This is a genomic window from Agrobacterium sp. DKPNP3 (genome assembly GCF_052686535.1).
Genome location: NZ_JBQYSN010000002.1, coordinates 57,532 through 114,592, shown reverse-complemented (window position 1 = coordinate 114,592; position 57,061 = coordinate 57,532). Strand labels below are relative to the sequence as shown.

Sequence of the window (57,061 nt, the reverse complement as noted above, 5' to 3'; positions counted from 1 at the left end):
TGAACTGACGGAGCTGAAGCGACGCTATCCAAACCTCTGGTTCGTCGTGCGCGACCTCAACGGCGTCGTCGTGCAATTCGGCGCTGTCCCGCCACCGGCCCTTTCCGCTAGCTTTCCCTGGAGCTTTGATCGTGCGAGTCTGGATGCGGCTGGGACGTTGCGTGCCACTGTCGAGAACCGCGATACCGCGGCGGGCCGCCTCCAGTTCATTGCGGGTACTGAGGATGGAATGCCGAATGACGGCCTCAGCATCTGGATCAATGTCCAGCTGGATCTGGAAAAGGATGCCAATGGCGCGATCCGCTGGTTCAAGGTGCTGCCCGCGCTGGGCTTTATCATTCTCATCGCTGTTGTGCCGATGCTGATTTTGACGGGTATCGCGACACTGCTGGTGACGCCGAGGGCAGTCGGCCGTTCTCTCAGTGGGCTGATGGATACGGTTGAGCAGGCCGAGTCCATCGATTTCGACAACCGGTCAGAGCGGATCGACCGGTCGAAGGTTCCCGTTGAACTCATTCCGCTGGTGGATGCCTTCAACATTGCGCTGTCGCAGCTTGATGACGGCTATAATCGCCGCAACCGTTTTCTTGCCGATGCGGCACATGAACTGAGGACACCTATTGCGATCGTGCGGACCAGAGCCGATCTTTTGCCCGATGACGCGCTGAGCCGTCAGATCCGGGCGGATATCGATCGCCTCACCCGCGTTGCGCATCAGCTGCTGGAAATGCAGGCGGTGGGCGCTGTCGAACTGCCGGCGGAGCCGTGCGATCTCAATCAACTTGTCGAGCGCATCGCGACCGATCTGGCCCCGATTGCGCTGGACGCCGGTTACGATTTCGATTTCGAGCCGAGCGCGGGTCCCGCCATTTTTACCATGCAGGCGTCGATCATCGAGATGGCGGTCGTCAACCTCGTTCGCAATGCGATCGATCATGCCGGCGGCAAGGGTGCAATCACAATTCGGATTGACGCGGCCGGGGCCATCGAGGTCTGTGATGAAGGGCCAGGCATACCCGTTGCGGAGCGCGGTCAGGTCTTCGAGCCCTTTCATCGCATCAACACAAATTCGCCGGGCGCAGGCCTTGGGTTAAATCTGGTCCAGAAAGCCGCCGAGCTTCATCGTGGCCGTGTTCTGTTCCTTGATTTGAACCCCGGCTTCTGCGTTCGGTTGGAAGTCCGTTCGGTCTTTCCACGAGCGGTCGCGTCCGACAATGGTTAAGATACAGTTAAACAAAATCCTCTAACTATATTAAATAAATCAATTATTTATAGTCAAATTGGTCGCGTGCAATGCAGGCGTAATTCTCGTGGGGAAGATGCCCTTATCTGCTGAGCTCATCGGCATGTCATGCCGATTGGGCGCAGGAGACAAACGGGAACCGGTTTCCGGTTCTTCAACGCGAACTGAAACCTTGCGGGCGCCAGGCCTTGGCGCAGCGGTTTCGTCTGGAGTCATTCATGTCGATCATCAAGAAATCACTTGCCGCCGTCATTATTGCCGTCGCGGTCGCGGGCAACGCTTATTCCGCCGATCTCACCAACTACAATCAGCAATCCTTCGACTACGGCAATCAGCCGGCTTTCTCATGGAGCGGGGCCTATGTCGGTGCCCATGGCGGTGTCGCCTCTCCAAAGTTCAGTCCACTGGCCAGCGGCCGTGGCCTGACGGGTGGCGTTCAGGCGGGGTACAATTTCCAGTTCGGCTCCGGTGTCGTCGGTGCGGAAGTGGAAGGCTCCTATCTCGGAAACGATGCGCGTGTGCCGAACGGCCGGTTGCGTGAGCGTTTCCGGGGTGCGGCCAAACTGAAGGCAGGTGTGGCGCTCGATCAGACGCTTCTTTACGGCACTGCCGGCCTGACCACGACGAAGTTTAAGGATGGCAATGGCGTGACGGGTCCCGACGGCTGGAAACAGGGGTATCTTGTCGGCGCCGGCGTCGAACAGAGCTTTGGCGGCGGCCTGTCGGCTAAGTTTGAATATAATTATGTGAACACGGGAAATGTGGCCACGACGACATCCAGCGGCCGGTCGAAGACCGATGTCAGCGATCATGTCTTCAAGGCCGGTCTGAACTATCGCTTCTGATCGGCCCCTTCCATGAAGGCTTCCAGGGAGAAATTAAAAAAATACCGCCGCTTTCAAAGTGGAGGCGGCGGTATAACGGCGTGGAGCGAAAAACAGACTGGCTGCAACAGTCCGAAATCCTAATCACTCGCATTCGAGTGAAGGCTGCCGGAAGCTCGTCACATACCACTCGCTGCCGGAATTGCGGGTGTAGAAGGTATAATAACAATCGATGCGCTCGACATAACCCGGCGTTTCCGACATTTCATACCGCTCGCCATGCCGGGTCGTCCGCACTATCCCGCTTGAGGAGCCGGCGACAACCTGTGTCTTGTTCTTGCGCCATTGATAGGCCTGCTGGCCGGGGCCGAGGCTGTAGATATTGTCCGGCGGGCCGTAATCCAGCATCACGCTGGTAATCGGCGCGCCGATATAACTTTTCATGACGGTCGATGCGCAGGCCGTCAGCAGCAGCGATACGCCGGCGACGAGGACGATTGCTGCCGGGACGGCCACTGACGATCTTTCAGGCATGGGATTCCTTTCATCCGCGTAAGGTTCCGCAAGAATAGGAATCCGCCATTGCAGAAACATTGCATGCCTTGGGCCTGGAGAGCTCTGGTTTGCTGGTTCCGCCTCCAGCGATTGAGCGCCCTGACGCCGCTCTCAGAGACCGGCGATATTCAGGCCGATATGGCGCAGGATGCTCTTGAAAAGCTTCACCTCGGCCGGGTCGAGGCCCTCGATCGCGGTTTTTTCAAACATGGCCGCGATAGGCATGAGCTCGTCGGCAAGTTCCTCGCCTTTTGTTGTCAGGGTGATACGCACGATGCGGGCGTTGTCGACCGGCCGCTCGCGGCTGACGAGATTGCGCCGCACCATCAGCCCCACCAGTCGCGACAGGGTGGAAATTTCCACCGACACCATGTCCGAAAGCTCGGTCAGCGTTTTGCTTTCCTGTTGTCGGAGCGTCGCCAGCACGCGGTACATGGGCAGCGTGATGTCGTAGGACGTCAGTCTCACGGAAAAACGCTCGCCCAGTCGAACGCCCACCCAGTTGAGCAGGTAGGGTACCGAGTCGGTGAACTGATAAGACACAAGCAAATCCCTGTTTGAGAACCATGCGCCAGATCCAGATGTGCGCCTATCGGCTGTACCGGCACAATCCATCGGTTTCAATAGTGTCGCGCCACAACGCCGGGAAGAGCAGGCCCTCTGGCGAAAAAAAGACGGAAAACATTTGCATTGACAAATGTTGCAAATGAAAATAAACAAGAACCAGGATTTGGGAGGATCTCATGACATCAGCATTGTTTGGCCTGAGCAGTCTTGCGCCTGAAGGCGTCGGCCAGAATTTCCGTTCGACGATGCGGCGTTTCCCGGCAACTGTAACTGTTATCACCGCCTGCGCCGCCGGTGATCAGCGCGATCACGGCATGACGGTCACGGCCGTCACCTCGGTTTCGATGGAGCCGCCGTCTCTGCTGGTCTGTCTGAACAATCGTACCCTTCTGCATGAATTGCTGCTGTGCCGGCCCGATTTCATCGTCAACGTGCTGACGCAGGACCAGATCGCGCTTTCGGATGGCTTCAGCGGCAAGCTGCCGCCGGAGGAGCGTTTCCGTGACGGCAGTTGGCAGCGCCACGAGAATGGCGTCCTTTATTTGCCCACGGCCCATGCTGCCATCGCCTGCCGCCGAGTTGCGGCCATGCCCTATGGAACCCATACCGTCTTCATCGGACAGGTGGTCTCGGCCGATGTCAGCGAGACGACGCGGCCGCTGCTTTACGAAAACGCCCAATATTGCGCGGCAAGCCCCGCGCACGAACCCGCCTGAATTTCCGCGGTCAGAGCATTCCCGCAAGGAGACAATCATGAACGATATGAGCCATGCGCCGCAGCCGGTGCAAACGAACCCGCATGTCCGCCTCGCCAGCCGCGTTGTCGGCATAGCCGATCTTTTCCGCTCCAGCGCGAGGCAGACGGAGGAGGCGCGGCGCGTGCCTGCGAGCCATATAGAGGCGCTGCGTGGCATCGGTTATTTCGATGTCGTCAAGCCCCGAGCCTTTAACGGCAAGGGTGGCGATTTTGCCGAGTTGGTGGAGGCCAATATAGAGCTTTCGGCGGCCTGTGCATCGACGGGCTGGGTCGCCGGCCTGCTGTCCGCCCATCAATGGCTGCTGGCGATGTTTCCGGAACAGGCGCAGGCCGATGTCTGGGGTGAAAATCCCGATGCTCTGCTATGCGGCTCCTATGCGCCGGTCAAGATGGCGGAGGCTGCCGATGGCGGCTATCGCCTCAGCGGCAAATGGGCCTTCGCGTCCGGCTGCGAAAACGCACAATGGTCTCTCTGCGCCGCCATTCTGCCACCGAAAGGCGAAGGAAAGCCGGTTCCCGCCTTTCTGCTCGTTCCCGCCAGCGAATATGTCATTGAAGACACCTGGCATGTGGTTGGGCTGGCCGGCACCGGTTCCAAGACGCTGGTTCTTGATGACGTCTTTGTACCCGAACACCGGGTCCTCACCTTTCCGGACGCAACCAGCGGGCACACGCCGGGTGGGCGCTATTATGCGCATGAGGGCCTGTTCAACATGCCGCTTCTGACCGGCATCCCCTCCTGTCTCGCGGCGGCCGGCGTCGGCGCTGCCAAGGGGGCGCTTGCCGCCTATGTCGATCATGTCGGTGGCCGGGTTACGCGCGGTGCGGTGGCGGGCGGCAATAACCGCATGGCCGAATTCCCGACCATCCAGCTGCGCGTCGCGGAAGCGGCGGCGAGTGTTGACGCAGCCTGCGAAATCTTGCTGCGCGACGTCTCGCGCGCTCAGGCGCTGGCACAGTCCCGCATCGAGAGTTGCTCGGAATTTACCGTGGACGATCGCCTTCTGAGCCGCCGTGGCCAGTCCTTTGCTGTGTCTCTCTCGTTGCGTGCGGTACAGGCGCTGAATGACTCCACCGGCGGCGTCGGGCTCGATCTGGCGAACCCGGTGCAGCGCGCCTGGCGGGATGCCAATGCGGTTGGCCGCCACATCAGCATGAACTGGGATGCCGTCGGCACCATGATCGGCCAGAGCATGCTCGGCCTCGAACCCAAGGGCCAATATTGACCGCCATTCAGGCGGCAAACCAACAGCGCAATTCGGAGGAAACTACATGCAAGGCAAGGTCGCTCTCGAGGAGCATTTCGCAATCCCGGAAACACTTCAGGATTCGGCCGGTTTCGTGCCCGGCGACTACTGGAAGGAACTGCAGCACCGCCTGCTCGACATTCAGGATACGCGCCTGAAGCTGATGGATGCGCATGGCATCGAGACCATGATCCTGTCGCTGAATGCCCCGGCGGTGCAGGCCATTCCCGACAAGAGCAAGTCGATCGAGATCGCACGCCGCGCCAATGACGCGCTGGCGGAAGAATGCGCCAAGCGGCCGGATCGCTTCCTCGCCTTTGCCGCCCTGCCTTTGCAGGACCCCGATGCGGCGACGCAGGAATTGCAGCGCTGCGTCAACGATCTTGGTTTCGTCGGCGCGCTCGTCAACGGTTTCAGCCAGGAGGGGGATGGCCAGACCCCGCTTTATTACGACCTGCCGCAATATCGTCCCTTCTGGGGCGAGGTCGAGAAGCTCGACGTGCCTTTCTACCTGCATCCGCGCAACCCGCTGCCGCAGGATTCGCGTATCTATGACGGCCATCCCTGGCTGCTCGGCCCCACCTGGGCCTTTGCACAGGAAACGGCTGTCCATGCGCTCCGCCTCATGGCATCAGGCCTGTTCGATGAGCATCCGCGCCTTAACATCATTCTCGGCCATATGGGCGAGGGCCTGCCCTACATGATGTGGCGTATCGACCATCGGAACGCCTGGGTGAAGCTGCCGCCGCGTTATCCGGCTAAGCGCCGTTTCGTGGATTACTTCAACGAAAATTTCCACATTACCACATCGGGCAATTTCCGTACCCAGACGCTGATCGATGCCATTCTGGAAATCGGGGCAGACCGCATTCTGTTCTCCACCGATTGGCCCTTCGAGAATATCGACCATGCCTCCGACTGGTTCCACGCGACGAGTATCGCGGAGGCGGATCGAGTGAAGATCGGCCGTACCAATGCGCGCCGCCTGTTCAAGCTCGACGCGGCCTGAGCCATGGAGCCGTTCGTCTACACGGCCGCACCTGCCCGCATCGTTTTCGGGGCGGGCAGCCTGGCGGATGTGGTGGAGGAGATCCGCCGTCTCGGCCTCACGCGAGCGTTGGTGCTTTCCACACCACAGCAAAAAGGAGACGCCGAGGCGCTTTCCGCCCGTCTCGGCCCATTTGCTGCTGGGGTCTTTTCCAATGCGACCATGCATACGCCGGTCGAGGTGACGAGGGATGCGGTCGATGCCTATCGCGCTGCCGGTGCGGATTGCGTTGTGGCGTTGGGAGGCGGTTCCACCACCGGTCTCGGCAAGGCCGTTGCGCTACGCACGGAAGCGCCGCAGATCGTGATCCCGACCACCTATGCCGGTTCCGAGGTGACGCCCATTCTTGGCCAGACGGAAAACGGCGTGAAAACCACTATACGCGGGCCGGAAATCCTGCCGGAAGTGGTGATCTATGATGCTGAACTGACACTTGGATTGCCGGTCTCGATCAGCATGACGAGTGGTCTCAACGCCATGGCACATGCGGCGGAAGCGCTTTATGCTCGGGATCGTAACCCCATTGCCAGCCTGATGGCGGTGGACGGGCTGCGGGCAATGATCGATGCGCTTCCGGTCATTCGGGAAGCGCCGGACGATATCGACGCGCGTGAGACGGCACTTTATGGCGCTTGGCTTTGCGGCACGGTGCTGGGTGCGGTCGGCATGTCGCTGCATCACAAGCTTTGCCACACGCTCGGCGGCAGTCTCAATCTGCCGCACGCGGAAACGCATGCGGTGCTTCTGCCGCATACCATCGCCTATGTGGAGGAAGCCGCGCCGGATTTGCTCGCGCCATTGGCTGCACTGGTTGGCGGCCGGGCCGGGCCGGGGCTTTACGATTTTGCCGCGCGGCTCGGCGCGCCTTCAAGCTTGGCGGCCCTTGGCGTTGGGGCTGACGATCTCGACCCCATGGCCGAGCTTGCGACGGCCAACCCCTACTGGTGCCCGCGGGCGATTGAAAGAAACGCGATCCGGGACCTGCTGCAGCGCGCCTTCGAGGGCTGGCGGCCGGACTGACGGGAGGAGACTATGGATATGAAGATGACCAGTGACGACGGCTATTTCGTCGAGGAGCGCTCCGCCGAAACCGTGATTGCCCGAATGCGCGATTGTGACGATCCGCGCCTCAAGGAGATCATGGCGGTCGTGACCCGCAAGCTGCATGAGGCGGTGAAGGAAATCGAGCCGACCGAGGAGGAATGGATGAAGGCCATTCATTTCCTTACCGAAGTGGGCCAGATCTGCAACGAGTGGCGGCAGGAATGGATCCTGTTTTCCGATATTCTCGGTGTTTCCATGCTGGTCGATGCCATCAACCACCGCAAGCCGAGCGGCGCATCCGAATCCACCGTTCTTGGTCCCTTCCATGTGGCCGATGCGCCGGAAATGCCGATGGGCGCCAATATCTGTCTTGACGGTAAGGGCGAGGATATGGTCGTCGCCGGCCGCATTCTCGATACCGAAGGCGCGCCGGTCGCGGGCGCGCGCATCGATGTCTGGCAGGCCAATGACGAGGGCTTTTATGACGTGCAGCAAAAGGGTATCCAGCCCGATTTCAACCTCCGCGGCGTCTTTGTTACCGGCGAAGACGGGCGATACTGGTTCCGGGCGACGAAACCCAAATATTACCCGATACCGGATGACGGCCCGGTGGGGCGGCTGTTGCGGGCGATGGGGCGGCATCCGTACCGCCCGGCGCATCTGCACTACATCGTTTCGGCCGAGAGCTTCACGACGCTCGTCACCCATATTTTCGATCCGGACGATCCTTACATTCGCTCCGATGCGGTATTTGGCGTGAAGGAAAGCCTGCTGGCGAATTTCGAGCGGGTCGAGGATCGGGAGAAGGCACGGGAGTTGGGTTTTGTCGGTGACTGGTTCTGGTCTGTGAACCACGATTTCGTGCTTGCCCATGAGTGAACGGAGCAATCTACCGAAGCTTTACGTGCGCTTTGCCGAAAGCGATGCCGGCGCCGCTGAGCAGCGGGCGGCGCAGATGGAGGCGCACAAGGCCCATTTGCGCAATGGTGAAGGGAAGCCAGAAGGGTTTCGTATCCTGGCGTCCGGGCCGATGAGCGCTGGTGACGGTGGTCCGCCCGCGGCGCTCGTCATCGCTGAGGCGCATTCTCTCGAGGACTTTATCGCCTTCAGCGACGCCGATCCCTTCGTTGTTCACGGGGTCTATAATCGCATTCGCATTTTGAACTGGACGCCGACGCTGTCAACGATTTCCGGGCTGGAATCCCGCTGATTTCAGCCGTCGCCACGCGACCGGCGTTTATCAATATTTCATTTGCAATTTTTGCAAATGCAACATTTAATCGACAGTGAGTGATATCGGCGACGTGTGGCTTGACAGGAGCAGGGCACATATCAGGGTGGAGCCTGCCGGGCACTCAAGCAGGATAATGCAGGGACGGGGAGACGCTAATCCATACCGGATGGCGCGTTCATGCGTGAAAGGGAGGAATATGTCCACGAATTATCTGAGCGCCGCTTCCGTGCGGACGAAGAACCCGGCCGGCGTCATCGCGACATGCGGCCTCATGATCATGTTCGACGGCTACGATCTGGTCGTTTATGGCGCGGTCGCACCGGCGCTGCTGAAAGAAGGCGCCTGGGCGCTTAACCCGGCCATGGTCGGGCGCGCGGCCGCCCTGACGCTGGTCGGCATGCTGCTCGGCGCACTGTTTGCCGGCACCATGGCCGATCGTATCGGCCGCCGGAAGGTGGTGCTTCTCAGCCTCGCCGGTTTTTCGGCGATGATGATTGCCTCGGCCATGACGCCGAATTTTTTGGCCTTCGAAATCACCCGATTCTTCGCTGGTCTTGGCCTTGGCGCATTGTTACCGACGGTGACCGCGCTGGTGCTGGAATTTTCACCGCCGCAGCGCAGGGCGCAGGCCAATTCCCTGTCCTTCCTGGGTTACCTTATCGGCGGCATCATTTCCGGCGTCATGGGCATGCTGCTTCTGGAAAGTTATGGCTGGCGACCGTTGATGCTGATCGGCGGCCTGCCGCTGATCCTGCTGCCGATCTTCATGCGGTTCCTGCCGGAATCGCCGGAGTGGCTGGCGAGTAAAGGCCGGCAGGCGGAGGCTGACGGCATCTGCGACAGTTATGGTCTGCAACGCATCGTGCCGCACGCAAAAATGCAGAAGGGTGGCGTCGGTGCGCTCTTCTCGGAAGGCAGACTGGCCTCGACGCTGAATGCATGGGGCATTCACTTCTGCTCGCTGCTGCTCACCTTCGGCATGGTCAACTGGCTGCCCACCATCATGAACAAGATGGGTTATGACATCAGCTCGGCGCTCAGCTTCGCCGTCATGCTCAATGTCGGTGCCGCAATCGGCATCCTTATTGGCGGACGTTTTGCAGACAAGGGCAACGTCAAGGTGGTGGTGGCGATCCTGTTTGCCATCGGCGCTGCATCGATCTTCGCCCTGACTGTCAACAAGGGTCCGCTTCTTTATGCCCTCGTCGCCCTTGCGGGTGCCGGCACCATCGGAACCCAGATACTGGCCAATGTCCTGGTCGGGCGGCTTTATCCTGTCCATATTCGCGGCACGGGTCTCGGCTTCTCGCTGGCGGTCGGGCGGCTTGGCGGGATTGCCGGACCGATGATCGGCGGGCTGGTGTTGCAAAGGGGGCTGGCGCCGGAGTGGAATTTCTACATTTTCGGCTCAGTCGCGCTCGTTGGGTTGATGCTCACCGTTTTGACCCTGCTTTACCGCACGTCCGGCGACGCGCGGGCTTGACGAATAGAACTGCCGGCCGCGGGACTGAAAATCCGCGGCTGGCCGCTCATCCCCGACGGGACACCGGCGCGATCGTCGCCATCTGCTGTAATGTCCGCTCATTGGTCCGTTTCAAGCGCGCCAACGCGTCGTCGCGATCTTCCGGCAGCGTGTAGGTCATATAGGACAGCGAGGTCTCGAGGTCGTTATTGTTATGGCCGAGGATAGCGGCGAAATAGCTGTTCTTGGTGACATGCGGCGGCGCGAAATTGTGATAGGCGACTTCCGCATAGAGGTGTCTGAGACCATAGGGCTTGGGAAGCTCTTCCTTTGGCCAGATATCCTCGAAGAGGTTAAAAACCCTGTCGCGCAGCAGCAGGCGTGTTTCTGACGAAAAATCGTCGATCGACATGCCATACCACAATTTTCCCTGCCCGCTTTCACGCAGGCGCTTATAGGCTGCCAGAATGGTTTCCGATCGGGCAAGCACCGGAATTTCGTACGTCACCCCGAATTTCGTTCCCTCGCCTTGCTTCGTCTTCGCCTGACCGTTGAAGAGAATGCTCCATTTCGAAACACCCTTGCCATAGGGGGCAGGTGAAAATTCCGCCTGAGTGAAGACCTCATACGGGCGGCGCCCTGTCATGCCGATCAGGCCGATGCCGATCATCAGGGGATCGGCCGACAGGAGTTTATCGGCGCAAATCTTTAGAACCTGCTCGTAGTTCTCGAAGGTGATCAGCGCGCCGTGTTTTCTGGCGATCTTCTCCATCTTGACCCGGCGTGCCTCGTCATACATCGTGGCATCACCGGTGGCGATCTTGAGCATCGGATGGTCGTCGCCGAAGGCTTCGCGGATCGCGTTCCTATATTTGGTGATGTAGGAAATGATCGTCGTCTGGGCCCGGCCCTTCATCATGGCGATTTCGGCGTCCCACAAGGCCTGCATGTCCTGCTTCGCGCCCATGCCATTCATCGCGGCAATGAAATCGGCGATGCGAAGGAGAACAGTGGGTTTCCGGCCGGCGGTGTTGAATTCCGCCCGCTCGATTTTTTCGACAATCGATGTCGCCACGCCGGTCTTCGGGTAATCGCCACGGGTGATGTAGGTGTTCAACCGCTCCCGCAGCTTCTTCATGTTGCAGATGGCAAGCGGGGTGCTCTTCGGGCCGAACTCGGCCTTCAGCGCATTGCGATATTTCATGATGTAAAGTTCGAGTGTCTTTTCCGTGCGACCATTGTCGAAATGATAGCGGACTTCGGCATCCCAGAGATCGCGGATTTTCCTGTTTCGCGAAGCGTCGTCGCTTTTCATCGCCTCTTTGACCTGGCTGACGAATTGATCGATGCGTTCCACGAGGACCGGTGTTTTTGTTTTTCGTTTTGCGGCGAGCATGGGGCGGCTCCCTGAACCGGTCCGGAAATGTAAATCCATGGTTGGCGATCAACCACAGAACGGTTGCGGGAATGTGATGAACATTCGCCGCAGGCCGGTTTCTTTTGAATAATAGTTTGATCGATTCCGCAAGCTTCACTGCCAGCGGGAACTAGCGGATTATTTCGCCAGCCTGGTTTTCAGCGAGGTGACGATGCGTTTGGCAAGCGCCTCGTAATCCTCGTCGAAATGGTGCCCGCCTTCGATGCCGATGGTTTCGACACCCTTTGCCTTGAGGCCGGGGCACGGGTCTTCATCCTCTTCCTCGGTGCCATAAACGCATTGCACCAGCTTGGGATCGATCTTGGCGATGTCATCGACGGTCTTCCCGCCCTTGCCTTCGCCGGCCACGCCCAGCCATCCCTGAACGGAGATTTCGAAATCCACTTCGTTGGAAAGGCCGAGCAGCGAAAGCTGGGCAACGGAAGATTTCACCCGGTCGGGCAGGAGGTTGTAGGTGGCGGGAATGATGTCGGCGCCGAAGGAGTAACCGATCAGCACGACATTGCGAACTTTCCATTCCTTGCGATAGGTCTCGATAATGCGGGCAAGATCACTCGCCACTTCCTTTGGTTCTTTCTCCTTCCAGAAATACCGCAGGGCATCGACGCCGATGACCGGCACGCCCTGTTTCTGAAGGGCGCTGCCGACCTCCTCGTCCAGGTCGCGCCAGCCGCCATCGCCCGAATAGATCACAGCCATGGTGTCCATCACAGGTTTCGCTTCCAGAACGGTGATTGGAAGCCCGAGCGGGTTGTCGCTGTCTCCGGCCGCATCGACCTTGTCGGAAAGGGTCTGGGTCAGCACCTCGTCCGCTTTGTCGGTAATGTCGGTGACGTCGATGTCGGAATGCAGTTTTACAAGCGCGTTGACGTGGTCGCGCCCTTTCTGGTCGGCGTCAGGGGTGAAGATGACGCTGACCGGTGCCGGAAGCGGACCATCTGTGAGGCCATAGACGGTTTCACCATCCACCTTGTCCTTGGTTGCCGGGGTGCAGAGAATTTTTTCCAGGGGCAGGCCCGCCTTCGGGTCCACCGCCACCGCCTCGCGGACGGTGGAAACCGGGCTTTGCGCGATCATGGCGAGCGCAAGCGTGCCGCCCTTGCCGATGCCTGTGACGATCGGCTGGCGATAACTGCCTGTGCCGGCGGTACGCTGGATCTGCTGCGACAGCGATTCGATGTCCGAGATCATGTAGATGCACTCGTCATCATCGGCCTCCAGCGCCTTAAGATATTCCTTGAAGTCGATACCGACGACGGCGGCGCCTTTTTCGACGAGCGCCTTGGCGCGGGTCTCGTCGGCATCCGTCCAGCCATTGGCATCGGAGATCAGGAAGATGCTGGCCTGAATATCCCCATCGGGCACCATGATGTGGTCGGCCGGGATCATGCCCGTTTCGTAAGATGGCTTGTCCTGGGAAAATGCGATCGACGAGGAGAGTAACGTCGAGGCGGCAATGAATGCCCCCATCAGGTTGCGTTTCATCATTTGCCGATCACTCCTCTGACGCCGCCGCTAATCAGAACCGTCGCATCCATCAGCGCCAGAGCGGCGTCTGCGCCGTTCTGCACGGCAAGGTAACGCGGTTCCCATTTCGGGTGGAACTTTGCCTTGAAGGCGCGAAGTCCCTTGAAGTTGTAGAAACGTTCGCCGTGTTCGAACAGCGTGCTGCCGATACGGTCCCAGACGGGTGCGGCATCACGCTTCGACATGCCGGACATCGGGGCCATGCCGAGGTTGAAGCTCTGGTAGCCCGTTTCCTTGAGATGCTGCATGATGCTGACGAACAGGAAGTCCATCGCGCCGCGCGGCGCGTCGGGCGCAAACCGCATGAGATCGATGGTCGCTTCCTTTTTGGTGTCCGTCACCATGAGATTGGCGAAAGCGGTGATCTTGCCGTCCTTGCGCAAGACCGCGACCGGCTGCGAAAGAATGTAGGCGGGTTCGAAAGCACCGAGCGAGAAGCGTTTCTCGCGGGTATTGTGATGCTCAAGCCAGCCGTCCGACACCTGCTTCAGATCATCGAGAACGGTCGGAACATCGGCCTTTTCGATCAATTCGAAGCTCAACCCGTCGCGTGCGCCACGGCTCAGAGACTGGCGAAGTGTCGCGAGCTTGCCGCCTTTAAGCTCGAACGTGGTGAGATCGACGAGGGCCAGCTCCCCAAGCTTGAAGGCGCGCAGGCCCGCATCGGCACAATGGGACAGAAGCGAAGGCGATATTTGATAGAAGGCCGCACGGGCACCGGCTCCGCGGGCAGATTCGACGAACTGCCAGACGAGATCGGGGAAGTCTTCTTCGTCCCCGACGGGGTCGGCGAAGGCGATCCACGAGCGGCCCTGAATGCCGTACATGATGAAGGCATTGCCGGTCTCGGAAAACATCACATGCTTGTCGCCCATGCGCACCAGATTGGCGTCCGCGGCGTCCTGCGTCATGACGATTTCCGTCGCCTTGGCAATATCGTCCGCCTCGACGGCATCCGGGCGGAAACGGACGGGGCGCATGAGGCTAAAAATGGCGATGGTCGAGGAGGCAAGGACGAGGCCGAGAAGGGCGCGCAGGCCGCGCGGCGCTTCTTCCGAAAACTCGAATTCCCACCACAGCGTGTGGCTGTAATCCGTATCGCGGTACACGAAAAGCAGAATGGTTGCCGCGCCTGCAATGATCACCATCATCGCGGCGATCCAGCTTGGACCGAGCGCCTGTTTTACCAGCGAGGCGTGACGGTTGAAGCTACGCATGTTGAAGGCGAGTGCCACGATGAAGAGGCCGAGGAAGATCGCTTCAAAGACAGCGATGGCCTTAAGTATCGAGAGGATAAGGGCGAGGGAGGCCGCAACGAGTGCGATCCACCATGCGCCGTCCAGTCTCTGCCCGAGGCCCCGGGAGGCGACGACGAGGCCGAGGCCGAGAATGCTCGTCAGGAAGTGTGCGCCTTCGATGATGGGCAACGGCACGAAATTCGAGAGGAAATCGAGATTGCTGTCCGGCGTCGGCGTTACGCTCGAAAAGATCAGCATGGTGCCGAGAATGAGGGCGAAGGTGGAAAGCAGCGGTGGAGCGAGCCTGACGGCAAGCTGGCTGATATCCGACACAACGGGTTTGGCCGCGAACTGTTTCGTCTCGGAAACGATCATGACCAGAATCGCGACCACCAGCGGCAGCACATGGTAGATCACGCGGTAAAGAACGAGGCTTCCGAGCAGCTGATCGACGCTGATGGCATTGCCGAGCCCCGCCACCATGACGGTTTCGAAAACACCGAGGCCTGCGGGCACATGGCTGAGAACGCCGAGACCGACGGCCGTGGCGTAAATGGCGAAGAAGGTCGGCCAACCGAGATGGGTTTCCGGCAAAAGCACATAGAGCACGGAGGCTGAAGCGGCGATGTCAAACGCGGAGACAAGAAATTGCTGTGACGAGGTGCGGCTATCGGGCAGGCGCAGCCGCCACTTTCCGAGCTTGATGACCTTGCCGTTGCGTCCGATATAGGCCGTGGTCACGAGCACGGCGATGATCGCGAGCGAAACGCCACGCAGAACGGCCGGATCGACGTTGATAATCGAGGCGATGCGCGGTGCGACGATGAAGGTGGAGATCGCGCTGACCGAGAGCAGTCCGAGGCCGAAAGAAAGCGTGACGAAAGCGATGACACGGGCGATATCCCCCGGCGAAAGACCGAGTCGGGAATAGGCGCGAAAGCGGATGGCGCCGCCGCTCAGCGGACCGAAGCCGGCCGTATTGCCGATGGCATAGGCCGCGAAGGCCGTGACCGCCATCGATGGAAAACGGACTTTCTTGCCGACATATTCGATGGCGTTCGCATCGTAGAAGATCAGTGCGAGGAAGCTTAGTGCGGTAAAGACGATTGCCAGCAGGACGGCGGAAAACGACGTGCCAAGAAGAGCGGCTATAACGTCGTCATATCGCACTTCGGATGTGAGACGGTAAATCGCAAACGTCATCATCACGAAGATGAGCGTTATGGCAATGGCCGTGAGATAGGGCCGGTTTCTGGCGAAAAAGCTTTCAACCGGGGATTCTGTAATATCCGTCTCTATAACTTCGCTCTTGTCTGCCATCTACTTTTTCCAGCGCCAGTCCCGTTGGTTGGCGAACCACAGGATTGTGTCGCTAATTCGTTTCGGTTGAGGAAATTTGCTTAGCAGAATTGCGTGACGTGTCGATGTGAAGTTTGTGCAGGTTGTCGCCAGATTTTGACAAATTTAACAGCCGGAATGCAACTTGAAAATGTGGAAGTATCGTCGCCTGCTAAAACATCAATAAATTAAACGCGGCGGTTGCTTGGTGGTGGCATTTAATGCAACTACACGCTCCTTTCGATGGAAGGAGATGCATATGAACATGCCGACTAGAATAGCGATTGCGCTCGTCGTCGCCCTCGTGGCGGGAGGCGGCTACATGACGTTTGATAAGATGCGTGGGGCCGAGTGGGTGGTTTCGCCGCAACAGATCGCCGAGGCGCAGGCGAAAGGTCAGACGGGCTATGAATCGCGTCCGGGTACCGTGACGGTGCGGCCGATCCGCAGCGAGACAGCAGACGTACTGCCGATGAAATGGGCTCTGATCGGTCTTATTGCCGGACTTTTTGCGTTTCGTGCCACGGGCAAGAAAAAAGCGGCCAAGGTCTGAGACCTCGCCGCTCTAGACCTCCGGCGCATAGCGCCGGAGTGCAAAACTGGAAGCGCTAAGCGCCCCAGGTTCTTTCCAATACGCGGATCCAGTTGCCGTGGCAGATCTTGGCCAGTGCCTCGTCGTCATAACCAGCCTTGCGCAGGGCTTCGACCAGCAATTGCAGGTCGCCCGCATCCTTCATGGCGGCGGGAATAGTGGTGCCATCAAAATCCGAACCGAGTGCGACGTGGTCTATTCCGATCCGGTTGACGATATAGTCCACATGGCGGACGAGTTCGTTGAGGTCGGTATCCGGGTTCTTCACACCGTCCTGGCGCAGGAACAAGACACCAAAGTTGATACCAGCGAGGCCACCCGTATCGCGGATGGCGTCCAGCTGACGATCCGTCAGGTTGCGGCTGTGGTTGCAGATTGCGTAAGCGTTGGAGTGCGATGCCACCAGCGGTGCGTCTGAAATCCTGGCGATATTCCAGAAACCCTGTTCGTTCATGTGTGACAGATCGACCATGATCTTCAGCTCGTTACAGGTCTTCACCAGCCGCTTGCCTGCATCGGTGAGGCCGGGGCCGATATCCGGTGTCGAGGGGAAGCGGAAGGGAACGCCATAAGCGAAGATGTTCGGGCGGCTCCAGACCGGTCCGAGCGTACGCAGGCCCGCCTCATGCAGAACGTGCAGCGCATCCAGATCGGCGCCGATCGCTTCCGCGCCCTCGATATGAAAAACGGAGGCGAAGGCGCCTTTGGCCATGGCGCTGCGGATATCGGCGGCCGTGCGGCAGACTTTCAGCGCCCCATTGGATTGTTTCTCGGCGCGGAACAACAGGGCCGCCATGGCAAGCGTGGCTTTCAGCGCATCGGCTTCTGCCGGTGTCGGGAAATCACCGTTGGCGTCCTTCTCCATGCTGGGCGACGGCACGTACATGGCGCAGAGGCCGCCGACGAGGCCGCCTTTTTTTGCACGGGGCAGATCGATATGGCCGACAGTGTCGCCTTCGATCAGAAGTATTTCGGGGGAGACGTTGCCCGATTTCCATAACCGCAGAAGTACATCGTTGTGACCGTCGAAGACGGGTACGGTTTTGAGATCGGTCATGGTCATTCACCTTCGGAAACGGGGTTGCGCGGACGCGCCTGCGGGAGAGTTTTCAGAATTGGTAGAGGAAAGGTCAAGCCGGGAGCAAATGCAATCCGTGCATAGGCTCTGCCAAATTTGGAATTGGTCGGGCCTCGTTTGCTCATGGTAATCGCGGGAAACATAAAAAAAACGACTGGATTGGGGCGAACCCATCAATTTCTGAAAAATAAGGTCCGAAAGGGGATTTTCGATGATTTCAAGACGTAACCTGTTGATTGCCGGTGCTGCCGTTCCGTTCCTGTCCTATGCGCGCATTCCGGCATTTGCCGCGACACCGAAGGACATTCTGGTCGTTGCCCAGCAGCTGGACAATATGACGAGCCTTGACCCGCATGAAGGTTTCGAAGCCGTCGGCGGTGAAATCATCTCCAACATGTATCAGAAGCTGGTGCGCGCCAACCGCGAGGACTCTACCAAGGTCGATCCCGTCATCGCCAAGTCCTGGGAAGCCGATGCCGATAGCAAGGTCTTTACCTTCACGATCGGCGACGATGCGACCTTCGCGAGCGGTGCGAAAGTGACGGCGGAAGACGTTGCGTTCTCGCTTCAGCGCGCCATCAAGATGAACAAGAGCCCGGCCTTCATCATCGGCCAATTCGGCTTCACGCCTGAAAACGCGGAAACGACCATTGTTGCCGCCGACGACAAGACGGTAAAGCTGACGACGGCAAAGCCGACCGCCATCTCCTTCCTGCTTTATTGCCTTTCCGCCAATATCGGCGCGATCGTCGAAAAGAAGGCGGTTCTTGCCAATGCGTCCGGTGAAGACCTCGGCAATGGCTGGCTGCAGAAGAACAGCGCGGGTTCGGGCGATTTCATGCTTCAGGCCTGGAAGCCGAGCGATAGCGTCGCTCTGACGGTCAACCCGAATGGGCCCTACAAGGGCAATATCAAGCGCGTCATCCTGCGTCACGTTACCGATCCGTCTTCCCAGCTTCTGATGCTGCAGAAGGGCGATATCGACATCGCCCGTGACCTGACGTCGGAGCAGCTGCGCACCGTCAAGGACGACGCCAACATCGAGCTGGAGCGTAAGTCCATTGCCTCGCTGGTGCTGATCTCGCTCAATCAGGGCAATGAGAACCTTGCGAAGCCGCAGGTCTGGCAGGCGATCAAGTGGGCGCTGGACTATAAGGGCATGCAGGAAAACATCGTGCCGCTGACGCACGAAATCCACCAGAGCTTCGAGCCGAAGGGCTTCCCCGGCGCCGTCAACGACATCCCGTTCCAGCGCGATGTCGAAAAGGCCAAGGCATTGATGGCCGAAGCCGGCCTTGCCGATGGTTTCGAAATCAGCATGGACCATTATTCCGCGCAGCCTTATCCGGATCTGGCGCAGGCCATCCAGGCAAACCTTGCCGATATCGGCATCAAGGTACGTCTGCAGTCGGCCGAGAACCGCCAGGTCCTGACCAAGATGCGCGCCCGCGAACATCAGATGGCGCTGTCGGCCTGGGGCACGGATTATTTCGATCCGCATTCCAACGCCGATGTCTTCAACATCAACAAGGACAATGGCGACGACGCCAAGTCGAAGCCCTTCCTGTGGCGTTCGCGCTTCAAGAACGACGACTTTGCCGCCAAGGCGGAAGCCGCGCGTGACGAAAAGGATCCGGCAAAGCGCGTGGAGCTTTATGAAGCCCTGCAGCGCGAGCACATGGAAAACAGCCCCTTCGTGTTCATGTTCCAGACCACGAAGACGGCCGCGTTCCGCAAAGGCGTTTCCGGCTTCGAACTCGGCGTTCTCTCCGAGGGCAATTCCTACCACGATGCGAAGAAAGCGTGACATTGAACAAGCGCGTTAAAAGCATATCGTCGATACTGAGCAGCGTCCTCCTGACGCTGTTCGGTTTGATGATCATCACCTTCATGATCGGGCGCGTCATGCCGGTCGATCCCGTCATCGCGGCGGTTGGCGATAATGCGCCTGAAGACGTCATCGTGCGGGTCCGGGCCGAAATGGGTCTCGACCAGCCGCTGGTCGTGCAGTTCTTCCATTATGTCTCGCAGGTCCTGCATGGCGATTTCGGCAATTCGATCCTGACGCGCAATCCGGTCTGGATCGATATCAAGCGCGTTTTCCCCGCCACCTTCGAGCTTGCCACCGCAGCGCTTATCCTCGCTGCACTGATTGGCATTCCGCTTGGTGTCTGGGCCGCCGTGAGGCAGGGCAAGCTCACCGATCAGGTCATCCGCGTCGTCTGCCTCGCCGGTCACTCCGTGCCTGTCTTCATGCTGGCGCTGATTTCGCTGCTGGTCTTTTACGCCACGCTTGGCGTCGCGCCGGGACCGGGCAGGCAGGACATCATCTATGACGGCATGATCACGCAGGTTACCGGCCTGATGACGGTCGATACGCTGCTTGCCGGCGACTGGGACGCCTTTTACGACGCCATCGCCCATATGGTGCAGCCCGTCTGCATTCTCGCCTATTTCAGCATGGCCTATATTACCCGCATGACGCGCGCCTTTATGATCGATGCGCTGAAGGGTGAATATGTCATCACCGCCCGCGCCAAGGGGCTTTCGGCCATGACCGTGATCTGGGGCCACGCCTTCCCGACGGTCGCCGTGCAGCTCGTCACCGTTCTCGCGCTCACCTATGCCGGCCTTCTCGAAGGCGCCGTGGTGACGGAAACCGTCTTCAGCTGGCCGGGCCTTGGTCAATACCTCACCGTCTCGCTCATGAACGCGGACATGAACCCGGTCGTCGGCGCAACCCTGTTGATCGGCTTCATCTATGTCGCCCTCAACCTGCTCGCAGACGTGCTTTACAGAGTTATGGATCCTCGCGTTCGATGATGTTAGCTAATTTCAGAAACTGGGCGCTGGATGAAACGCCGCATTCGCGAACACAGGCTGCCTGGGGCAACCGATATCGCATCTGGCTCAATCTCAAGTCCAATCCGCTGGCAGTGATCGGTCTGACGATCATCGTTCTCTTCATCGCGCTGTCGCTGCTGGCGCCGCTGCTTGCCCCTTACGATCCGGCAACGCAGAATCTCGGCAATCGACTGGCATTCCCCAGCGCCGAACACTGGTTCGGCACGGATGAGCTTGGCCGCGACATTCTCTCGCGCATTCTCTATGGCGGCCGCGTCACGCTCGGCATGGTCATTGCCGTCGTCGTTCTCGTGGCACCCATCGGGCTCGCCATCGGCTGTATCGCCGGTTATTTCGGCGGTATCGTCGATACGGTGCTGATGCGGGTGACGGATGTGTTCCTGGCCTTCCCGCGTCTCATTCTGGCGCTCGCCTTCGTCGCGGCGCTGAAGCCGGGTGTCGAAAGCGCCATTCTCGCCATCGCGCTCACCGCATGGCCGCCTTATGCGCGTCTGGCGCGCGCCGAAACCATGACGGTCCGCGGCAGCGACTTCGTTGCGGCCTATCGCCTGACCGGCGCTTCCGCCTGGCGCATCATTGCGCGTCACATCGCGCCGCTCTGCGTGCCGAGCCTTATCGTGCGGATCACGCTCGACATGAGCTCGATCATCATCACTGCCGCAAGCCTCGGCTTCCTCGGCATGGGCGCGCAGCCGCCTTCGCCGGAATGGGGCGCGATGATTGCGACGGCCAAGCGCTTCATCTTCGAACAATGGTGGGTCGCCACCATTCCCGGCATCGCCATCTTCCTCGTTTCGCTCGCCTTCAACTTCCTCGGCGATGGTCTGCGCGACGTGCTCGACCCGAAGGGACATTGAGCCATGCTGGTCGAAATCGAAAATCTGAAGATCGCTTTCCAGACCCGCACCAGCCGTTTCGAGGCGGTGCGCGGTGTGTCCATGAAGCTCGGCACTGAGAAGCTTGGCATCGTTGGCGAGTCCGGTTCGGGCAAGAGCCTGACGGCGCGTGCGCTGATGAAGCTTCTGCCCTCCAATGCCGATATCCGCGCCGACAAGCTCGCTTTTGACGGCATCGACGTGCTGTCCGCCAGCGAAAGGCAGATGCGCCAGATCCGCGGCAAGCGGGCGGGCTTCATCCTGCAGGACCCGAAATATTCGCTGAACCCGGTAAAGACCATCGGCGCGCAGGTGGCTGAAGCCTGGCGCACCCACAAGGGCGGCAGCAAGCGTGCCGCCATGGAAGCGGCCATCGCCCTGCTCGATCAGGTGAAAATCCGCAATCCGCGTCAGGTCGCCTCATCCTATGCGCATGAGGTTTCCGGCGGCATGGGCCAGCGCGTCATGATCGCCATGATGCTCGCCCCCGATCCGGAATTGCTGATCGCCGACGAGCCAACGAGTGCGCTCGACGCTACGGTGCAGGCGGAAATCCTGCGGCTGATCGAGGAGCTGGTGTCGGAGCGTGGCATGGGCCTCATCCTCATCAGCCACGATTTGCCGCTCGTTTCGCATTTCTGCGACCGCGTTGCCGTCATGTATTCCGGCCGGGTGATGGAGGAGCTGAAGGCTTCCGAGCTTTTGAAAGCCCAGCATCCTTACACGCAGGGACTGCTGAACTGCATTCCCTCGCTGACGCATCCGCGCGAGCGTCTTCCCGTTCTCAACCGTGATGCAGCGTGGTCCAGCCAATGATCGACGTCGATAATCTCCGTATCAAGTTCGGTGACCGCGAAGTGGTGAAGGGCGTGTCCTTTTCGGTGGAAAAGGGCGGCAGCTTCGGCATCGTCGGCGAAAGCGGCTCGGGAAAGTCCACAATCCTGCGCGCCATGGCCGGGCTCAACGAAAGCTGGGAAGGCCGCATTGCCTTTGCCGGCAAGGATGCGCCGCTGAAGCGCACGCCGGAATTCTTCCGGCAGGTGCAGATGGTGTTTCAGGACCCCTACGGGTCGCTGCATCCGCGCCAGACCATCGACCGTATCCTCAGCGAATTGCCGCTGGTGCATGGCATGGACAATATCGAAAAGCGCATCCAGCAGGCTTTGTCCGACGTGGCGCTGCCGCAGGCGGTGCGTTTTCGGTTCCCGCATCAGCTTTCGGGTGGTCAGCGCCAGCGCGTGGCGATTGCTCGTGCGCTGATCGCCGATCCGCAGGTGCTGCTCCTCGATGAGCCGACGTCGGCGCTTGATGTCTCGGTGCAGGCGGAAATTCTGAACCTGTTGCAGGACCTGCGCGCGGCGCGCAACCTCACCTATATTCTTGTCAGCCACAATCTGGCGGTCATTGCGCATCTGTGCCCGCAGGTGGGTGTGATGCTGAATGGCGAGATGGTGGAACAGCTGAGCGCGGGTGATCTGCGCGAGGGACGGACAAAACATCCGCATACGGAAGAGCTGCGTAGCCTGAGTATCCGGCTAGAGGAGCCGGCCTGAGGGCTGGTCACCCGGCCTACATTACACATGGATCGAGCGGGTGCCGCCCGCTTCTTCTCCCCGAGGGGGAGAAGTCCGCGGCAGCGGGATGAGGGGGCAAGGGTGGGGTCTATCGCTTGCGTTGCATCCGACCCTTCGGGCCACCTTCTCCCCCTCGGGGAGAAGAAACAAGCGGCGATGCCGGTGACAAACCTGTTGTCCTCGCACGCTGCAATAGAGACACGAGATCGAACAATGTCACAGCAATTCGACTGGAATGCCGCTTCAACCCTTTCGCAAAGCTTCGTCTCACAATGGGCGGACAATGAGCCGGGCGGGGCGGTCATCGGTTTTGATCTCGATGGCATCCGTTTCGCTCATGCCGGCGGTGTCGAGAGCCTCTCGACCTTCGCACCTTTTACGCCGCAGAGCGTGGTGCGGTATGCCTCGGTCACCAAACATGCCTTCTGCGCCATGGTGCTTGCGTATTCCGATCTGATCGGTCTCGATGATCCGCTCGGCAAACATCTGCCGGAGCTGCAATCGCCGCTGCGCGATGTCACGGTTGGGCAGGCGCTGGATATGAGCGGCGGCCTGCCGGATACGCGCGAGTGCCTCTCGTTGCTTGGCCTTTCCGTCTATACCGAAACGAAGGCCGGACCGCTTCTCGAATACCTGTCCCGGCTGACGCGGCTCAATTTCGATGCAGGCAGCGAGGTGTCCTATTCCAATACCGGTTACCGTCTGGTGGAAGCGGCGCTGGAGCGCCATGGGTTCCGTTTCGACGATTTTGTGCAGCGGTATATTGCTGCGCCGTTCGACGTGTTTCTGAAAGCACCAGACGTCTGGAACGATCCGGTCAACGGGCTGGTGCCGGGTTACTGGAAAGCTGAAGACAACTGGCAGCTTTCCGCCGCCGGCCTGCATATCTCCGCATCCGGCAGCCTCGCAGGCAGTGCCGATGCGCTGACCCGCTGGCTTCAGGGGCTGATGCGGGGCGAGGACAGCTTTGCGGGTGTTCTCGACGGGCTTTCGGCTGAGCGGCCGCTCGCAGACGCGCGGATGAGCGAATATGGCCTCGGTCTGCGCTGGTCGCATTTGGGCGACCGCCGGTTTGTCGGCCACGGCGGTTCGCATCCCGGCTACAAGACGTACTTCCTGCTCGACCCTGAAAATGGCACGGGATTCGTTGTGGTCTCGAACCGCGAGGATACCAACGGTTTCAAAATCGCGCTGGAAAGCATGGCGGCTTTGACCGGCCTGCCTTTGCCCAAGCCGGCCGCCAGCCTGCCGGAAGGCCTTTATGTGACCGAAAGCGGTCCGTGGTGGCTTGAGATCAAGGGCAGCACCTCCACCTTCATCGATGGCGACGACACGCTCTATGAAGATGTCGATGGCTGGGTTTCTTCCCGCTCCGCATCTTCTCCGATGCGTCTCAGGTTAGATGGCGATGCCATTGTCGGCGAGGCCGGTCACGCCGCCCGTCGTTTCCTGCCTGTCGGAGAGCATACGGTGCCGAATGATCTTTCGGGAACATGGCGTTCGGATGAGGGCGCGGAATTTATCATCAGCGGTCCGTCGCTGACGATGGGCATCGGCCCGACGCGTCGCAGCATGCCGTTGAAGGCGCTCGGCAATGGCCGCTTTCTGTTCACGCTCATCGATGGGCCGTGGACGAAGCGCGTCTGCCTCAACCGTCTCAGCAACGACCGGATCGAACTCGTCTCCAGCCGGGCGCGGATGATCGAATATTATCGCAGCCATTAGGTCGTCCGGCCGATCCGGCGATTTGGTCGCAGGTCTGCGCCTTACAAGAGGGTTTCATTCACGCCTCATTGCACCTAATAAAGACGCTTCTGAATAACCGGAAAGATTTTTTGTTGGGAGTGTGAGCCGTGGAAGTCAAATGGCTCGAGGATTTCCTGGCGCTGGCCGGAACGCTCAATTTCTCGAAGGCCGCCGATGAACGGCATGTCACTCAGTCCGCCTTCAGCCGGCGTATCAAGCAGCTGGAGGCCTGGGTGGGCGCGACGCTGGTCGACCGCGCGTCCTATCCGTCGCGGCTGACCGAGGCGGGCGTGAAGTTCGTGCCGGTGGCGCAGGAGACGCTGAAACAGCTCTACCATGCGCGGCGGACGCTTCTTCAGGAGGAGGGGGCGGATGCCAGAACCGTTCGTCTGACGGCGCTGCATACATTGTCTTTCACCTTCTTTCCCGACTGGTTGAAACGGGTGAACGAAAAGGCGGGCCCGCTGTTTTCCGTCCTGCGGCCCGACTCCGGCAGCATGGAGGAAAACCTCAATTCGCTGGTGGACGGGCAGAGCGATTTCCTGCTGACCTATGCCCATCACGAAGTGCCGATGCTGCTTGATGCGCAGCTTTTCGAGTTTCGCGTGCTCGGTGCGGAAAAGATCATTCCCGTTTCAGCGCCCGCAAAAGATGGTTCACCGCTGCACGCGCTTCAGCAGGATGCGAAAAAACCCTTTGCCTATCTGGATTATGAAAAAGCGTCGTTCTTCGGGCCGTTATTGCGCGATCTCCTGAGCGCGCGGCTGCCCAAATTCGAGCGGGTGCATGAGGGCAGCATGTCGGTGGGGCTGAAAGCCATGGCGATGGCCGGCTGGGGTGTGGCCTGGGTGCCCGAAAGCCTGATGCGGCAGGAGATGGATAGCGGCGCGCTGGTGCGCGCAGCCGATCCGAGTTTCGACATTTCCGTCGATATCAGGCTCTACCGTTCCAAAGAGAACCGCCGGCCCGTTGTCGAGCGTATCTGGGCGGTTCTCGAAGGTTGATACCTGCTTAAATCGCCGTGCGGCGGGCGTTTTCGAGATAGAGTTGGCGCAGGCGGCTTACCATCGGGCCGGGCTTGCCGTTGCCTACCGGCTTGCCGTCGATCTTGGTGACGGAGACGACGAAGTTGGAGGCGCTCGTCAGGCAGGCCTCATCGGCGTTCATGGCTTCCTCCAGCGTGAAGGGACGTTCTTCCAACGTGAAGCCGGCCTCCTTAGCCAGTTGCAGAGCAGCAAGGCGTGTGCAGCCGGGCAGAGTCTTGTTGCTGTTACCGCGGGTGATGATTTTCTTGTCTGCAGTGACGATGTAAGCGGTGGAGGACGCGCCTTCGGTCACGAACCCGTCCTCGATCATCCACGCCTCGTCACAGCCTTCGGCCTTGGCGATACGCTTCGCCATGACCTGCGGCAGCAGGCAGACGCTCTTGATGTCGCGGCGTGCCCAGCGCTGGTCGGGAACCGACTTTACGGAGACGCCGGCCTCCTCGACGGGGGTGCCAAGCAGCTTTTTGGCCTGGGTGAACATGACGAGCGTCGGCTTCAGATCGGCGGAGAACAGGAAGTTGCGGTCCTCGGCGCCACGCGTCAGCTGCAGATAGATCATGCCTTCAACGAGATTGTTGTCGGCGATCAGGCGGCGTTCGGCCTCGACGATGTCCTTCGTCGTGACCGGCAGGGCGACGTCGATTTCGCGGGCGCTGCGTTCCAGCCGGGCCATATGCAGATCGCTGTCGATCAGCTTGCCTTCCAGAACCGAGGTGACTTCGTAAATCCCGTCGCCGAACAGAAAACCGCGGTCGAAGATGGAAAGGCGGGCGTCCGCTTCGGGCAGAAATTCACCGTTGACGTAAACGATGCGGCCGGATGGGCTGGTCATGAAAACTCCGTCTGGAAGGTCAGGCTGAAAGAAGGGTATTAAGGGCGTCGATGGAAATGGCCTCGACCGTGGACACCTTGCCGGTGCCGGCATTGAAGCCCGTGGTCGTGGTTGCTGTGCAGAGCGAATTGAGGATCGCTTCCTCCGTTGCCTCTATCGCGGCTTCGAAAAGCGGTGAAATCGCATCGTTGGAGAGCTCAGGGTAGTCCGTCACGGCCTTGCGGCGCGCCGGCGTGCGGCGAAGCCGCTCATCGGTGGAAAATGCCAGCGCATAATCGCCGGAGCCATTGCTGAGCGCGGCACCCGTGCGGGCAAGTCCGCCGAAGCTTCTAGCCGCCAAGCGCTTCAGATTGCGGGAGGAAAGCGGCGCGTCGGTTGCAACAATGATGACGATCGAGCCGTCCTTGTCCTTGTGCTCCGGGTTCACATAAGGCTTGCCGCAGACCAGCAGATGCCCGCCATAATTGGACTGTACGAGAATGCCGATGGTATAGGTCTGACCGGAAATGGTGATGCGGCGCGACGCGGTGCCGATACCGCCCTTCATACCGAAGGCGACTGTACCGGTTCCTGCACCCACGCCGCCCTCAGCCACGGGGCCGGTAGCCGCGTTTTGCAGTGCGGCCGAAATTTCCTCAATGGTCGGGCGGCCGGCGCGGATGTCGTTCAGGCGGGAATCGTTGGTCTCGCCGACGACGGCATTGATAGAGACGACTTTCTCATTGCCCGGCTGCGTCAGTGTATGGTGGTTGATCGCTTCGATGGCCCGGCCTGTTGCCAGCGTATTGGTGAGGATGATGGGTGTTTCGAGCTCGCCGAGTTCCTCGATCTGGGTCGAGCCGGCAAACTTGCCGAAGCCGTTATAGACGGCGAAGGCGGCGGGCACCTTGTCCTGAAACAGATTGCCGCCATGCGGCAGGATCGCGGTTGCGCCGGTGCGTATTTTGTCTCCTTCGATGACGGTCGAATGGCCAACGGCTACGCCCGCGACATCGGTGATGGCGTTGACCGGGCCGGTTTCGAAATGGCCGGGCCGGAAACCGATATCGCGCAGTCTCGGGCGGGTCGTCTGATGCATCGGGCGATCACTTTTGCGGAATGTAGGCTAAATGTGAAACGAGCGCGGCTTGCAAAAAGCTTTGCTCTGACTTGACGTTAGCCTAGTTCGCCGGGAAACGGCATCGCAAAAATGGAATAGTTTCATGCGGGCATTGGATGCCCTCAGGAGGCGCGTAGCGCGGGTTCGCCTTCACGCTCTAGCCATTGCCGCATCGCGTCTTCCGTCTCTTCGCGCGTCGGTGCGCCGGCCCGGCCGCCAAAGACTGTGCATTTGAGCGCGGCAGCAACGGAGGAGAGGCGGATGGCGGCGCGGCTTTCCATGCGCTCAGCCATCGCAAGTGCAAACGTGCCGTGGAAAATATCGCCCGCCGCCAGCGTGTCCACTGCTTCGACCTGCATCGTTGACTGGAAATGCACCGTGGGATCACCGGCTTCCGTCCACCAGCAGCCTTGCGGACCGGCGGTGACGGCGAGGAAGGTCTGCGGATAGCGGGCATGCAGCACCGGCAGCATGTCCTTCACCGTTTCAAGCCCGCTCAGCCGGGCGGCGGCGGGTTCGGAAAAGACGATATGGCTCGCGGCTGGCGCAAGCTTCTCAAGGATTTCGACGGGTGCAACGTCGCCATCGAGAATGGCGGGTTTGCCGAGCGTGCGCGCCACGGTGAGCACATCCAGCGCCAGTTCCGGCCAGCGCACATCCACCAGAACGGCGTCGAACAGGGCAATATCTGCCGGCGTACAGGAGCGTTTTTTCTCGTGCAGTCGCTGATCGTAGAACGGCACGATCAGCCGTTCCCCCCTGTTATCGATGATGATCGTCGACAGGGCCGAGCGTGCGCCGGCTGCGACCGTCATGCCGCTCGTGTTGATGCCGCTTTCGCTGAGATCGCGCAGGATACGGCTTCCGGTTTCGTCGTCACCAACAGCGCCCCAGAGGCTGGCGCGCCCGCTCATACGATGCACGGCATAGGCAGCACTAGACGCCATGCCTTCGGCGATCTGCAGCATATCATAGGGCAGGACCTTGCCTTCACCCTTTGGCATGTCATGCACACGAAACAGGGTGTCCAGCACGGCGGCACCCACACAGAGCACATGCTTGCCGCCCTGTTTGTCTGCCATGCTGTTCACTCCTGTCACCTGTCAGATACGCTTGCCGCTGTCCTTGTCGAACAGATGCACTGTTGCCGGATCGATGGCAATGTAGATCGTATCGCCGAAGCGGACATTGAGGCGTTCGCGGAACAGGCAGGCGATGTCATCGCCCTTGCAATTCAGCTTGGCATAGATTTCCGAGCCGGTGCCTTCGACCAGTTCGACCCGGCCTTCGATGCCACTCTCAGCGGCGCGGATATGTTCCGGGCGCACGCCGTAGACGAGATCGCGGCCGCCCAGCTTGCCGATATCGGCATGGGCGGGCAGCGGCAGGCTGAGGCCCTTTGTGGTTCGAAACACGCCTTCTTCCACCCGGCCGCGAATGAAGTTCATGGCGGGCGAGCCGATGAAGCCGGCAACGAAGAGGTTGGCGGGATTGTCGTAGAGTTCGAGCGGCGCGCCGATCTGTTCGATCACACCATCATGCAGCACCACGATCTTGTCGGCCATGGTCATGGCTTCTACCTGGTCGTGGGTGACGTAAATGGTTGTCGTGCCGATGCGCTGATGCATGGCCTTGATCTCGCCGCGCATCTGCACGCGCAGCTTGGCGTCGAGATTGGAGAGTGGTTCATCGAACAGGAAGACCTGCGGGTCGCGCACCAGCGCGCGGCCCATGGCGACACGCTGGCGCTGACCGCCGGAAAGCTGGCGCGGATAACGGTCGAGCAGTTTTTCCAGCCCCAGAATGGCGGCCGCCCGGTCCACCTTGGCCTTGGTTTCCTCCGGGCTCACCTTCTTCAGTTTCAGCGCAAAGCCCATATTGTCCTTGACCGTCATATGTGGATAAAGCGCGTAGTTCTGGAAGACCATGGCGATATCGCGGTCGCGGGCGGGCAGGTGGCTGACCTCGCGCGGGCCGATATGGATTTCGCCATCGCTCAGCTCTTCCAGCCCTGCAATCATGCGCAGCAGGGTGGATTTGCCGCAGCCGGAAGGGCCGACGAGGACGACAAATTCTCCGTCCTTGATGTCGATATCGATCCCGTGGATGACGTTGACCGCGCCAAAGCGCTTCTGGACGTTTTGAATATTGACCGGTGCCATGTGCAGGTTCCCGTATTTCTTTGTTTGATGGTTCAGCCGCCCTTGACGGCGCCGGCGGTAAGGCCCGCCACGATCTGTTTCTGTGCGAACATGGTCAGCAGCAACACCGGCAGCGTCACAATCAACGCGGCTGCGGCCAGCGGACCCCAGCTCACCTGTTCGAAGGAGAGCATGTTGTAGACCGCGACCGGCAGGGTGCGCGTTTCACGGCTGGCCAGCACGATGCCGAAGACGAAGTTGTTCCAGGAGAAGATGACAGCGAGGATGAAGGAGACGACGATGCCCGGCTTGGCAATCGGCAGCGCCACCAGCCGGAACACCTGCCAGGAAGATGCGCCATCGATGCTTGCGGCCTCTTCCAACTCCTTCGGCGTCGTCTCGAAATAACCGATCATAATCCAGACGACGATCGGCACCGTCACGACAAGATGGATGATGATTTGCGGCCAGAGCGTGCCGAGCAGGTTCAGCCATTGGAACAGCAGGAACAGCGGAATGAGGAAGGAGAGGCCGGGCGTCATGCGGGCGATCATGATGACGACGGCGGATTTTTCCGCCTTCAGCCTTGCGATGCCGTAGCCGGCGGGAACGCCGATGACGAGCGCCAGAATGGTGGCGGCACCGGTGACGAGGACCGAATTCCAGAAATAGAGGAAGAAGTTATTCTCCTCGAACACCTTAACATAGTTCGACCAGGCGAAACGTTCGGGAATGAGGATGGGCGGGTAGGCGCCGTTGTCGATTTCATATTTCAGCGACAGCGAGATCATCCAGATGAAGAACAGGATGACCGGCGAAATCATCACCAGCGCCACGAAGAACAGGCCGAGCCGGTCGAGATTTTTACGTTTCAGGATTTTTGCGGACATCAGCGATCCTCCATCTCGTTCCATTGCGACCGCTGGCGTACCATCAGAAGCACGAAGGATAGCGCCACGATGATGATGAAGAAGACGACGGCCATGGCCGAGCCGTAACCGATGTCGTAATAAGCAAATGCCGTATTGTAGAGGTAGATGTTGATGGTTTCCGATGCGGTGCCGGGTCCGCCTTGGGTCATCGCATAGATGATGTCGAAGCTTTTGACGGCATCGATCGAGCGGATGATGACGGCGATCATCAGGAACGGCGCGATCATTGGCATGGTGAGATAACGGAACTTCTGCCAGGCATTGGCGCCGTCGATCTCGGCGCTCTCATAGGGTTCGCGCGGAACGGCGGCGAGACCGCCGAGCACGATCAGCATGACGAGCGGCGTCCATTGCCAGGTTTCGACAAGGACCAGCGAGGGAATGACCGTCGACTGATTATAGATCCACTCCAGCGGGCCAATGCCGATGAAAGACAGGAGATAGTTCAAAACGCCGAGCTGCGGGTGGAACATCATGGTCCAGACCAGCGCGATGGCGACAGGGGTCGCCATCATCGGCATGACAAAGACGCCGCGCAGAAAACCACGCAGCGGAAACTGCGCATCGAAAACCAGCGCCGCCAATGTTCCGAGAAACAGCGGGGCAACGACCGACAGCACGGTATAAACGAGCGTATGCCACAGCGATTCCCAGAATCTCGCGTCGCTTGCGAGCCTGACGTAGTTCTCGAAACCGATAAAGCTCTGCTCCTGCCCAAGCGTCCAGCGATGCGCGCTCATCCAGAGGGTGAAGACCCATGGAAAAACGATGACAGCCGAAATAACGACAAGTGCCGGTATGACGAAGGGCCAGTAGTTGGGAGCAAGCCTTGCCGGCCTGCTCCCTTCTTTGCGGCTGACGCCTGTCTTGGTGTTTTCGATGCTCACGGAGGCCATTATCCCTCGCTACGCGCCAGAACGGGTGTGAACTGTTCCGTCGCCTTCTTGAGTTCGGCTGCTGGATCCGCGCCGCCGATCATATTGGTGAGGCCGACCCCGTAGATGTCGCGGAATTCCGTCACCGGAATGATGACGGGAAGCGCAAGCTGCGAGACCTTGCCGGAACCGACGACCGCATCCAGCCAGGCGGCCGGCATCTTGACGCCCTCGCGGACCTTCTGGTCTTCGAGGATGGACTGGCGGAACGGAACGCCGGCGCCCGCCTGCAGCAGTCGAGCGCCCATTTCATGCGAAATCGCCCATTGGCAGAAGAGGTAGGCGGCTTCCTTCTTGCTGCTGGCTTCGACGACGCCGAGACCATCGCCGAACGTGCCCGCTGCCTGGGTTGCCGGGCCCTTCGGCATGACGCCATAACCGACCTTGCCGACCACACGGGATTTTTCCGGGTTCTCGATCGGCGGCGCAAAACCGACGCCATCGAACCACATGCCGATCTTGCCCTGCAGGAAGGCCGATTGTGCTTCCGCCCAGTTGAAGCCGGAAACGCCGGGAGGGGCGGCTTTCGTCATCAGGCGCTGATAGAGCTTTGCCGCTTCAACCGCCTCCTTGGATTCAGTGTTGACCTTGCCATCGACGATCGGCTTTGCGCCGTAGCCGAGCATCAGCGAGGTCCATACGGGTGTATTGGCGTTCTTGAGGCCACGCGCCACGAAACCATAGGTGTTGGTTGCGGGATCAGTGATTTTTTCCGCCGCCGTTACCAATTCCTCGAAAGTTTCAGGGTATTTCAGCCCCTTCGCTTCGAAGAGTTCTTTGTTCCAGTAGACGATCCAGTAATCCACCGAGAAGGGTAGCGAACGCAGCACGCCGTCGCTGTCCTTGGCGAACAGCATGCCAGCCTCGGCAAAGTCTTTCTCAACGAGCGACGGATCGGTCAGCGAGGGGTCTTTCAGGAAGCCGCTGATATCGGCCAGCCACTTGCCTTTTTCGAACTGGCGCTTCTGCACGTGGTAGCTCAGATGCACCACATCGAAGCTCGGCTTGCCCGAGGAAAGTTCGATGACCACCTTCTGACGCTGCTGCTGTTCCGGCGTTGCTTCGGCATTGACCTTGATGCCGGTCAGTTCTTCGAATTCGCCGAGATATTTGATCAGCGTTTCGCTGCGCGGGCTTTTGACGAGGTTGACCTCAAGAGTCGTGCCGGCGTGTTTTTTCCAGTTCACCGCCGCCGATGCAGGTCGAATGCCAAGCACCGCGCTGCTGCCAAGCGCGGCCGTACCGGCAAGAAACCCGCGGCGCGTCGGGTTGAGCAACCAATTCGTCATGTCCAGTTCTCCTCCTTGTGCCGGAATTCTCCTCACCCCGGCTTGCTACATTTTATACCGCCAGCGCCCTGTCCCTTGCGTTGCGGATATGGGCGGTCAGCCGCTCCACGGCGTCTTCTACGGAGCGCTTCTCGATGGCTTCGAGAATGGCGAGATGTTCTTTCATCACCGACTTCACATGACCGGCGATGCGAAAGCGCTCCTGATTGATGAGGCGCATCTTGATGGAATTGACGCGGTAGGCATTCGAAATGATCGAATTGCCGAGCGCATCGATGAAAGCATCGTGCATGCCCCAGTCCACCTGTTGCGCGTGCTGCTCCAGTTCCGGCGACTCTCCACCGTTTTCAGCCGCTTCGGCGACATCACGGTGCTGTTTCAACAGTTTGGCAATAGCTGCGTCTGAGGCGGAACGGGTAAACAGCGCCACGGCTTCCTTTTCGAGGAAGATGCGGAACTGGAATGCCTCTCGGATGAGGTTGATGTCGATATGGGCGACCTGCAATCCCCGCTGTGGCACGGTCTTGATCAGACCTTCCGCCTCCAGCCGCGGAATTGCCTCCCGGATTGCACCGAGCGGCAGACCCGTCAGCTCCACAAGGCGGCGCTGCGAGATGAATTGCCCCGGGCGAACATCACGCGAGAGAAGGTGATGCGTAAAGCTCTCATACGCCCGTTCCCGCAATGTCTGTTCGCCGGTATCGTCCATGCTCGACCTTTCAGCTCCGTTCAGGCGGCCTGTTTGCGAAACAGCGCGTCGAAAGCGCCTTCGATCTGCCGCCGGCCTTCTGTCGAGATGGCGACGAGCGGTGCGCGCACATCCGACCAGATCGCTTCCCCCGTCGTGTGTGATACCAGCACCTTGACGGCGGGTGTAACCGGGAATTTCAGAAGTTCCACAACTAGATCGACGATGCGCTGGTCGTCCTTGCCGTCGACCGCCATGGCGCGCACTTCCTGTGTGAGGAAGTTCGCAACGCCTGATATCGCACCTTGACCGCCGAGGCGCACGCCTTTCGCCAGATCGCGCTCATCGCCGATCAAGATGGCGAGCTCACCGTGTTCTTTCAGCAAACGTTCGGTATGGCTCCAGTTGCCGGAGGAGTCCTTGACGCCGGTGACGATGCCCGGAAACGCCGCCTTCAGCCGTCCGACCAACTCGACCGACAACGTCACCATGGTCACGGAGGGGATGTTGTAAACGAGAATGTCGCGTGCATCTTTGCCGATCTTGGCGAACACCGTCGAGAACCAGGCGAACAGGCCGTCGTCACTGACATTCTTGAAATAGGAGGGCGGGGCGAGCAGAATGTTGCGGGCGCCGGCTCTCAATGCTTCGGCCGACTGGTCGGCCGCATCCTCGATGGAATCGACCAGAACGCCGGTGACGATGCGCGACGGTGCGATGCCCGCCGCAATGAAACCGGAGAGTATCGCCTGCCTTTCACGGCTGCCGACGGAGCAGCCTTCACCTGTCGTGCCAAAGAGTGTCACGCTGTCGCAGCCGTTCGACAGGCAACGGCGGGCATGGGCGATCATGGCATCGATATCGACTGTTCCGTCGGTTTTGAAAGGTGTGGTCAAAGCTGCCGAAAGGCCGAATTTCTGGGTCAATTACGATGCTCCTCCAAAGTGACGGCAGATTGATGACATACTGACATGTTAGTTGTAAAGAGGTAATTGCAGTATGATTGTTTGGAACTGCCGTGCCAGCATCCGCGTCTTGTCGGGCAGGTAACATTACAAGCCGAAGCCGAAGGGTTGCACAGGACCAGGGCGGGCGCACGACGCCAATGGACGCCAATCGCAGCGCTGGCATGCGCGAAAATAAAATTTGACTGGCGCAGTAAAGATTTTTATCAGGCAATCTGAATATTGGGATAAAGGAACTTTCATCATGACTATTGCGGAGCCGGCAGCGCCTGTAGCAGCGATCGAGCAGAGCCGCGTCAAGCGCCTGAAGGCAGCGACGCGGGGCGCGCATGGCGATCTGGATGCTTTCATCATGGCGGCAAAGCCGTTTGAGAGCGGCGAGAACTTCGGCAAATTTGTCGAAACACAATATCTCTTCCACCGCGATCTCGATGTCTTTTTTTCCAATGAAACACTTGACGGCCTGCTTCCAGACCTCAAGGGCCGGCGTCGTCTTCCCATGATCGAGCAGGACCTTGCCGATCTCGGTCTTGGCATTCCAGAAGCGTCCGCACCGCGCTTTACCGCCGAAACGCCCTTTGATCTGCCGGAAGCCATGGGTTGGCTTTACGTGGTCGAAGGCTCCAATCTCGGCGCGGCCTTCCTGCTGAAGGATGCGGCCAAGCTTGGCCTGACTGAAGAATTCGGTGCGCGGCATCTGGCTGGCGCACCGGAAGGACGCGGCCTGCACTGGCGCACTTTCACTTCCGCAGTGGACGAAATTTCGCTGACCGTTGAAGAGGAAGAGCGGGTTATCGCGGGTGCCGAGGCGGCATTCCGGGCAGTGCATGCCTATGCCCAGCAGCGGATGGGTTGAGGTTTTGGCATAACTGCGCGGTCGTTGTCCTCATCGCGCAGGAATGCCACCTCGCGCGTGCTCATTTGATTGAGTCTTAACTCTCTACCGCCGTCACCACGGACTTGATCCGGGTCCAGTGCGATCAAGTCCTTGATCGCAAAAGATTCTATTTACCGTGCAGACGCGCCGTGGCTGGATGCCGGATCGGGTCCGGCATAACGGAGGAGAGCCTTCGAATTTTTTAAGTCGGTCTGCGATTGCCGTGGGGGTCACCCACCTTCGACGTATCGCCCTCAATATATGCTGAATAAACAGGCAAATCTTTTTACCAAATGATAAAAAATTTTCCTTTCGGTCAGGGCTCAATCTCTCTCGAAATTTTATCCATTTGATAAAATTATTTTATTTGGTCTGGCACAGATCCTGCTACTCTTTTGTCAAGTCAGGAGACACCTGACGTCAAAAAGGGAACAGTAAAATGGAAGTTGGTGTTTTTATCCCGATCGGGAACAATGGATGGCTTCTTTCCGAAAACGCGCCGCAATACAAGCCGAGCTTCGATCTCAACAAGGCGATCACGCTAAAGGCCGAGCAATATGGTTTCGACTTTGCGCTGTCGATGATCAAGCTGCGTGGCTTCGGCGGCAAGACCGAGTTCTGGGATTACAATCTGGAATCCTTCACGCTGATGGCGGGGCTGGCGGCCGTCACCTCCAAGATCAAGCTGTTCGGCACCGCCGCCACGCTGGTCATGCCGCCGGCTATCGTTGCGCGCATGGCAACCACGATCGATTCCATTTCCGGTGGCCGTTTCGGCATCAACCTGATCACCGGCTGGCAGCGGCCGGAATATAGCCAGATGGGCCTCTGGCCGGGTGACGATTATTTCGGCGATCGTTACGAATATCTCGGCGAATATACGACTGTGCTGAAAGAGTTGCTGACGGAAGGGCAGTCGGATTTCAAGGGCAAGTTCTTCCAGATGGACGATTGCCGCATGAAGCCGGTGCCGCAGGGTGATGTGAAGCTCATCTGCGCCGGGTCGTCGAATTCCGGCATGGCGTTTTCGGCCAAATTCGCCGATTACAGCTTCTGCTTTGGCGTGGGCGTCAATACGCCGAAGGCCTTTGCGCCCACTAATGAGCGCCTGCTGGCGGCAACGGAAAAGAGCGGCCGCGAGGTTAAATCCGTTGTGCTGACGATGGTGCTCGCCGAGGAAAAATCCGAGGATGCCTGGGCGAAGTGGGAGCATTACAAGGCTGGCGCGGATCAGGACGCGATCAAATGGCTCGGCCTGCAGAGCGCCGTCGACACCAAATCAGGCTCCGACACCAATGTCCGGCATATGTCCAACCCCGTTTCTGCGGTCAATATCAACATGGGAACCTTGATCGGCTCCTATGAGGAAGTGGCGGCAATGCTGGATGAAATGAGCGAGGTGCCGGGAACGGGCGGCGTGATGCTGACCTTCGATGATTTCCTCGAAGGGGTCGAGAAATTCGGCAAATATGTGCAGCCGCTGATGAAGAGCCGCGCGCATGTTCAAGCGGCACTGGAGGCAGCGGAATGAGCGAAGCCGTCGTGGCGGGTTACAAGGGCCCGGAAAGCCGCTCGGAAAGTGTCACGCTGCCTGCAAGGCCGGAGCCGATCACACTGAAACCCAGCGAGACGGCCGTTGTTGTGGTCGATATGCAGAACGCCTACTCAACCGAGGGCGGTTACGTCGATCTTGCCGGTTTCGATATATCAGGGGCGAAGGGGACCATCGCCAACATCAAGAAGACTTTGGATGCGGCGCGGGCGGCAGGCGTTCAGGTCATCTACTTCCAGAATGGCTGGGACAAGGACTATGTCGAGGCGGGCGGGCCTGGTTCGCCCAACTGGCACAAGTCCAATGCGCTGAAGACCATGCGCAAAAGGCCGGAACTGCAGGGCCAGCTGCTCGCCAAGGGCACATGGGACTACGCCATTGTCGATGAGCTGCAACCGCAGCCCGGCGATATTCTCGTGCCGAAAACGCGTTACAGCGGTTTCTTCAACACCAATATGGATAGCGTGCTGCGCGCGCGTGGCATCCGCAATCTGATCTTTGTCGGCATCGCCACCAATGTCTGCGTGGAAAGCTCGTTGCGGGACGCCTTCCACCTCGAATATTTCGGGGTGATGCTGGAGGATGCCACGCATCATCTGGGGCCGGACTATATCCAGCAGGCGACGGTCTATAATGTCGAGAAATTTTTCGGCTGGGTCGCCACCGTCAATGATTTCTGCGGCGTCATTTCGCAGGCCGCACCTGTCAGCGCTTGATTTCAACATAAGAGGAGAACGAAATGCCCAAAAAGATCGTCGTGCCTGCGGGTACCAGCAAACCCATCGCTCCCTTTTCGCCGGGCACCCTTGCCGATGGCGTGGTTTACGTGTCCGGCACGCTGCCCTTCGACAAGGACAACAATGTCGTGCATGTGGGCGATGCCAGCGCGCAGACCCGCCATGTTCTGGAAACAATCAAGTCGGTCATCGAAACCGCGGGCGGCACCATGGAGGATGTGACCATGAACCACATCTTCATCACCGACTGGGCCAATTATCAGGCCGTCAACACGGTCTATGCCGAATATTTCCCCGGCGACAAGCCAGCGCGCTATTGCATCCAGTGCGGCCTCGTGAAGCCCGATGCGCTGGTGGAAATCGCCACCGTCGCCCATATCGGCAAATAGGCGAGACGGGAGATGATGCATTTCGAGGTTCATGGCCGCACCGATGCCGAGGCAACCACTATCCTGCTGTCTTCGGGCCTTGGCGGATCGGGTGCCTATTGGGTACCGCAGATCGAGGCTCTTTCCGGCCATTTCCGGGTGGTCACCTATGACCATCGCGGCACCGGCAGGACCGGCGGCGAGGTGCCGGAGGATGGCGGCATTTCCGCCATGGCGGATGATGTGCTGGAAATTGTCTCGGCCCTGAACCTCGAAAAATTCCACTTCATGGGACATGCCCTCGGTGGCCTGATCGGCCTCGATATCGCGCTGCGGCGGCCCGGCCTTGTCGACAGGTTGGTGCTTATCAACGCGTGGAGCAAGGCCGATCCGCATTCCGGCCGCTGCTTTGACGTGCGGATCGAGCTTCTGGAAAAGGCGGGTGTCGAGGCATTCGTCAAAGCTCAGCCGCTGTTTCTTTATCCGGCGGCGTGGATGTCTGACAATCAGGAGCGGCTGGCGCGGGACGATGCGCATGGCGTCGCGCATTTTCAGGGCAAGGAGAATGTGCTCCGGCGTATCGCCGCGTTGCGGGCCTTCGATGTGGACACACGGCTTGGCGAGATAGGCAATCCGGTGCTGGTGGTGGCGACGAAGGACGATCTTCTGGTGCCCTATACGCGCTCGTTGCGTCTTGCCGACGGTTTGCCGCAAAGCGAGCTTTGCCTTCTCGATTTCGGGGCTCACGCGGTCAATATTACCGAGCCCGACCTTTTCAATACGCGGCTGCTGCAGTTCCTTCTGCCCGCCGACGCGACAATCTGACAGGACTTTAAGGCACGATGACGAAAGCACTCGATGATGCAGCACTCGCAGCACTTTTTACCGAAGCGCGCACCCACAATGGCTGGACGGACGATCCGGTCAGCGATGAAACGCTGAAAGCACTTTACGACCTGGTCAAGATGGGACCAACGTCGGCCAATTGCTCGCCCGCGCGTTTCGTTTTCGTGCGTAGCGCCGCAGCGAAGGAAAAGCTGCGGCCGGCACTCTCTTCGGGTAATCTCGAAAAGACGATGGCGGCTCCCGTGACCGTCATCGCAGCGATCGATAGCGAATTTTATGAAAAGCTGCCGGAGCTGTTTCCCCATGCGGATGCGCGTTCCTGGTTTACCTCCAGCCCTGCGGTGTCCGAAGAAACAGCCTTTCGCAACGCAACGCTTCAGGCCGGATATCTGATCCTCGCCGCCCGCGCGTTGGGGCTGGACACTGGTGCCATGTCCGGTTTCGACAAGGGCAAGGTGGATGCGGCGTTTTTTGCCGGCACGACGTGGAAATCCAATTTCCTGATCAATCTTGGCCATGGCGATCCGTCGAAGCTTTTCGGGCGTCTGCCGCGTCTTGCCTTTGACGATGCCTGCGTGCTGGCTTGATAGGCTGTTAAGAGAGGATGGGTTAGATGCAGATGATGTCTCTTGAAAGGGAAGCGGGTATGGAGACGAAGACTGCAGAGCAGCGCAGCCAGGATTACAGAAATGCGATGGCGCGGCTTGGTGCGGCGGTCAATATCGTGACCACTGACGGGGCTGCAGGCCGCGCGGGATTTGCCGCGACTGCCGTTTGCAGCGTTTCCGACAATCCGCCCACGCTTCTCGTCTGCCTCAACCGCAATTCATCCGCTTATAAGGTGGTAAAAGCTAACGCGGTTGTCTGCGTCAATACGCTTGCTGCGCATCACGAGGTGCTGAGCACGCTTTTCGGTGGCAAGACGCCGGCGGAGGAACGTTTTGCTGCTGGCAGCTGGGGCTTGCTTGAAACCGGCGCGCCGGTTCTCGAGGACGCGCTTGTCTCTTTCGATTGCCGTATCCGTGAGGCCCATGACGGCGGCACACATGATATTCTGATCTGTGATGTCGTTGATATGAAGATCAACGATGGGGACGAAGCGTTGATGTATTTCAACCGGCGCTATCGCATGCTGTGAAGCGCTGATCGGTTCGGGTCTTGCCCTGACCAGACAAGACCTATGCGAGCAACCCGCGCATGATCAATTCAAGGTGAATATTAAGAACTGCCTGTCTGTCGAGGCTACGCCGGTCGTTAAAAATCAGCCGAAAGACCAAAGTCCCGACCATAGGCGACGCCACGACCTTGCAGAGTTCGGGCGGATTGGCCCTGAATCTTTTTTTTGCCACGCCATCCTCCAGGATGGCGTTGATGCGCTGGAAAACCGGCTCCATCATCGTATCATGATGCTGGTCGATGAGGTCCGGAAATTTCGCCCCCTCGGCGAGGATCAGGCGGAACAGCTCCCGCATTTTCTTGTTGTCGACAAGCGCGTCGAACAGAAATTCCAAGAGCAGTCGAAGCGCTTCCACAGGGTCATCGGAAGTTTGTGAGTAGGCGTTGAAGGCCTGCTGGAATGGCTGAGACGCATGCCGAACCATGGCCTCGAAGAGTGCCTCCTTCGTTTCGAAATAGACGTAGACAGTTCCTTTCGTGACACCCACGCGTTCAGCGATGTCCTCCACCCGCGTGGCGGCAAATCCTGTTTTGGTGAATTCCTCGAATGCGGCATCGAGAATTTGCAACGGACGTTGTATCTTCTGTTCAGCGCGTGTCAGTTTTGCTTTTGCCATGGCCCGGGATTCCTATGTTTTGGCGCGTGCCCTTCTGTCCGTCGCATTGGCGGAAATGAGAGATCAGTGCCTACAGCACCGGCGTAAAAACCGGAATGGATTTTTGCCAAGCTGCTCATTCGACACCATTAAGGACGGGTGCTGACGCACTCGCGGGCGTGTGCGGGGCGAACAGGAGAGTCCTTCCGAGGTCCGGTTTGATGGTGTGCAGACAACCGATCTACGGCACAAGAATTTCATTGACTATTCGGTTAGTCAAATATTATAGGACGATGCGAAGATCAAGAGGTCACCATGAAAACCATTCTCATCGCGGCGGCGCTCGGCGGCATTTTCGCCCTCTCGGCCTGCAGCAACGAAGAGCCGCCTGCCAAAAAACCACTGCGCACGGTGGACGTGGTAGTGGCTGAAAAGAAGCCCGTGGATCGCGGTAGCCTTATCACGGGCGAAGTGAGGGCGCGGGTTCAGACGGATCTGTCTTTCCGGGTCAGTGGCAAGATAATCGAGCGGCTTGTGGATGTCGGTACCAGGGTCAAGACAGGGCAGTTGCTGGCCCGTATCGATCCTGAAGAACAAAAGGCTGATCTCGACGTCGCGCTTGCCAACCTCCAATCTGCCGAGGCGCAGCAGACGCAGGCTCAATTGGCCTTCGATCGGCAGCAAAGCCTCTTCAAGACGCAGGTGACATCGCGTTCGGCGGTGGACAAGGCCCAGGAAACTCTGCTCACGGGGCAGGGTGCCGTCAGATCTGCGCAGGCGCAGTTGGATACGGCGCGGGATGCGCTGTCGTATACTGAGCTTCGAGCCGATGCAGACGGTGTGATTACGGCGCGCAACGTCGAAGTGGGTCAAGTGGCGCAGGCAGCCCAGCTCGTCTTCACGCTGGCGCATGACGGGCCGCGCGATGCGGTTTTCGATGTCTATGAATCCCTGTTCCTAGAGCGCGATATCAACAATCTCGTCGATGTCAGTCTTCTCTCGGATCCTGCCCGCACGATTGCGGCGCCGGTGCGGGAGATTTCGCCGACGATCGATCCCGACAATGGCACGATAAGGGTCAAGGTCGGGCTGAATGGTGACATGACAATGCCGCTCGGTGCTCCCGTCTCCGGTCATTTCCACTTCAAACAGGTCGACGCGATCGAGTTGCCATGGTCTGCGATGACGTCGCAAGAGGGTTCTCCAGCCGTCTGGGTGGTCGATCCGCGGTCGCAGGAGGTGGATATGCGGCGTGTTGAGGTCGCCGATTACGAGACCGGCCAGTTTGTTGTCGCTGAGGGGCTTAATCCCGGCGATCTCGTCGTCACGGTTGGGACCAAGTTCCTCCGCGCGGGTGAAAAGGTCGCCTATGAAAAGGGGCAAGCACAATAATGTTCAGGATATACAAAAGCTTGTTGTTGGGAGCCGTGGTAATTGCCGTTTCCTCCTGCCAGAAACAGCAGGAAGCCGCCGCCGAGCCACCGCGTCCGGTACTTTCCGTCGTCGTGGAAGAGAAGCCAGCGGATGCGCTGCGGCTGACCGGTACGGTTGAACCGCGCATCCAGACAAATCTCGGTTTCCGTGTTCTGGGACGCATCATCGCCCGCAACGTCGATGTCGCCGATCTGGTCAAGAAAGGCGATGTCGTGGCCTCGATCGATCCGCTTGCCCTTGAGCTTGCAGTGAAGAGTGCTCAATCCGATCTTTCCAATACGGAAGCGCAACTCGCCAATGCGGTCACGACAGAACAGCGCCAGCGCGTGCTGGCCGAAGCCCGAAGCGGCACGGAAGCGGCGTTGGAAGAAGCCGAACAGGCGACCCGCACTGCCAATGCCGCCGTCGCCAAGGCCCGGGCCAATCTCGATAAGGCCGAGGAACAGCTGGGTTATGCGCAATTGCGTGCTGAATTCGACGGCGTGGTCACGGCAACGGCAGGTGAGATTGGCCAGGTCGTCTCCGCCGGTCAGACTGTCGTGACCATCGCCCGCCCGGAGGTGCGTGATGTGGTGGTCGACGTTCCACAATTTGCAGCCCAGCGACTGGAGATCGGCTCCGTCTTCGATATCGCCCTGCAACTTGATCCAAAAATTCGCACCACCGGTGTCGTGCGCGAAATTGCGCCGGAAGCCGAAACGGCGACAAGGACACGTCGCACGAAGATCAGCCTTCAGGATGCACCATCAGCCTTCCGCTTGGGCTCCGTGGTCACGGCCTCCGTCGTTGTTGCATCCGAACCCCGCATCATGCTGCCCTCATCGTCCCTTTTGAAAACCGACAACGGCTGGGGCGTCTGGATCGTCAATGTCGATACGGCGACAGTGACGTTCAGGCCCGTCACGATTGAGGGCGATCCCGCAGAGAGTGGAAGCGTGCGCGTCACCGGCGGAATCAAGCCGGGCGAGCGCGTCGCCAGCGCCGGTGTCCACAAACTCAAGGATGGACTGGCCATCAGGATCGATCAGGAGGTCCGTCAGTGAAGAAATTCAACCTTTCCGACTGGGCGCTCGAACACCGTTCGCTTGTCTGGTATTTCATGCTGGTCTTCGTTCTCGCCGGCGTTTTCTCCTACCTCAATCTAGGCCGCGAGGAAGATCCAAACTTCACCATCAAAACCATGGTGATCAGCGCGCAATGGCCCGGCGCTTCCGCGGAGGAGGTGGCCAAGCAGGTCACCGACAGAATCGAGAAGAAGCTCGAGGAACTCGACAATCTCGACTATGTGCGCAGCCAGACGATGGCCGGACGCACGACGATATTTGTGGAGTTGGTACCAGAAACCAAGGCGCGTAATGTCGAGCCGACCTGGGTGCGTGTCCGCAATATGATCGGCGACATCAAGGGTGAATTTCCCTCTGGCGTGGTCGGCCCGTTTTTCAACGACCGTTTCGGCGATGTCTATGGCAATATCTATGCCTTCACCAGCGACGGTCTCAGCCAGCGCCAATTGCGTGATCTGGTAGAGGATGCCCGTGCCAAGGTGCTGACGGTCGACAATATCGGTAAGGTCGATGTCATTGGCGCGCAGGACGAGGCGATTTATCTGGAATTTTCCACGCGGCAGATCGCGGCGCTCGGCATAGACCAGCAGTCGATCATCAACACGCTGCAATCCCAGAACGCGGTCACGCAATCCGGCTTCGTCAATGCCGGGCCTGAGCGTGTGGCGTTGCGGGTGAGCGGGCAATTCACCTCCGAGGAAAGCCTTCGCTCCATCAACCTGCGGGTCAACAACCGCTTCTTCCCGCTGACGGAAGTGGCGACGATCCGGCGTGGTTATGTCGACCCGCCATCCTCGCTGTTCCGCTTCAACGGCCAGCCGGCAATCGGCCTTGCTATCGGCATGAAGACCGGCGCGAACCTTCTCCATTTCGGGGAAGCCCTGGATGCGCAAATGAAGCGCGTCGTTTCGGATTTGCCTGTTGGTGTCGACGTGCACCGCGTGTCCGATCAGCCGGCCGTGGTCGATGAAGCGGTCTCCGGCTTCACCTCGGCGCTCTTTGAAGCCATCGCCATCGTCCTCGTCATCAGCTTTATCAGCCTTGGCCTCAGGGCCGGCATGGTGGTTGCCGTCTCCATTCCACTCGTGCTTGCCATTACCTTCGTATACATGGAATACACGGGCATTTCGCTGCAACGTATTTCGCTCGGCGCACTCATCATCGCGCTTGGTCTGCTTGTTGATGACGCAATGATTGCCGTCGAGATGATGGTGGCGCGGCTGGAGGTCGGAGACGATCTCAGGAAAGCCGCAACCTACGTTTACACGTCGACCGCTTTTCCGATGCTGACGGGAACGCTGGTCACTGTCGCGGGCTTTATTCCCGTCGGCCTCAACAATAGCGCCGCGGGTGAATTCACCTTCACGCTGTTCGTGGTGATTGCCGTTTCGCTCATCGTGTCGTGGATCGTCGCGGTTCTCTTCACGCCGCTTCTCGGCGTGACAATCCTTCCGAAGACAATGAAATCCCACCATGAAAAGAAAGGTCGCTTCGCTTCTGCTTTTTCATGGCTTCTTGACCGGGCGCTGCGCTGGCGCTGGGTCACGATCATCATGACCATTGCATTGTTTGGTCTTTCCATCGCGGGCATGAGTTTGGTCCAGCAGCAGTTTTTCCCCTCATCCGACCGCGTCGAACTGATCGTCGACTGGAACCTGCCGCAGAACAGTTCGATTGCGGAAACCAACCGCCAGATGGCGAAGTTCGAAAAGGACATGCTCGCCAACAATCCTGATGTCGACCATTGGACAACCTATGTCGGCGAAGGCGCCCCGCGCTTTATCTTGTCCTTCGACGTTCAGACCCCTGACGTGACCTTCGGTCAGACGGTGATCGTTACCAAGGGGTTGGATGTGCGCGACAAGGTCCGCGCGGACCTGCAGGAGTATCTCAACCGAACATTTGCCGGTACGGATGCCTTCGTGAAATTGCTTGATATCGGCCCCCCCGTCGGGAAACCGGTTCAATATCGTCTGAGCGGTCCTGATATTCAGAAGGTCCGCGAACTTGGCCAGCAATTGTCCGGCATCGTCGGAGACCACCAGTTGCTTTCCAATCTCGTGATGGATTGGAACGAGCCGACGCGCGTTGTGAAGGTGGATGTCATTCAGGACAAGGCCCGCCAGCTCGGCGTTTCCTCGGAAGATATCGCCAATGCCATGAACAGCATTGTCGAGGGCTCCACCGTCACCCAGGTCAGGGATGACATCTATCTCGTCAATGTGGTGGCGCGGGCGCAGCTGGCGGAGCGCGGTTCGATCGAGACGTTGCAGAACCTGCAGCTGCCGGCGACAAATGGAAAGGCAGTACCACTCTCCGCAATTGCAAACTTCCGCTATGAACTGGAGCAACCGACAATCTGGCGTCGCGACAGGATTCCGACCGTTACCGTCAAGGCAGCCATTATTGGCCCGACACAACCCGCCACGATCGTGGAACAGTTGAAGCCAAGGCTCGAGGCGTTCGAAAAGACACTTCCCGTCGGTTACAAGCTCGAAATCGGAGGCTCGGTGGAGTCCAGCGCGGATTCGCAGGCTCCGATCGTTGCCGTGGTGCCTTTGATGCTGTTTGCGATGGCGACAATCCTGATGGTTCAGCTTCAGAGCTTCAGCCGCCTGTTCCTCGTCTTCGCCGTCGCGCCCACGGCATTGATCGGCGTTGTGGTGGCGTTGCTCGTCTCCAATGCGCCGATGGGCTTCGTTGCCATTCTCGGGGTCCTGGCGTTGATCGGCATCCTCATTCGCAACTCGGTCATTCTAGTGGTGCAGATCGAGCATTTGAGGAGCGAGGGCGTCTCGGCATGGCATGCCGTCATCGAAGCGACCGAGCACCGCATGCGGCCAATCATGTTGACGGCGGCAGCGGCAACGCTTGCGCTCATTCCCATATCGCGGGAAATCTTCTGGGGGCCGATGGCCTATGCGATGATGGGCGGGATTGTGGTGGGCACGGCGCTGACGCTGCTCTTCCTTCCGGCGCTCTATGTCGCGTGGTTCCGGATCCCGCGTGAAGATGACAAACCGGAGGCATCTAAAGTCACGGCATAATTTCGCCTCTGGTTTGGGGGGCGGTGATGCCCCGGCGCTCGCCCCAACAAAAATATCAACCCTCGTTGTTCCGGCAGGCCGGATAATGATAGGAAGGTCGGCCTAGCAGCGAGAGCAGCCGACCTTTCCCGTTTGGACGGTCTCGCTGGCGTCATGGTGCGGACATATCGAGAATGTGGAGGATGTTTATATGGGCGGATTGACGGATTGGCTTGCAGACGCGCAGCCGATCAACCGCAAGAACGCCGCAGAAGCGGTCTTCGAAGATATCCGTTCCGCCATCACGTCTGGCCAGCTTGGGGTCGGCACGCGCCTGCCCTCGGAAGCCCATCTCGCAACGCGCTATGGCGTCAGCCGTCCGATCATCCGTGAGGCATTGCGATCTCTCCAGACGCTGGGCCTGACGCAAACGCGCACCGGCAGCGGCACCTACGTCATGACGCTGGCGCCACCCTCGGAATTGAATTACGGCGCTTATTCCGCGCGCGATCTCATTGAAGCGCGCCCGTTCATCGAAGTCCCGGCGGCAGGTTGGGCGGCCTTGAGGCGCACGGATGCGCAATTGCAGGTCTTGCTCGATCTCTGTAGCCGCATGGAAACCGAGGAGAGGCCGCATCCCTGGGTGCTGCTGGACGGCCAGTTTCACTGTGCCATCGCGGAAGCCTCTGCCAACCGTCTCTTTGCGAAGGTGGTGTCGGATGCCCGCGAAGCCGTCGCCCAACAATCGGGAATGGTGAACCTGATGGCCGGTCGCCGCGTCGCTTCGAATTTCGAGCACCGCCGGATTGTCGAGGCAATCCGGCGGGGTTCAGCGCCCGAGGCGCGGGAGGCAATGGAACTCCACCTTGGTCAGGTGAAGCAGGTTGTGACCACCATCATTGGCGAAGATCGGCTTCGCCAGCCGTGACCAGGGTTGGCAGGTTGGCAAGGTGGCGCGGGCTCAGCGCCTGCTGCAACTGCGCCTCCGTGAGATAGCCACGCTCCAGAACCACCTGCGGCACGGTGCGACCACTCGCAAGGGCCTCCTTGGCGACATCGGTTGCCGCATAATAACCGATCAGCGGGTTGAGCGCCGTGGCGAGACCGATCGATTCCTCCACGCGCTGCGCCATGATTGCCGGATTGGCGACAATGCCGTCTACGCATTTTTCTGCCAGCGTACGGCAGGCGGCGCTTAGTTGGCTGATGCTCTGGGATAGCGCGCGCACCATGATGGGTTCAAAAGCATTCAGTTGCAGCTGTCCCGCTTCCGCCGCCATCGTGATGGTGATGTCGTTGCCGATGACGGCATAGGCCACCTGGTTCACCACTTCGGGAATGACCGGATTGATCTTGCCCGGCATGATGCTGGAGCCCGCCTGAACGGAGGGAAGGGTGATTTCGCCAATCCCGGCGCGCGGGCCTGACGAAAGCAGGCGAAGGTCGTTGCAGGTTTTGGAGAGCTTGACCGCGACGCGTTTCAGCACGCCGGAAAGGTGCACGAAGGCGCCGGGGTCCTGGGTGGCTTCGATGAGGTCGGCAGCCGTCACCAGCGGCCGCCCGGTCAGTTCCGCCAGATGGCGGCAGGCAAGCTCGGCATAACCGCGCGGTGCGTTGAGCCCGGTACCGATGGCCGTGGCGCCAAGATTGATCTCGTGTAGAAGGGCTGCCGATTCGATGAGGCGTGCCTGATCCTCTCCCAGCATCACAACGAAGGTCCGGAATTCCTGACCGAGCGTCATCGGCACCGCGTCCTGCAATTGGGTGCGGCCGATCTTGATGAAGCCGGCAAATTCCTGCGCCTTGCGGTCGAACGCCTCCTTCAGCACGCCCATCGAGGCGGCGAGGTCGTCGATTGACTCGATCAGGCCGACATTGACGGCTGTCGGATAGGCATCGTTGGTGGACTGACTGAGATTGACGTGATCATTTGGATGCAGATGAGTATAATCGCCCTTCTCGTGCCCAAGCAGTTCGAGTGCGCGGTTGGCGATGACCTCATTGGCGTTCATGTTGGTCGAGGTGCCGGCGCCGCCCTGGATTTCATCCACAACGAATTGCTCGTGAAGAGCGCCCGCGCGAATTTCGCGGCAGGCTTCGGCGATCGCTTCCATGCGCTCCTTGTCCAGCAGGCCTAGTTCGTGATTTGCGCGTGCGGCCGCCTCCTTCACATAGGCCAGTCCCCTGACGAGATAAGGATTGTGGCCAATGGTCACCCCGGTGATCTTGAAGTTTTCCACGGCACGCGCCGTGTGCACGCCCCAATAGACTTCTGCAGGAATTTCTTTCGACCCGAGCAAATCATGCTCTTTGCGCGTCACGCTCACAATGTCCTCCACTGGCTTAAGCGTTGCAAAATCTGTAAAGCTGTCATACAGATTAATTCACCATATTCCCAGGGAGGGGGAAGGTCAACATCGTCCGTCGCTCTTGACGAAAGCCATGACATGCAATTATGAGAACGAAAATCTGTCATGCAGCTTTACTGATTGCACGCATTCGCTGGCCACATTTCCAGCATTGGGGACGACGCCAGTTCCACTTTGATTTCCGGCTTATTGCCGATTACAAGCATTTTATCGGGAGGATAAATCCATGCATTCTGGAAAAACGGCGCCCGCCGAACGTGAGGTCTTCGTTGAAGAGGACCTCGGCTACCACAAGGCCCTGAAGCCACGCCAGATCCAGATGATCGCCATCGGCGGCGCCATCGGCACGGGCCTCTTTCTGGGCGCGGGTGGACGTCTCGCACAGGCCGGTCCGGCGCTGGTTTTCGTTTATGCGCTCTGCGGCTTCTTCGCGTTTCTGGTGCTGCGTGCGCTTGGCGAGCTTATCATGCACCGCCCGAGCTCCGGTTCCTTTGTTTCATATGCACGCGAGTTCTACGGCGAGAAGATGGCCTTTGCGGCCGGCTGGATGTATTGGCTGAACTGGGCGATGACCTCGGTGGCCGATGTCACCGCCGTCGCGCTCTACATGAATTTCTTCAAGCAATACGTACCGTGGCTTGCGGGCATCGATCAGTGGGTATTCGCGATGACGGCGCTGGTCGTCGTGCTGGCGATGAACATGCTGTCGGTGAAGGTGTTCGGGGAACTGGAGTTCTGGTTCAGCCTTATCAAGGTTCTGGCGCTTGCCATCTTTCTCGTTGTCGGCGTTTATTTCGTCATTTTCGGTACGCCTATCGAGGGTCATGTCACCGGCTTCAGCCTCATCACTGACAATGGCGGCTTCTTCCCGAACGGTATTCTTCCTGCCTTCGTCATCATCCAGGGTGTGGTCTTTGCTTATGCCTCGATCGAGTTGATCGGCACGGCAGCAGGCGAAACCGAGGACCCGCGCAAGGTCATGCCGCGCGCGATCCGCGCCGTTGTCCTGCGCCTCGTCGTGTTTTACGTCGGTTCGGTGCTGTTGTTCACGCTGCTCCTGCCCTACACCGCCTACAAGGCCGGTGAGAGCCCGTTCGTGACCTTCTTCGGCTCCATCGGCGTGCAGGGCGCAGACGTCATCATGAACCTCGTTGTTCTGACTGCGGTTCTCTCCTCGCTCAATGCCGGGCTCTATTCCACCGGCCGCATCCTCCACTCCATGGCGGTTTCCGGCTCGGCCCCGGCAGCGCTGGCGAAGATGAACAAGAATGGCGTGCCTTATGGTGGCATCGCGGTCACGGCCGTCGTTACCGTATTCGGCGTCGCGCTCAACGCCGTTGTTCCCTCTGCCGCGTTTGAAATCGCACTCAACCTGTCAGCGCTCGGCATTATCTGCGCCTGGGCGGTCATCGTGCTTTGCCAGCTCAAACTCTGGCAGCTTTCGCAGCGTGGCGAGCTTGCGCGTCCGGATTTCCGCATGTTCGGCGCGCCCTATACCGGCATCCTCACGCTCATCTTCCTTTTTGGTGTCCTTGTGCTGATGGCGTTTGATTATCCTGTCGGCTCTTGGACCATCGCCTCGCTGATTGTCATCATTCCAGCACTGGTGATCGGCTGGTACCTGCTGCGGGATCGCATCCACCGTCTTGCAGGCGAACAGCCAGGCACAGGAGCGTCGCATTGATCGGGCAGGGATCAATTCCACTGGTGGCGGTCATCGCCACCGGTGGCACCATTGCGAGCAGGCGAGGCGCCGATGGCGCCAGCACGCCCAGCCTCTCCGGTGACGATTTGCTGGCGCTTGTGCCGCAGGTCAACGCCCGGCTGAAGCCGATCGATCTGATGGCAAAGGATTCCTCCAGCCTGACACTGACCGACATGCAGTGCATCAGCGACGCGGTCGGTGCCGAACTTGACGATCCCGCCGTGGCGGGTGTCGTCGTTCTGCATGGAACCGATGCCATGGAGGAAACGTCCCTGCTTGTGCATCTGCAACATGTCCTCACCAAGCCTGTCGTCTTCACCGGCGCGCAGTTTACCGCAGACCATGATGAGGCCGATGGACCGGCGAACCTCGGCCGCGCCATAGAGATGGCGCTCGATGAACAGAACGCCACGAAGGGTGTGCTTCTTTCTTTTGGTGGTCGCTCGTTGCCGGCGTGGGGACTTTATAAGTTGAGCGCTGACGCTGCGGACGCCTTCCGCTCCGCCCGGCCGCTAATTACCGATGGGGCGCTCCATCTTACCGCCTTCGTTGCCAGCCAACGCGTCGATATTGTCGCCATCCATCCCGGCTGCGAAGCCACCCACATCGATGCGAGCCTACAGGCCGGCGCAAAGGGCATCGTTCTCGCCGCTCTCGGTTCCGGCAACGCCAATCCGCTTATTGCTGAAGCGGTGAAGCGCTGCGCAGATCGCGGTGTTCCGGTCGTGGTTTCCAGCCGTGTCCCTGAAGGCCTGCTGGTCGCGAGTTATGGCGGCGGCGGCGGCGGCCACGATCTCGTCGCGGCGGGTGCCGTGCATTCGTCCACGCTTCGGCCGGGACAGGCCCGTATTCTGCTGGCGGCGTTGCTGGCAAGCGAAAGTGCGCCAGAGGACATTGTTTCCGCTTTCGCGTGACCGCTCTTTCGTGGAGACGTGACCCGTTGCCCGCTCCGGCCGGCTTCGAAAATTCCTATAGGATTCCTATTTTATTCCCTTTGCGGCCGTCTCGAACCTTTATGCGGTTCGGGTGCATCTTCTGTGCGGGAAGGGATGGTGTTCCCTTTCCAGCCAGAAAGATTGAAAAGCGACGTCCCACATGACGGCGCTTTTCTTCCTGTCCGGCTCCTCGATTAAAAAGGAGTCCCATCGATGATGGATCTTGTTCTTGTCGGCGCAGCCACGGTGTTTTTCGCCATCTGCTTTGCCTATACGCGCGCCTGTGACCGGCTTTAGACGGAGGCTGCGATGACCCTCGATTATATCCTGAGCGGCGCCGTCACGGTCTTTATCGCCGCCTATCTCACCTACGCTCTCATTCGCCCCGAGCGCTTCTGATCGGGAAGCGGCGGCTATTGAAAGTTAAATACCATGACCCTCAATGGATGGTTTCAGGTCCTGCTTTTCTGCGGGATCATCTTTGCGCTGGTGAAGCCGCTCGGCTTCTATATGGCGCGCGTCTTCAATGGCGAGCGGACCGTGCTGTCGCCGGTTCTCGTACCCGTCGAGCGCGGCCTTTATGCGCTTGCTGGAACAAGCGAGCGTGAGGAGCAGCACTGGACGACCTACGCGTTCTCCATGCTTCTCTTCAACCTTCTCGGTTTTACCCTGCTTTATGCGCTAATGCGCTTTCAGGCGGTTCTACCCTATAATCCGCAGGCGATGCCGGCCGTGGGGCCGGAACTGTCCTTTAACACGGCGGTCAGCTTTGTCACGAATACCAACTGGCAGAACTATGGTGGCGAAAGCACCATGTCCTACCTGACCCAGATGGCCGGTTTTACAGTGCAGAACTTTGTTTCCGCCGCAACCGGCATGGCAATCGCCATTGGTCTGATCCGCGCTTTTTCGCGGGCATCCGGCAAGGCGATCGGTAATTTCTGGGTGGATATGGTCCGCTCCACGCTTTACGTGCTGCTGCCGCTCTGCATCGTGCTGACGCTGGTTTATGTGTCGCTCGGCGTGCCGCAGACGCTTGGGCCTTATGTCACGGCGCAGACGCTGGAAGGCGCGCAACAGACGATTGCCGTTGGCCCCGTGGCGTCGCAGCTGGCGATCAAGATGCTGGGCACCAATGGCGGCGGTTTCTTCAACGCCAATTCCGCGCATCCCTTCGAGAACCCGGACGCCATTTCCAACATGATCCAGATGGTGTCGATCTTCGCGATCGGCGCGGCCTTTACCAATGTCTTCGGTCGCGTGGTCGGCAATCAGCGCCAGGGCTGGGCAATCCTCGCCGCCATGGGTGTGCTGTTCGTCGCCGGCGTTGCCGTCACCTATTGGGCGGAAGCGGCCGGAAACCCGCTGATGCACGGCTTTGGTCTTGCCGGCGGTAACATGGAGGGCAAGGAAGTCCGCTTCGGCGTGGCGCTCTCGTCGCTCTTTGCGGTGATTACCACGGCGGCATCCTGTGGCGCGGTCAATGCCATGCATGGCAGCTTCACGGCGCTGGGCGGTCTTATCCCGCTTATCAATATGCAGCTGGGCGAAGTGATCGTCGGTGGCGTGGGCGCCGGTTTCTACGGCATTCTGCTCTTCATCGTCATTGCCATCTTCGTGGCGGGGCTGATGGTCGGACGGACGCCGGAATATCTCGGCAAGAAGATCGAGGCTAAGGAAATGAAGATGGCGGTTCTGGCCATTCTTTGCCTGCCGCTCGCCATGCTCATTTTTACGGCCATTGCCACCGTCCTGCCTTCGGCCGTGGCGTCGATAGGAACGGCAGGTCCGCACGGCTTTTCTGAAATCCTTTACGCCTATACGTCGGCGGCCGCCAATAATGGCTCGGCTTTCGGGGGGCTTAGCGGCAATACCAGCTGGTACAACATTACGCTTGGCTTTGGCATGTTGATGGGGCGCTTTCTGGTGATCATTCCAGCTCTGGCAATAGCCGGCTCACTGGTCGCCAAGAAGACGGTTCCGGCCTCGGCCGGCACCTTCCCGACGGATGGACCGCTCTTCGTTGGCCTGCTTGTCGGCACCATCCTGGTTGTCGGTGGCCTTACCTTCCTGCCGGCACTCGCGCTCGGCCCCGTTGCCGAACACCTGGTGATGGCGGCAGGCCAGCTGTTCTGAGGTGATGCCATGACTGACGACATGTCCCCACGTGACCGCGTCTCCGCTCGCAAAGGCGCTCCCGTTAAAGGGAGCGCCACGCCGGGCGGCTGGTGCGCCTCCAATCTCATTCTTGCGATGATGGCGGCTCTGTTCGCCGCCGTTGTCGCGCTCGAAGTTATCACGGGCTGATCGACCCTCATCGGTCGCCCTGTTTCAAACGCTGGAGCCTCTTCATGAGCCAGTCCAAACAAGCGAGCATCCTTGATTCTCGCATTCTCGTGCCGGCCATTGCCGACGCATTCAAAAAACTCAATCCGCGCACGCTTGCGCGCAACCCGGTCATGTTCGTGGTGGCGACGGTGTCGGTGCTGACGACGGTGCTGTTTGTCCGCGATCTCATCACCGGCGGCGCCAATCTCGCCTTTTCCTTCCAGATCAATCTCTGGCTCTGGTTCACGGTGCTATTTGCCAATTTTGCTGAAGCCGTCGCCGAAGGGCGCGGTAAGGCGCAGGCGGATTCGCTGCGCCGGACGCGGACCGAAACCCAGGCGAAGCTGCTGAGCGGTGACGACCGCAGCCAGTACACGATGGTGGCCGGCACCAGTCTGAAGGTGAACGATGTCGTACTCGTCGAGGCAGGCGATATCATCCCGTCCGACGGCGAGGTCATTGAAGGCGTTGCTTCCGTCAATGAGGCCGCCATCACGGGCGAATCCGCACCCGTCATCCGCGAATCCGGCGGCGATCGTTCAGCGGTTACCGGCGGCACGCAGGTGTTGTCGGACTGGATCCGCGTTCGCATCACTGCTGCTGCCGGCTCTACCTTCCTCGACCGGATGATTTCGCTGGTCGAAGGCGCCGAGCGCCAGAAGACACCGAACGAGATCGCGCTCAACATCCTGCTTGCGGGCATGACGCTGATCTTCGTTCTGGCCACCGCGACCATACCGAGTTTCGCGGCCTATGCCGGCGGCTCCATCCCGATCATCGTGCTGGTGGCGCTCTTCGTGACGCTCATTCCGACCACCATCGGTGCGCTTCTGTCGGCCATCGGCATTGCCGGCATGGACCGTCTGGTGCGTTTTAACGTGCTCGCCATGTCCGGCCGTGCCGTCGAGGCGGCGGGTGACGTCGATACGCTGCTGCTCGACAAGACCGGCACCATCACGCTTGGCAACCGGCAGGCGACCGAGTTTCGCCCCATCCCCGGCGTTTCCGAACAGGAGCTTGCCGATGCGGCGCAGCTCGCCTCGCTCGCTGACGAAACCCCGGAAGGCCGCTCCATCGTGGTGCTGGCCAAGGAAAAATACGGTATCCGTGCCCGTGACATGCAGAAGCTGCACGCCAGCTTCGTGCCCTTCACCGCCCAGACCCGCATGAGCGGCGTGGATTTCGAAGGTGCCTCCATTCGAAAGGGTGCGGTTGATGCGGTTCTTGCCTATGTCGATGGCGGCGCTCTGCAACATGGCAATGTGGCGCTTGCCCCCAAAACCGAAACGGATGCTACGCGGGCTATCCGCGCAATAGCAGAAGACATCGCCAAGGCCGGCGGCACGCCGCTTGCCGTGGTGCGCGACGGCAAGCTGCTCGGCGTCGTGCAACTGAAGGATATCGTCAAGGGTGGCATTCGCGAGCGTTTCGCGGAGCTTCGCCGCATGGGCATCCGCACGGTCATGATCACTGGCGACAATCCGATGACGGCTGCCGCCATCGCAGCGGAAGCCGGTGTCGATGATTTCCTCGCCCAGGCGACACCGGAAAACAAGCTGGACCTCATCCGCGAGGAACAGGCCAAGGGCAAGCTGGTGGCCATGTGCGGCGACGGCACCAATGATGCGCCGGCGCTGGCGCAGGCAGATGTCGGGGTTGCCATGAACACTGGCACGGTGGCGGCGCGTGAAGCGGGCAATATGGTCGATCTCGACAGCGATCCGACCAAGCTCATCGAGATCGTTGAAATCGGCAAGCAGTTGCTGATGACGCGCGGCGCTCTCACGACCTTCTCCATTGCCAACGATATCGCCAAATATTTCGCCATCATCCCGGCGATGTTTCTGGTGCTTTATCCGCAGCTTGGCGTGCTCAACGTGATGGGGCTTTCGACGCCGCAAAGCGCCATTCTGTCGGCCATCATCTTCAACGCGCTGATCATCATCGCGCTCATCCCGCTATCCTTGAAGGGTGTCAAATACCGTCCGATCGGCGCAGGCGCACTCCTGTCGCGCAATCTGGTCATCTACGGGCTTGGCGGCATCATCGTCCCCTTCATCGGCATCAAGCTCATCGACCTCGCCGTCACGGCGCTCGGTCTCGCCTGAGGAGTAAAGACAATGTTCAAGCAGCTTCGTCCCGCACTGGTGCTCATCCTCGCCACCACCGTCATCACCGGCCTGGCCTATCCTCTGGGCATGACGGGTCTCGCTCAGGCGATCTTCCCCTTTCAGGCCAATGGCAGCCTAATCGAAAAGAATGGTGCGGTTGTGGGTTCGCAATTGATCGGGCAGGCCTTTGCCAGTGAGAAATATTTCCATGGCAGGCCATCGGCTGCGGGTGATGGCTACAATGCCGCGTCTTCATCCGGCTCCAACCTCGGTCCGACGAGCGGCAAACTCATCGACAGGGTGAAGAAAGATTATGAGGCCGCAAAAGCTGAAAACCCGGCGGCCGAGGTTCCGGCCGATCTGGTGACGGCGTCGGGCAGCGGCCTTGATCCGCATGTTTCACCAGAGGCTGCCTATTTCCAGATTCCCCGGGTTGCAAAGGCGAGGGGGGTGGATGAGGCAGCCCTGCGGGCGATCGTCGAGCGTCATGTCGAAGGGCCGGAGCTTGGTTTCGTGGGAGAGCCCGTGGTGAATGTGCTCGCGCTGAATATGGAGCTTGACGCAGCCGGCTCATGAATTGAAATGGCTATGGCTTGTCCGCAAGCCATAGCCTCGACCACTGGTGGTTAAATGCCTGACGATATCAGCAATATCCCGAGCCGACCGTCGCCCGATGCGCTTCTGGAGAGCGCCAGGCGTGAAGCGCGAGGCCGGCTGAAGATTTTTCTGGGCGCAGCACCTGGCGTCGGCAAGACCTATGAGATGTTGATGTCCGGCCGGGCGAAGCTTGCGGACGGCGTCGACACGATCATCGGTGTCGTCGAAACCCACGGTCGTAAAGACACCGAGGCTCTGGTCGACGGGCTGTCCGTTGTTCCGCGCAGGCGTATTGAATATCGCGGACAGGTACTGGAGGAGATGGATCTGGATGCCATCCTTGCCCGCAGGCCCTCCCTTGTTCTGGTCGATGAACTGGCCCACACCAATGCGACTGGCAGCCGTCATCCAAAGCGCTACTTGGATGTTCAGGAGATTCTGGCGCAGGGGATAGATGTCTACACAACGCTGAATATCCAGCATGTTGAAAGCCTGAACGACATCGTCGCGCAGATCACCCGCATCCGTGTTCGTGAAACCGTGCCCGACAGCATCATCGACCGGGCGGACGATGTCGAAATCATCGACATCACGCCTGACGATCTGATCAAGCGTTTGCAGGATGGCAAGGTCTATCTGCCGCGTACAGCGCGCAGGGCCATCGAAAATTATTTCTCACGCGGCAACCTGACGGCGTTGCGCGAACTGGCGCTGCGGCGCACCGCGCAGCGAGTGGATGAGCAATTGCTCAACCATATGCAGTCCCATGCCATCTCCGGCCCCTGGGCGGCGGGAGACAGGGTCCTCGTTTGCCTGGATCACGGCGGCAACGGCCCGGGGCTGGTGCGATATGCCCGAAGGCAGGCGGATCGCCTGCGGGCGCCTTGGACGGCTCTGCACCTCGATACGCCGCGCTCCCAGCAGATGTCTGATGCCGATAAGGATCGGTTGGCTTCCACCATGCGCCTTGCGCAGCAGCTTGGCGGCGAGACGGTGACGTTGCCGGCCCTTGATCTGACCCGCGAGATCCTGTCTTACGCCAATGCCAATAATTTCACTCACATCATCATCGGTCGCCCGCGAAAATCGTGGTGGCAGCGACTATTCCAGCGTTCGCTGACACATGATCTGATCGACCATGCGGGCGATATCAGCGTGCAT

The 57,061-nt window shown here is 59.5% G+C and carries 53 protein-coding genes (2 of these 53 running past the window's edge); 36 read left to right on the top strand and 17 right to left on the bottom strand.

Annotation, left to right across the window (positions count from 1 at the left end; all coding sequences use genetic code 11):
- Positions 1–1,222 carry the 3' portion of a sensor histidine kinase gene (locus tag ACUTJJ_RS01265; RefSeq protein WP_445541039.1) on the top strand. It extends 215 nt beyond the left edge of the window, so 1,222 of the gene's 1,437 nt are visible here — the last part of the coding sequence; the start codon falls outside the window, past its left edge; the stop codon is at positions 1,220–1,222.
- Positions 1,223–1,461: 239 nt separating this feature from the next.
- Positions 1,462–2,088, top strand: coding sequence for an outer membrane protein (locus ACUTJJ_RS01260; protein ID WP_063950284.1), 627 nt, complete (start codon positions 1,462–1,464; stop codon positions 2,086–2,088).
- Between the two features lie 123 nt (positions 2,089–2,211).
- On the opposite strand, the gene ACUTJJ_RS01255 is transcribed toward ACUTJJ_RS01260, so the two are convergent.
- Entirely contained in the window at positions 2,212–2,601 is a 390-nt protein-coding gene (locus ACUTJJ_RS01255; RefSeq protein ID WP_063950513.1) for a hypothetical protein, read from the bottom strand.
- A gap of 132 nt (positions 2,602–2,733) precedes the next feature.
- Positions 2,734–3,165, bottom strand: coding sequence for a MarR family winged helix-turn-helix transcriptional regulator (locus tag ACUTJJ_RS01250; protein WP_445541038.1), 432 nt, complete (start codon positions 3,163–3,165; stop codon positions 2,734–2,736).
- Between the two features lie 200 nt (positions 3,166–3,365).
- Between ACUTJJ_RS01250 and graD the strand changes: the two genes are divergently transcribed.
- The 7 genes from graD (at position 3,366) to ACUTJJ_RS01215 (ending at position 10,002) form a co-directional block, all read left to right on the top strand.
- Positions 3,366–3,905 (top strand): FADH(2)-dependent resorcinol hydroxylase reductase component, encoded by a 540-nt coding sequence (gene graD / locus ACUTJJ_RS01245; protein WP_063950285.1) that lies wholly within the window; start codon positions 3,366–3,368, stop codon positions 3,903–3,905.
- Between the two features lie 37 nt (positions 3,906–3,942).
- Positions 3,943–5,172 carry an FADH(2)-dependent resorcinol hydroxylase oxygenase component gene (gene graA, locus ACUTJJ_RS01240; RefSeq protein ID WP_445541037.1) on the top strand — a complete coding sequence of 410 codons (1,230 nt, stop codon included), beginning with the start codon at positions 3,943–3,945 and terminating at the stop codon, positions 5,170–5,172.
- 46 nt (positions 5,173–5,218) lie between these two features.
- Positions 5,219–6,202: a gamma-resorcylate decarboxylase gene (gene tsdA / locus ACUTJJ_RS01235; protein WP_445541036.1), complete on the top strand. Its 984-nt coding sequence runs from the start codon at positions 5,219–5,221 to the stop codon at positions 6,200–6,202.
- A gap of 3 nt (positions 6,203–6,205) precedes the next feature.
- Positions 6,206–7,261 (top strand): maleylacetate reductase, encoded by a 1,056-nt coding sequence (locus tag ACUTJJ_RS01230; protein WP_445541035.1) that lies wholly within the window; start codon positions 6,206–6,208, stop codon positions 7,259–7,261.
- 12 nt (positions 7,262–7,273) lie between these two features.
- Entirely contained in the window at positions 7,274–8,164 is an 891-nt protein-coding gene (gene graB, locus ACUTJJ_RS01225) for a hydroxyquinol 1,2-dioxygenase (RefSeq protein ID WP_209091020.1), read from the top strand.
- On the top strand, positions 8,157–8,495 hold the full coding sequence (locus ACUTJJ_RS01220) for a YciI family protein (protein WP_445541034.1): 339 nt from the start codon (positions 8,157–8,159) through the stop codon (positions 8,493–8,495). The genes graB and ACUTJJ_RS01220 overlap by 8 nt, the downstream gene beginning before the upstream one ends.
- A gap of 220 nt (positions 8,496–8,715) precedes the next feature.
- Positions 8,716–10,002 (top strand): MFS transporter, encoded by a 1,287-nt coding sequence (locus ACUTJJ_RS01215; RefSeq protein ID WP_063950291.1) that lies wholly within the window; start codon positions 8,716–8,718, stop codon positions 10,000–10,002.
- 46 nt (positions 10,003–10,048) lie between these two features.
- Here the strand turns inward: ACUTJJ_RS01215 and ACUTJJ_RS01210 are convergent, their stop codons facing one another.
- The 3 genes from ACUTJJ_RS01210 to mprF all read right to left on the bottom strand — a co-directional run bounded on the left by ACUTJJ_RS01210 (position 10,049) and on the right by mprF (position 15,504).
- Positions 10,049–11,377, bottom strand: coding sequence for a telomere resolvase (locus ACUTJJ_RS01210; protein WP_445541033.1), 1,329 nt, complete (start codon positions 11,375–11,377; stop codon positions 10,049–10,051).
- A 159-nt stretch (positions 11,378–11,536) separates the two neighbouring features.
- Positions 11,537–12,907, bottom strand: a complete 1,371-nt coding sequence (gene acvB / locus ACUTJJ_RS01205; protein WP_445541032.1) for a lysyl-phosphatidylglycerol hydrolase AcvB — start codon at positions 12,905–12,907, stop codon at positions 11,537–11,539.
- Positions 12,904–15,504 carry a bifunctional lysylphosphatidylglycerol flippase/synthetase MprF gene (gene mprF, locus ACUTJJ_RS01200; RefSeq protein WP_063950294.1) on the bottom strand — a complete coding sequence of 867 codons (2,601 nt, stop codon included), beginning with the start codon at positions 15,502–15,504 and terminating at the stop codon, positions 12,904–12,906. Before mprF ends, acvB begins: the two co-directional genes overlap by 4 nt.
- Positions 15,505–15,781: 277 nt before the next feature.
- On the opposite strand from mprF, the gene ACUTJJ_RS01195 reads away from it, so the two are divergent.
- A complete protein-coding gene (locus ACUTJJ_RS01195) occupies positions 15,782–16,075 on the top strand; it encodes a hypothetical protein (RefSeq protein WP_063950295.1) in 294 nt (97 codons plus the stop codon).
- A 55-nt stretch (positions 16,076–16,130) separates the two neighbouring features.
- Here ACUTJJ_RS01195 and ACUTJJ_RS01190 read toward each other — a convergent pair whose 3' ends face one another.
- A complete protein-coding gene (locus ACUTJJ_RS01190; RefSeq protein ID WP_445541031.1) occupies positions 16,131–17,171 on the bottom strand; it encodes a dipeptidase in 1,041 nt (346 codons plus the stop codon).
- A gap of 232 nt (positions 17,172–17,403) precedes the next feature.
- Here ACUTJJ_RS01190 and ACUTJJ_RS01185 point away from each other — a divergent pair, with 232 nt between their 5' ends.
- From ACUTJJ_RS01185 to ACUTJJ_RS01155, 7 genes are all read left to right on the top strand, one after another.
- On the top strand, positions 17,404–18,999 hold the full coding sequence (locus tag ACUTJJ_RS01185; protein ID WP_445541030.1) for an ABC transporter substrate-binding protein: 1,596 nt from the start codon (positions 17,404–17,406) through the stop codon (positions 18,997–18,999).
- Positions 19,000–19,001: 2 nt separating this feature from the next.
- The gene (locus ACUTJJ_RS01180) at positions 19,002–20,015 is read left to right on the top strand and encodes an ABC transporter permease (protein WP_186376787.1); all 1,014 of its coding nucleotides are present in this window, start codon (positions 19,002–19,004) and stop codon (positions 20,013–20,015) included.
- Entirely contained in the window at positions 20,012–20,914 is a 903-nt protein-coding gene (gene nikC / locus ACUTJJ_RS01175; RefSeq protein WP_004433196.1) for a nickel transporter permease, read from the top strand. The genes ACUTJJ_RS01180 and nikC overlap by 4 nt, the downstream gene beginning before the upstream one ends.
- A gap of 3 nt (positions 20,915–20,917) precedes the next feature.
- A complete protein-coding gene (locus tag ACUTJJ_RS01170; RefSeq protein ID WP_004443518.1) occupies positions 20,918–21,748 on the top strand; it encodes an ABC transporter ATP-binding protein in 831 nt (276 codons plus the stop codon).
- Positions 21,745–22,485 carry an ABC transporter ATP-binding protein gene (locus tag ACUTJJ_RS01165; RefSeq protein WP_142170126.1) on the top strand — a complete coding sequence of 247 codons (741 nt, stop codon included), beginning with the start codon at positions 21,745–21,747 and terminating at the stop codon, positions 22,483–22,485. Before ACUTJJ_RS01170 ends, ACUTJJ_RS01165 begins: the two co-directional genes overlap by 4 nt.
- A 234-nt stretch (positions 22,486–22,719) precedes the next feature.
- Positions 22,720–24,231: a serine hydrolase domain-containing protein gene (locus ACUTJJ_RS01160; protein WP_445541029.1), complete on the top strand. Its 1,512-nt coding sequence runs from the start codon at positions 22,720–22,722 to the stop codon at positions 24,229–24,231.
- Between the two features lie 128 nt (positions 24,232–24,359).
- Positions 24,360–25,256 carry a LysR substrate-binding domain-containing protein gene (locus tag ACUTJJ_RS01155; protein WP_445541028.1) on the top strand — a complete coding sequence of 299 codons (897 nt, stop codon included), beginning with the start codon at positions 24,360–24,362 and terminating at the stop codon, positions 25,254–25,256.
- A 7-nt stretch (positions 25,257–25,263) separates the two neighbouring features.
- On the opposite strand, the gene ACUTJJ_RS01150 is transcribed toward ACUTJJ_RS01155, so the two are convergent.
- The 9 genes from ACUTJJ_RS01150 to ACUTJJ_RS01110 form a co-directional block, all read right to left on the bottom strand.
- Positions 25,264–26,130, bottom strand: a complete 867-nt coding sequence (locus ACUTJJ_RS01150) for a D-amino-acid transaminase (protein WP_445541027.1) — start codon at positions 26,128–26,130, stop codon at positions 25,264–25,266.
- A 19-nt stretch (positions 26,131–26,149) separates the two neighbouring features.
- Entirely contained in the window at positions 26,150–27,208 is a 1,059-nt protein-coding gene (locus ACUTJJ_RS01145) for a P1 family peptidase (RefSeq protein WP_445541026.1), read from the bottom strand.
- 143 nt (positions 27,209–27,351) lie between these two features.
- Complete coding sequence (locus tag ACUTJJ_RS01140) at positions 27,352–28,311, bottom strand: sugar kinase (RefSeq protein WP_445541025.1); 960 nt, start codon at positions 28,309–28,311, stop codon at positions 27,352–27,354.
- 21 nt (positions 28,312–28,332) lie between these two features.
- On the bottom strand, positions 28,333–29,391 hold the full coding sequence (locus ACUTJJ_RS01135) for an ABC transporter ATP-binding protein (RefSeq protein WP_445541024.1): 1,059 nt from the start codon (positions 29,389–29,391) through the stop codon (positions 28,333–28,335).
- Between the two features lie 32 nt (positions 29,392–29,423).
- Complete coding sequence (locus ACUTJJ_RS01130) at positions 29,424–30,245, bottom strand: carbohydrate ABC transporter permease (RefSeq protein WP_170985582.1); 822 nt, start codon at positions 30,243–30,245, stop codon at positions 29,424–29,426.
- Between the two features lie 14 nt (positions 30,246–30,259).
- Complete coding sequence (locus tag ACUTJJ_RS01125) at positions 30,260–31,198, bottom strand: carbohydrate ABC transporter permease (RefSeq protein ID WP_209091042.1); 939 nt, start codon at positions 31,196–31,198, stop codon at positions 30,260–30,262.
- Positions 31,198–32,526: an ABC transporter substrate-binding protein gene (locus ACUTJJ_RS01120; protein ID WP_445541023.1), complete on the bottom strand. Its 1,329-nt coding sequence runs from the start codon at positions 32,524–32,526 to the stop codon at positions 31,198–31,200. Before ACUTJJ_RS01120 ends, ACUTJJ_RS01125 begins: the two co-directional genes overlap by 1 nt.
- A gap of 52 nt (positions 32,527–32,578) precedes the next feature.
- Complete coding sequence (locus ACUTJJ_RS01115; protein ID WP_063950308.1) at positions 32,579–33,235, bottom strand: GntR family transcriptional regulator; 657 nt, start codon at positions 33,233–33,235, stop codon at positions 32,579–32,581.
- Between the two features lie 20 nt (positions 33,236–33,255).
- On the bottom strand, positions 33,256–34,140 hold the full coding sequence (locus ACUTJJ_RS01110; RefSeq protein WP_445541022.1) for a dihydrodipicolinate synthase family protein: 885 nt from the start codon (positions 34,138–34,140) through the stop codon (positions 33,256–33,258).
- 283 nt (positions 34,141–34,423) lie between these two features.
- Between ACUTJJ_RS01110 and ACUTJJ_RS01105 the strand changes: the two genes are divergently transcribed.
- From ACUTJJ_RS01105 to rutF, 7 genes are all read left to right on the top strand, one after another.
- Complete coding sequence (locus ACUTJJ_RS01105) at positions 34,424–35,035, top strand: biliverdin-producing heme oxygenase (RefSeq protein ID WP_445541021.1); 612 nt, start codon at positions 34,424–34,426, stop codon at positions 35,033–35,035.
- Positions 35,036–35,495: 460 nt separating this feature from the next.
- On the top strand, positions 35,496–36,587 hold the full coding sequence (gene rutA, locus ACUTJJ_RS01100; RefSeq protein WP_144576723.1) for a pyrimidine utilization protein A: 1,092 nt from the start codon (positions 35,496–35,498) through the stop codon (positions 36,585–36,587).
- Positions 36,584–37,324: a pyrimidine utilization protein B gene (gene rutB / locus ACUTJJ_RS01095; RefSeq protein WP_445541020.1), complete on the top strand. Its 741-nt coding sequence runs from the start codon at positions 36,584–36,586 to the stop codon at positions 37,322–37,324. The genes rutA and rutB overlap by 4 nt, the downstream gene beginning before the upstream one ends.
- A gap of 23 nt (positions 37,325–37,347) precedes the next feature.
- On the top strand, positions 37,348–37,734 hold the full coding sequence (gene rutC, locus ACUTJJ_RS01090; RefSeq protein WP_003492069.1) for a pyrimidine utilization protein C: 387 nt from the start codon (positions 37,348–37,350) through the stop codon (positions 37,732–37,734).
- A gap of 12 nt (positions 37,735–37,746) precedes the next feature.
- Positions 37,747–38,538, top strand: a complete 792-nt coding sequence (gene rutD, locus ACUTJJ_RS01085) for a pyrimidine utilization protein D (RefSeq protein ID WP_445541019.1) — start codon at positions 37,747–37,749, stop codon at positions 38,536–38,538.
- A 17-nt stretch (positions 38,539–38,555) separates the two neighbouring features.
- Positions 38,556–39,146: a malonic semialdehyde reductase gene (locus ACUTJJ_RS01080; RefSeq protein WP_063950315.1), complete on the top strand. Its 591-nt coding sequence runs from the start codon at positions 38,556–38,558 to the stop codon at positions 39,144–39,146.
- A gap of 26 nt (positions 39,147–39,172) precedes the next feature.
- The gene (gene rutF / locus ACUTJJ_RS01075) at positions 39,173–39,697 is read left to right on the top strand and encodes an NADH-dependent FMN reductase RutF (RefSeq protein ID WP_063950316.1); all 525 of its coding nucleotides are present in this window, start codon (positions 39,173–39,175) and stop codon (positions 39,695–39,697) included.
- Between the two features lie 40 nt (positions 39,698–39,737).
- On the opposite strand, the gene ACUTJJ_RS01070 is transcribed toward rutF, so the two are convergent.
- Entirely contained in the window at positions 39,738–40,352 is a 615-nt protein-coding gene (locus ACUTJJ_RS01070) for a TetR/AcrR family transcriptional regulator (protein WP_144576719.1), read from the bottom strand.
- A 294-nt stretch (positions 40,353–40,646) separates the two neighbouring features.
- On the opposite strand from ACUTJJ_RS01070, the gene ACUTJJ_RS01065 reads away from it, so the two are divergent.
- The 4 genes from ACUTJJ_RS01065 to ACUTJJ_RS01050 all read left to right on the top strand — a co-directional run bounded on the left by ACUTJJ_RS01065 (position 40,647) and on the right by ACUTJJ_RS01050 (position 46,783).
- A complete protein-coding gene (locus ACUTJJ_RS01065) occupies positions 40,647–41,723 on the top strand; it encodes an efflux RND transporter periplasmic adaptor subunit (RefSeq protein ID WP_445541018.1) in 1,077 nt (358 codons plus the stop codon).
- Complete coding sequence (locus tag ACUTJJ_RS01060) at positions 41,723–42,808, top strand: efflux RND transporter periplasmic adaptor subunit (RefSeq protein ID WP_445541017.1); 1,086 nt, start codon at positions 41,723–41,725, stop codon at positions 42,806–42,808. Before ACUTJJ_RS01065 ends, ACUTJJ_RS01060 begins: the two co-directional genes overlap by 1 nt.
- Entirely contained in the window at positions 42,805–45,876 is a 3,072-nt protein-coding gene (locus tag ACUTJJ_RS01055) for an efflux RND transporter permease subunit (RefSeq protein ID WP_445541016.1), read from the top strand. The genes ACUTJJ_RS01060 and ACUTJJ_RS01055 overlap by 4 nt, the downstream gene beginning before the upstream one ends.
- Before the next feature lie 190 nt (positions 45,877–46,066).
- The gene (locus ACUTJJ_RS01050) at positions 46,067–46,783 is read left to right on the top strand and encodes a FadR/GntR family transcriptional regulator (RefSeq protein ID WP_063950321.1); all 717 of its coding nucleotides are present in this window, start codon (positions 46,067–46,069) and stop codon (positions 46,781–46,783) included.
- Here ACUTJJ_RS01050 and ACUTJJ_RS01045 read toward each other — a convergent pair.
- Positions 46,752–48,182 carry an aspartate ammonia-lyase gene (locus ACUTJJ_RS01045; RefSeq protein ID WP_445541015.1) on the bottom strand — a complete coding sequence of 477 codons (1,431 nt, stop codon included), beginning with the start codon at positions 48,180–48,182 and terminating at the stop codon, positions 46,752–46,754. The two genes, ACUTJJ_RS01050 and ACUTJJ_RS01045, sit on opposite strands and share 32 nt — an antisense overlap.
- 268 nt (positions 48,183–48,450) lie before the next feature.
- Here ACUTJJ_RS01045 and ACUTJJ_RS01040 point away from each other — a divergent pair, with 268 nt between their 5' ends.
- The 8 genes from ACUTJJ_RS01040 to ACUTJJ_RS01005 all read left to right on the top strand — a co-directional run.
- Positions 48,451–49,908 (top strand): amino acid permease, encoded by a 1,458-nt coding sequence (locus ACUTJJ_RS01040; RefSeq protein ID WP_063950323.1) that lies wholly within the window; start codon positions 48,451–48,453, stop codon positions 49,906–49,908.
- Positions 49,905–50,843 carry an asparaginase gene (locus ACUTJJ_RS01035; RefSeq protein WP_445541014.1) on the top strand — a complete coding sequence of 313 codons (939 nt, stop codon included), beginning with the start codon at positions 49,905–49,907 and terminating at the stop codon, positions 50,841–50,843. Before ACUTJJ_RS01040 ends, ACUTJJ_RS01035 begins: the two co-directional genes overlap by 4 nt.
- A 330-nt stretch (positions 50,844–51,173) precedes the next feature.
- Positions 51,174–51,263 carry a K(+)-transporting ATPase subunit F gene (gene kdpF, locus ACUTJJ_RS01030; protein ID WP_063950325.1) on the top strand — a complete coding sequence of 30 codons (90 nt, stop codon included), beginning with the start codon at positions 51,174–51,176 and terminating at the stop codon, positions 51,261–51,263.
- 33 nt (positions 51,264–51,296) lie between these two features.
- A complete protein-coding gene (gene kdpA, locus ACUTJJ_RS01025; RefSeq protein WP_445541013.1) occupies positions 51,297–53,000 on the top strand; it encodes a potassium-transporting ATPase subunit KdpA in 1,704 nt (567 codons plus the stop codon).
- Between the two features lie 9 nt (positions 53,001–53,009).
- The gene (locus ACUTJJ_RS01020; RefSeq protein WP_404494886.1) at positions 53,010–53,171 is read left to right on the top strand and encodes a hypothetical protein; all 162 of its coding nucleotides are present in this window, start codon (positions 53,010–53,012) and stop codon (positions 53,169–53,171) included.
- Positions 53,172–53,215: 44 nt separating this feature from the next.
- On the top strand, positions 53,216–55,300 hold the full coding sequence (gene kdpB, locus ACUTJJ_RS01015; protein WP_445541012.1) for a potassium-transporting ATPase subunit KdpB: 2,085 nt from the start codon (positions 53,216–53,218) through the stop codon (positions 55,298–55,300).
- Between the two features lie 12 nt (positions 55,301–55,312).
- Positions 55,313–55,879, top strand: a complete 567-nt coding sequence (kdpC, locus tag ACUTJJ_RS01010; protein ID WP_445541011.1) for a potassium-transporting ATPase subunit KdpC — start codon at positions 55,313–55,315, stop codon at positions 55,877–55,879.
- A 54-nt stretch (positions 55,880–55,933) separates the two neighbouring features.
- Positions 55,934–57,061, top strand: the start of a protein-coding gene (locus ACUTJJ_RS01005; protein WP_445541010.1) for a DUF4118 domain-containing protein. 1,575 nt of this gene lie beyond the right edge of the window; the window shows 1,128 of its 2,703 coding nt (coding positions 1–1,128); its start codon is at positions 55,934–55,936; its stop codon lies beyond the right edge, outside the window.

What these genes read in the sequence shown, in the direction of transcription:
- ACUTJJ_RS01260 (WP_063950284.1), top strand. Translation starts at nt 1,462, where the DNA reads ATGTCGATCATCAAGAAATCACTTGCCGCCGTCATTATTGCCGTCGCG.
- ACUTJJ_RS01255 (WP_063950513.1), bottom strand. Translation starts at nt 2,601, where the DNA reads ATGCCTGAAAGATCGTCAGTGGCCGTCCCGGCAGCAATCGTCCTCGTC.
- graD (WP_063950285.1), top strand. Translation starts at nt 3,366, where the DNA reads ATGACATCAGCATTGTTTGGCCTGAGCAGTCTTGCGCCTGAAGGCGTC.
- graA (WP_445541037.1), top strand. Translation starts at nt 3,943, where the DNA reads ATGAACGATATGAGCCATGCGCCGCAGCCGGTGCAAACGAACCCGCAT.
- tsdA (WP_445541036.1), top strand. Translation starts at nt 5,219, where the DNA reads ATGCAAGGCAAGGTCGCTCTCGAGGAGCATTTCGCAATCCCGGAAACA.
- ACUTJJ_RS01230 (WP_445541035.1), top strand. Translation starts at nt 6,206, where the DNA reads ATGGAGCCGTTCGTCTACACGGCCGCACCTGCCCGCATCGTTTTCGGG.
- graB (WP_209091020.1), top strand. Translation starts at nt 7,274, where the DNA reads ATGGATATGAAGATGACCAGTGACGACGGCTATTTCGTCGAGGAGCGC.
- ACUTJJ_RS01220 (WP_445541034.1), top strand. Translation starts at nt 8,157, where the DNA reads ATGAGTGAACGGAGCAATCTACCGAAGCTTTACGTGCGCTTTGCCGAA.
- ACUTJJ_RS01215 (WP_063950291.1), top strand. Translation starts at nt 8,716, where the DNA reads ATGTCCACGAATTATCTGAGCGCCGCTTCCGTGCGGACGAAGAACCCG.
- ACUTJJ_RS01210 (WP_445541033.1), bottom strand. Translation starts at nt 11,377, where the DNA reads ATGCTCGCCGCAAAACGAAAAACAAAAACACCGGTCCTCGTGGAACGC.
- acvB (WP_445541032.1), bottom strand. Translation starts at nt 12,907, where the DNA reads ATGATGAAACGCAACCTGATGGGGGCATTCATTGCCGCCTCGACGTTA.
- mprF (WP_063950294.1), bottom strand. Translation starts at nt 15,504, where the DNA reads ATGGCAGACAAGAGCGAAGTTATAGAGACGGATATTACAGAATCCCCG.
- ACUTJJ_RS01195 (WP_063950295.1), top strand. Translation starts at nt 15,782, where the DNA reads ATGAACATGCCGACTAGAATAGCGATTGCGCTCGTCGTCGCCCTCGTG.
- ACUTJJ_RS01190 (WP_445541031.1), bottom strand. Translation starts at nt 17,171, where the DNA reads ATGACCGATCTCAAAACCGTACCCGTCTTCGACGGTCACAACGATGTA.
- ACUTJJ_RS01185 (WP_445541030.1), top strand. Translation starts at nt 17,404, where the DNA reads ATGATTTCAAGACGTAACCTGTTGATTGCCGGTGCTGCCGTTCCGTTC.
- nikC (WP_004433196.1), top strand. Translation starts at nt 20,012, where the DNA reads ATGATGTTAGCTAATTTCAGAAACTGGGCGCTGGATGAAACGCCGCAT.
- ACUTJJ_RS01170 (WP_004443518.1), top strand. Translation starts at nt 20,918, where the DNA reads ATGCTGGTCGAAATCGAAAATCTGAAGATCGCTTTCCAGACCCGCACC.
- ACUTJJ_RS01165 (WP_142170126.1), top strand. Translation starts at nt 21,745, where the DNA reads ATGATCGACGTCGATAATCTCCGTATCAAGTTCGGTGACCGCGAAGTG.
- ACUTJJ_RS01160 (WP_445541029.1), top strand. Translation starts at nt 22,720, where the DNA reads ATGTCACAGCAATTCGACTGGAATGCCGCTTCAACCCTTTCGCAAAGC.
- ACUTJJ_RS01150 (WP_445541027.1), bottom strand. Translation starts at nt 26,130, where the DNA reads ATGACCAGCCCATCCGGCCGCATCGTTTACGTCAACGGTGAATTTCTG.
- ACUTJJ_RS01145 (WP_445541026.1), bottom strand. Translation starts at nt 27,208, where the DNA reads ATGCATCAGACGACCCGCCCGAGACTGCGCGATATCGGTTTCCGGCCC.
- ACUTJJ_RS01140 (WP_445541025.1), bottom strand. Translation starts at nt 28,311, where the DNA reads ATGGCAGACAAACAGGGCGGCAAGCATGTGCTCTGTGTGGGTGCCGCC.
- ACUTJJ_RS01135 (WP_445541024.1), bottom strand. Translation starts at nt 29,391, where the DNA reads ATGGCACCGGTCAATATTCAAAACGTCCAGAAGCGCTTTGGCGCGGTC.
- ACUTJJ_RS01125 (WP_209091042.1), bottom strand. Translation starts at nt 31,198, where the DNA reads ATGGCCTCCGTGAGCATCGAAAACACCAAGACAGGCGTCAGCCGCAAA.
- ACUTJJ_RS01120 (WP_445541023.1), bottom strand. Translation starts at nt 32,526, where the DNA reads ATGACGAATTGGTTGCTCAACCCGACGCGCCGCGGGTTTCTTGCCGGT.
- ACUTJJ_RS01115 (WP_063950308.1), bottom strand. Translation starts at nt 33,235, where the DNA reads ATGGACGATACCGGCGAACAGACATTGCGGGAACGGGCGTATGAGAGC.
- ACUTJJ_RS01105 (WP_445541021.1), top strand. Translation starts at nt 34,424, where the DNA reads ATGACTATTGCGGAGCCGGCAGCGCCTGTAGCAGCGATCGAGCAGAGC.
- rutA (WP_144576723.1), top strand. Translation starts at nt 35,496, where the DNA reads ATGGAAGTTGGTGTTTTTATCCCGATCGGGAACAATGGATGGCTTCTT.
- rutB (WP_445541020.1), top strand. Translation starts at nt 36,584, where the DNA reads ATGAGCGAAGCCGTCGTGGCGGGTTACAAGGGCCCGGAAAGCCGCTCG.
- rutC (WP_003492069.1), top strand. Translation starts at nt 37,348, where the DNA reads ATGCCCAAAAAGATCGTCGTGCCTGCGGGTACCAGCAAACCCATCGCT.
- rutD (WP_445541019.1), top strand. Translation starts at nt 37,747, where the DNA reads ATGATGCATTTCGAGGTTCATGGCCGCACCGATGCCGAGGCAACCACT.
- ACUTJJ_RS01080 (WP_063950315.1), top strand. Translation starts at nt 38,556, where the DNA reads ATGACGAAAGCACTCGATGATGCAGCACTCGCAGCACTTTTTACCGAA.
- rutF (WP_063950316.1), top strand. Translation starts at nt 39,173, where the DNA reads ATGCAGATGATGTCTCTTGAAAGGGAAGCGGGTATGGAGACGAAGACT.
- ACUTJJ_RS01070 (WP_144576719.1), bottom strand. Translation starts at nt 40,352, where the DNA reads ATGGCAAAAGCAAAACTGACACGCGCTGAACAGAAGATACAACGTCCG.
- ACUTJJ_RS01065 (WP_445541018.1), top strand. Translation starts at nt 40,647, where the DNA reads ATGAAAACCATTCTCATCGCGGCGGCGCTCGGCGGCATTTTCGCCCTC.
- ACUTJJ_RS01060 (WP_445541017.1), top strand. Translation starts at nt 41,723, where the DNA reads ATGTTCAGGATATACAAAAGCTTGTTGTTGGGAGCCGTGGTAATTGCC.
- ACUTJJ_RS01050 (WP_063950321.1), top strand. Translation starts at nt 46,067, where the DNA reads ATGGGCGGATTGACGGATTGGCTTGCAGACGCGCAGCCGATCAACCGC.
- ACUTJJ_RS01040 (WP_063950323.1), top strand. Translation starts at nt 48,451, where the DNA reads ATGCATTCTGGAAAAACGGCGCCCGCCGAACGTGAGGTCTTCGTTGAA.
- kdpF (WP_063950325.1), top strand. Translation starts at nt 51,174, where the DNA reads ATGACCCTCGATTATATCCTGAGCGGCGCCGTCACGGTCTTTATCGCC.
- kdpA (WP_445541013.1), top strand. Translation starts at nt 51,297, where the DNA reads ATGACCCTCAATGGATGGTTTCAGGTCCTGCTTTTCTGCGGGATCATC.
- ACUTJJ_RS01020 (WP_404494886.1), top strand. Translation starts at nt 53,010, where the DNA reads ATGACTGACGACATGTCCCCACGTGACCGCGTCTCCGCTCGCAAAGGC.
- kdpB (WP_445541012.1), top strand. Translation starts at nt 53,216, where the DNA reads ATGAGCCAGTCCAAACAAGCGAGCATCCTTGATTCTCGCATTCTCGTG.
- kdpC (WP_445541011.1), top strand. Translation starts at nt 55,313, where the DNA reads ATGTTCAAGCAGCTTCGTCCCGCACTGGTGCTCATCCTCGCCACCACC.